Source organism: Pseudonocardia tropica (genome assembly GCF_040105315.1).
Lineage (GTDB): Bacteria > Actinomycetota > Actinomycetes > Mycobacteriales > Pseudonocardiaceae > Pseudonocardia > Pseudonocardia alni.
On sequence record NZ_JBEDNP010000009.1, the window covers coordinates 229,182 to 284,791 of the forward strand.

Here is a 55,610-nt window from a genome sequence, read left to right on the forward strand (position 1 = left end):
CACTGGCAGCTCACGCTCGCCCCGGACGACCCCACGGTCGCGTACGTGAAGCTCGACGTCGACGAGGCGGGCGGCCTCGTCCCCGGCTACGAGCTGAAGATGAACTCCTACGACCTCGGCGTCGACATCGAGCTCTACGACATCACCCAGCGGCTGCGGTTCACCCATCCGCAGGTCAGAGCGGTCGTGCTGACCAGCGCCAAGGACCGCAACTTCTGCGCGGGCGCGAACATCCGGATGCTCGCCGGGTCCGCGCACCCGTGGAAGGTGAACTTCTGCAAGTTCACCAACGAGACCCGCAACGGCATCGAGGACGCGACCGCGCACTCCGGGCAGACCTGGATCGCCGCCGTCAACGGCACGGCCGCCGGTGGCGGCTACGAGATGGCGCTGGCCTGCGAGCGGATCCTGCTCATCGACGACAACTCCTCCACCGTCGCGCTGCCCGAGGTCCCGCTGCTCGGCGTGCTGCCCGGCACCGGCGGCCTCACCCGCGTCACCGACAAGCGCCGCGTCCGCAAGGACCGCGCCGACGTGTTCGCCACGAGGTCCGAGGGCTTCGGCGGGAGGCAGGCCGTCGAGTGGAAGCTCGTCGACGAGGTGATCCCCAAGCGCCGCTGGGACGAGACGGTGGCCGAGCGGGCCGTCGAGGCCGCGGCGGCGTCGACGCGGCTGCCCGCGGACGACGGGATCGACCTGCCCCCGCTGGAGCGCACCGAGAACGCCGACGGCATCACCTACCCGCACGTGCGCGCGGAGTTCGACCGCGACCGGGGCCTGGTGGAGATCACCGTCGACGGGCCCGAGGGCGGTGTCCCGGAGAGCATCGAGCGCGTGCACGCCCTCGGCGCGGACTTCTGGCCGCTGGCCGTGACCCGCCAGCTCGACGACCTGGTCCTGCGCCTGCGCAGCAACGAGCCCGAGCTGGGCACCTGGGTGATCCGCACCCGGGGCGACCTCGAGGACGCGCTGGCCTTCGAGCGCGTGATCGAGCAGCACTCCGGCGACGACTGGCTGGTCAACGAGATCCGGCACTACTTCAAGCGCACCCTCAAGCGCCTGGACGTCACCAGCCGCAGCCTCATCGCGCTGGTCGAGCCGGGCTCCTGCTTCGCCGGCGCGCTGCTGGAGCTCGCCCTGGCCTGCGACCGCCAGTACATGCTCGACGGCACTCTGATCGACACAGCCGAGGGCACGGGCGGTCCGGGGCAGGGCGACGAGGCCCAGATCATGCTCACGGCGTCGAACTTCGGCACGTTCCCGATGTCCAACGGGCCGTCCCGGCTGGCGAGCCGCTTCCACGGCGACGACGACCACGTCGCCACGCTCCGCAAGGAGGTGGGGCGCCGCCTCACCGCGGGCGAGGCGCTGGAGCTGGGCCTGGTCACCGACGCCCCGGACGACATCGACTGGGACGACGAGGTCCGCATCATGCTCGAGGAGCGGGCCTCGCTCTCGCCGGACGCGCTGACCGGGATGGAGGCCAACCACCGGTTCGTCGGGCCGGAGACGATGGAGAGCCGCATCTTCGGCCGGCTCACCGCCTGGCAGAACTGGATCTTCGTGCGCCCGAACGCCTCCGGGCCGGAGGGCGCACTGCGCAAGTACGGGACGGGCCGCAGGGCCGATTTCGACCGGAAGCGAGTCTGAGCGATGAGCATCGACTACTCGGAGAAGATCCCCAACAACGTCGACCTCGCCGGGGACCGCAAGCTGCAGCGCGCCCTGGAGTCGTGGCAGCCCAACTTCCTCACCTGGTGGACGACGATGGGCCCGGCCGTGCCGACCCAGGACGTCTACCTGCGCACCGCCGTCGACGTCGGCAAGGAGGGCTGGGCGCGGTTCGGTCACGTCGCGATGGAGGAGTACCGCTGGGGCGTGTTCCTGGCCGAGCGTTCCGACGACCGCCGGATCGCCTTCGGCGACAACCGCGGCGAGCCGGTCTGGCAGCAGGTCCCCGGTGAGTACCGCGCCGACCTGCAGCGCCTGATCGTCATCCAGGGCGACACCGAGCCGGCCTCGGTCGAGCAGCAGCGCCGCCTCGGCGAGACCGCCCCCAGCCTCTACGACCTGCGCAACCTGTTCCAGGTCAACGTCGAGGAGGGCCGCCACCTCTGGGCGATGGTGTACCTGCTGCACGCCCACTTCGGCCGCAACGGCCGCGAGGAGGCCGAGGCGCTGCTGCAGCGCAACTCCGGCGACCTGGACAGCCCCCGCATCCTCGGCGCGTTCAACGAGGAGACCCCGGACTGGCTGTCGTTCTTCATGTTCACCTACTTCACCGACCGGGACGGCAAGTACCAGCTCGGCACGCTGAAGGAGTCCGCCTTCGACCCGCTCTCGCGCACCTGCGAGTTCATGTTGAAGGAGGAGGCCCACCACATGTTCGTGGGGACCACCGGCATCGACCGGGTGATCCAGCGGACCTGCGAGCTGATGCGCTCCCACGACACCGCCGACATCGCCCCGCACGGCGGCATCCCGCTGGACGTGATCCAGAAGTACATCAACTTCCACTACTCGGTCAGCCTCGACCTGTTCGGCTCCGAGCAGTCGACCAACGCCGCGAACTACTTCACCGCCGGGCTCAAGGGCCGCTGGCAGGAGGAGCGGCGTCGCGACGACCACGTGCTGACCGAGGACGGCTACGGCATGGAGCAGGTCCGCGACGGCGGCGTCGTCACCGACGAGGTCCCGGCCCTGCTGGCACTGAACCTGGACCTGCGCAACGAGTACGTGAAGGACTGCCGGTCCGGGCTGAAGCGCTGGAACCGCATCCTGCAGAGGAACGGGTTCGACGACCGCGTCCACCTCCCGCACGTCGGGTTCAACCGGCAGGTCGGGCTGTTCTCCTCCCACGAGCTCAGCCCGAAGGGCGACCTGATCTCCGCCGACGTGTGGGCGTCCCGCCAGGACGACTGGCTGCCGTCGGAGGCGGACCGGACGTTCGTGCGGAACCTGATGCGCCCGGTCTACGAGCCCGGGAAGATCGCGGGCTGGATCGCGCCGCCGTCGAACGGGATCAACGGCAAGCCCTTCGAGTACGAGTACGTCCACCTCGCCTGATCGTCCACACCGGACCGTTCACCGAGAGTGGTCACCGTTCGCCGACCGGGTGACCGTTCGCCGCCCGTCGCGCTCGCGTGACCCCGGATCGGGCCCGTTGACTGACCCCGTGGTGACAGGACGGGGTGCGGCGGGCACACGACGCGACGACGACGCCGGTGACACCGCCGACCGGGTCGGCGCCGCGGGTGTGGCCGCCCGGTTCGGCCGGGGCGCCGACGACGACGCGTCGCCCCCGGTGTTCGGCACCGCCCCGTGGGGCTACCGGCGGGCCGAGGTCGACGCCTGGGCGAGCTGGGTCGCCCGGCTCGTGGAGCAGGGCCGCCGGGAGACCGTCCGGGCGGACAGCGCGGAGGCCACCCTGCGGGCGACCCTGCAGCGCCTCGACGAGCTGGAACGGCGGCGCGACCCGGCCCCCGGCACGTCGGGCACCGGTGATCCGGCCGCGCTGCCCCGGCGCCGTCCCGGTGCGGCGGGCGCCCCCGTGCCGCCCGGCAGCGAGGAGGGGCAGCGCCTGCGGGTGGTCGAGACGACCCTCGGCGAGGTCATGGCGCTGCTGCAGCGCCTGGCGCCCTGATCCCTCCGCCCCGCCGGACCGGACCCGTCCGGCGGACCGCACGCCCTGCGGGCCGCCCGCCCGGGCGCCGGGCCCGGCCTCCCGGACGCGTCGTCAGCCGAAGTTCTCCACGTGCACGCGCCGCTCCGGCACCCCGGCGCCGAGCACGGTGCGCCGGACCATCGCGGTCCACCGGCCGGGCCCGCACACGTACACCTCACGCACCGCGATGTCCGGGATCCGGGCCCGCAGCGCGGCGAGGTCGTCGGCCCGGCCCGCGTCGGCGCCCCACCACGACCCCGCCGCCCGGCGACGCCCGGGGGAGGCCACCACGTGCAGGTTCCGCTCCCGGGCGAGGCGGGTGAACTCGCGGGCGAACAGCGGCTCGCGGGTGAAGCGGTGCACCACCACGACGTCGGCGGACTCGTTGAGGAACTTCTCCGCCAGCGCCCGCAACGGGGTCATCCCGACACCCGCCCCGATCAGCGCGACCCGCGGGCTGGTCCGGGTGCGCGGGGTGAGCCTGCCGTAGGGGCCCTCGATGTGGACCCGGGTGCCCTGCCGCAGGTTCGGGACGGCGGCGCTGCCGTCGCCGAGCTCCTTGACGGTGATCCGCAGCGAGCGGGCCGTCGGCGGCGCCGACAGCGAGTACGGGTTGCCCGCGGGCCAGCCACGCCCGGACCGGAACCGCCAGACGAAGAACTGCCCGGCCGAGGCGCCGAGCTCGCGCAGCCGCTCGCCGGTCATGTGCACCGACACGCTGCCGTCGCCCTCGGGCAGCACCGCGGCGACGGTGATCCGGTGCCGCCGCGACCGCAGCACCGGGACCGCGACCCGCCAGACCACGACGGCGAGCACCGCGGCGATCCACAGCCCCCACCAGAACACCGTCCGCGACGGCGAGGTGGTGAACTCCCGCCCCGCCCACAGCTGGTGCGGCAGCGCGAGGAACACCCCGGCGTAGCCCCACAGGTGCAGCAGGTGCCACCACTCGTAGCGCAGCCGGGTGCGGATCCACCGCGCGCTGGTCACGACGACGAGCACCACCAGGACGGTGCCGAGCGAGGCCGCGACCATCCCGGGCCAGGTCCACGTCAGCTGCCAGAACCCGGCGGGGACGCGCCCGACACCGGCGGGGCCGTGCGCCCAGCTCGCGCAGCCGACGTGCGCCACCATCCCGGCGAACGAGGCGATCCCGGTGCCGCGGTGCAGCGCGATGAGGTGCCGCTGGCCGAACGCCTGCTCCAGCAGCGGGATCCGGGCGGCGAGCAGCACCTGCCCGAGCAGCAGCAGCGACGCCAGCAGCCCGCAGAGCCGTCCGGTCTCGGCGACCGCGCGGGTGCCGCCCCCCAGCAGCCCGGCGGGGCCGCCGCCGTCGACCCACCAGGCGAGCGCGAGCAGCACCGCCAGGGCGGCGAGCACCCCGGTCGCACGGCGGACCCGGCGGTCGGCGCGGGCGACGTCGCGCGCGGGGACCGGTGGGTCCGGCTTGAAGCGGCCACCGGGTACCCGGACGGTGGGGGCGGAGAGGGACGACACAGTGCCGCCATCCTCCCCGACCGCCGGGCGGGGCCGTCGTGGACCCGGCCCGGCGCACCGGGGCGACCGCCGACCGCCACGACCGGGTGGCCGGCCGGACCGCCCGGGGCCGGTCCGTGGGGCGGGGAGAAGGATCGTCGTCGATGTCCGACTCGTACCTCACCCTGCTCGCGGCCGTCCTGGCGGTCGTGCTGCCCGTCGTGGTCGCGGTGGTCGTCACCGTGTTCACCGTGCGGCGGATCCGGCGCGACCCCCGACGGCTGGGCAACGCCTACTGGCTGCTGGCCACCGCGCTGCTCCTCGGGTGGGTGCTCGGCGTCGCCGGGTCCGGCGGGAACCCGGTGTTCGGTGCGCTCGTGCTCGTCGTGGTGCTGTCGCCGCTGATCACGGTGGTGTTCGCGGCGTTCTGCGTCCTCAACGGCGCGGTGATGCTGCGCCGCGAGCGCTTCTCGCTCGGCAACTCGCTGTCGCTGCTCACCGGCCTGGCGATCATCGGCCTGCTCGTCGCCGTCTGGCCGGTGCTGGCGCTGCACTCGCTCGTGCTGCGCGCGCTGTGGCTGGCCTGCCTGCTCGCGGCCGCGTTCCTGGCGTTCCAGTTCGCGGCGTTCCTCGGCTACGCGCGGCTCTACCGGTGGCTGGTGCGCGACCGCCCCGCGGACTGGGTGGTCGTGCTCGGCTCCGGGCTGCACGGCAGCGAGGTCCCGCCGCTGCTGGCGTCGCGGATCGCGACCGGGATGGACGAGCTGGCCCGGCGTGGTGCCGGGCGGTTGGTGCTGTCCGGCGGGAAGGGCGACGACGAGCGGCTCGCCGAGGGTGAGGCGATGGCGCGCTGGGCCGCGGCGCACGGCGCCGACCCGGCGGTGCTGACCGCGGAGACCGACTCGCGGACCACCGAGGAGAACCTGCGGTTCAGCTCGGCGCTGGTCGGCGACGGCCCCGGGGTCATCGTGACCAGCAACTACCACGCGTTCCGGGCCGCGCTGCTGGCCCGGCGGCTCGGCGTCGACGCCCAGGCCGTGGGGGCGCCGACCGCCGGCTACTACTGGCCCAGCGCGGTGCTGCGCGAATTCGTCGCGGTGCTGCGCGAGTACCGGGTGGCGAACGCGGTGCTGCTGGCCCTCGTCGCCGTCCCGGTGCCGCTGGTGCTCGTGCTCGTGGCCGGCTGAGCCCGGCTCAGCCGCCCGCGGCCGTCGGGGACGGCGGCGGCAGCGGCGGGCACTGCCTGTCCGACCGGTCGCCGCCGGTCCGCTTCGGCAGCGCGCCGGTGAGCAGGTAGTCGGCGACCGTGTCGTCGGTGCACGCGATCCCCGACAGCGACGACGAGTGGGTGTGCCCGCCGACGCCCTCGACCAGCGACGAGCCGGGGAAGGTCCGCCGGGCCTGGAGTGCGCCCTCGTAGGGGGTGGCGCCGTCGTAGGTCTCGGAGATCAGCAGCGGACCGGTCCTCAGCTTCCCGGCGACCTCCGGTGCGGGCCCGGGCTGCACCGGCCAGTCCCGGCACGGCGCGTTGTACCAGGCGTTGCCCCAGGTCTCGAACGGCGCCTTCCGGTCGGTGGCGGTGTTGTCGCGCTTCCAGGTGGCCCAGTCGTGCGGGAACGGGGCGTCGGTGCACTGGGTGGCGAGGTAGACGGCGTAGTTGTTGTCGTCGGTCGGCGAGCCGGCCTGGTCGTAGGCGGCCTTGAGCTTCGCCGCGTCCTTCTTCGTGCCGGCGACGAACGCGTCGGCGACGGAGGTGTACTCCCCCACGTTGTAGCCGGCGCGCAGGAAGATGTCGGTCCACTCCGAGGAGCCGATCCGCCCGCCCAGCGGGGCCTTCCGGAACTCCGCGGCGAGGTCGTGGAAGCGCTTCTCGACGGCGTCGCCGGTGTTGCCGAGGTGGTAGGCGGCGTCGTTCTTGGCGACCCAGTCGAAGAAGGTCTCGATGTTGCGCTGGAACGCGACGTCCTGGTTCAGGTTGGCCCGGTACCACCAGTCACGGGGGTCGACGACGCCGTCGAGGACCATCCGGCGGACCTTGTCCGGGAACATCGTGGCGTAGACCTGGCCGAGCATCGTGCCGTAGGAGAAGCCGTAGTAGTTGATCTGCTTCGCGCCCAGGGCCCGGCGGATCAGGTCCATGTCGCGGACGGTGTCCTCGGTGCGCAGGTGCGCGAGCAGGTCGCCGCCGGCCGTGCCGCAGGCCCGGGCGTACGCCTCGACCTTCGGCAGCCACGCCTTCTCGGCGCCGTTCTCCGGCCGGTAGTCGGGGCGGGCGTAGCCGCCGTAGTCGGCGTCGCAGGTCAGGGCGGGACGGCTGGTGCCCACCCCGCGCGGGTCGAAGCCGATCCAGTCGTAGGCGGCGCCGGCGTTCTTCGGGACGGCGCCGCCGAGCCGGGACAGTCCCAGCCCGGGGCCGCCCGGACCGCCGGGGTTGACCAGCACGACGCCCTGGTACTGCGCCTCGGGCACGGTGTGCCGGATCCGCGACACCGCGATCTCGATCTTCTTGCCGGCGGGCTCCGCATGGTCCAGCGGGACCTCCAGGAAGCCGCACTCGGCCGTGGCCTGCTGCAGCGACGGGCTCGTGCACGGACCCCACGTGATGCCCTGCCCCGGCGGCGGGGCGGGCGCGGCGGCCAGGGCCGGACCGGCCGTCCCCAGCGTCACCCCGACGGCGACGAGCAGCGTGATGATCGTCCTGCGCACCGGCTCCACCTCTCCGGGCGCACGCGCCCGCCCCCCGACCGAGGGGCAGACGTTGCCATTAGCAACGCTGTGTCCACAATCGCCACGCCCGCCGGTGCCCCGATCGGACCAGCGCGGATCGGGACGGGCTCAGCGACGTCCCCCGCAGCCACCGACGAGTGCGCAGGCCGCGCACAGCGCGGAGGGCGCCAGACCCTCGACGACGTCCGCGGCGGCCGCGGCCCCGCCGGCCGCCCGGGCGGTCGCCTTCTCCTCGGCGCAGCGGCGCGCGACGGTCTCCGACGACGACACCCGCAGCACGGCCTCCCGCAGCGCCTCCGGGGTCACGTCGTCCGCGGGGAGGTGCTCCCCCACGCCCAGTGCCGCGATCCGGTCCGCGTTGCCGAACTGGTCCACCGCCTGCGGCACGGCCACCATCGGCACCCCGTGCCAGAGCCCCTCGGTGCAGCCGCCCATCCCGGCGTGGGTGACGAACGCCGACGCGTGCGCCAGCACCGCCAGCTGCGGCACCCACTCGCGGACGGTGACGTCGTCGGGGACCGCGCCGAGGTCGTCCGCGGACACGTGCGGGCCGGTGGCGAGCACGGTCTGCCAGCCGGTGCCGGTCATCGCCTCGATGCAGGCCCGCCAGAACCCCGGCCGGTCGGTGTAGGCCGAGCCGAGCGACACCAGCAGCAGCGGGGCCTTCGGCTTCGGCCACAGCCCCTGGTGCGAGCGGTCGCCGATGACCGGGCCGACGAAGGTGTAGCGGTCGCGGTCGACCCGGTCGAGCTCGGGCTGCATCGCCTCGGGGATCAGTGCCACCGAGCGGTCGGGGCGGCCGAGGAACTCCCGGTTCCCGACGCCGGCGCCGACCTCGTCGAGCCAGGCGTCCAGCTCGGCGCGCCAGGCGAGCCCCTCGGGGGCCTCCAGGAACGCGAAGGCCTCGGCCATGTCGGTCTCGAAGCCGTCCCAGGCCACCATGTGCGGGGACAGCTCCACCCGCGGGACGCCCCGGACCCGGGAGAACGCGTGCCCGGCCCAGCCGCTGCCGTCGTAGCAGACGACGTCGGGGTGCTCGTAGCGCAGCGCGTCGGCGATCTGGTCGTAGGCGGAGCGGGCCTCGGCCGAGAACAGCCGCATCGCCGCGACGCCGCCGTCGGGCCACTGCTCGCCCTTCGCCGGGTCGGGCAGGTCGGTGCGGATCCGCAGCGGCGTCGCGCCGGTCGCGGCGACGGCCTCGGCGAACCGCTCCGGGACCGGGTACGTGACGCGGTGGCCGCGGGCGACCAGCTCGGCCATCACCGGCAGGTTCGGGTGGACGTGGCCGTGCGCGGCGGTGGTCGACATGAGGACGTGCACGACACCGAGTGTGCCTTGACCGGCCGGGCGCACGCCGACGAGGATCACCGGAATGGCCCGGCTGCGCTGCGACGTCGTCGCCGACTCCCTCGGACTGGCCACCTCGGTCACGGTGCTGCTGCCCCAGCCGTCGCGGACCCGGATCGGCGCCGGGGTGCGCGACCTCGACGCCCCGCCGCCGGTGCTCCACCTGCTGCACGGGCTGTCCGACGACGACACCGCCTGGACCCGCTACACCGCCGTCGAGCGGTACGCCGACGAGCTGGGGCTCGCCGTCGTCATGCCGCAGGTGCACCGCAGCTTCTACACCGACCAGGCCTACGGCGGCCGCTACCGCACCTGGGTGACCGAGGAGCTCCCGGCGCTGGTGGCGCGGTTCTTCCGGGTGTCGGCCGACCCGGCGGAGACGTTCGTGGCGGGCCTGTCGATGGGCGGCTACGGCGCGCTGTCCTGGGCGCTGGCCGAGCCCGGCCGGTTCGCGGCCGCGGCGTCGCTGTCCGGGGCGCTCGACCTCGCCGCGCTGGCCGCGGGCCCGCCACGCGAGGAGGACCCCCGGATCTGGGAGCGGATACTCGACGGCGCCCCGGTGGCCGGCACCGACGCGGACCTGTCCACCCTGCTCGCCCGGCTCGACCCGGCCGCCGCGCCCGCGCTGTACGTGTGCGCCGGCACCGAGGACCCGCTGCACCCGCAGTCGGTGCGCTTCGCCGAGCGGGCCCGGGCCGCCGGGGTGTCGGTGACCACCGCGTTCGGTCCCGGCGAGCACGAGTGGGGCTACTGGGACGCCCGGATCCGCGACGTCCTGGACTGGCTGCCGCTGCCCCGCTGAGCCCTCGCGTGCCCGCTCACCAGGGCAGCGGGCCGTGCCGGTCGGAGTAGGTGCCCGACGCCGCCGCCGCGTCCCCGGTCGCGGCGGCGGCGATCGCGTCGGTGCCCTCCTCCACGGTCTGGGTGCCGGAGTTCCCGTTGAGGTCGGTCCGGGTGTAGCCGGGGTCGACCACGGCGACGTGGACGTCGGGCAGCTCGGCGGCGTACCGCGCGGCGACCATGTTCAGCGCCGCCTTCGACGACTGGTAGGCGAACCCCGGCACCCGCGACTCGATCCGCTCCGGGTCGGCGGTCAGCCCGTGCGACCCCAGGCCGCTGGACACCATGACGATCCGCGGGGCCCGGGCCGCCGCGAGCAGACCGAGCATCGCGTGGGTGACCCGGACCGGGCCGAACACGTTGGTCTCGTAGGTCGTGCGGACCAGGTCGGCGGTGGTGTCCGCCGCGCTCGAGCGGCCGCCGACCACGCCGGCGTTGTTGACCAGGACGTCCAGGCGGCCGTACTCCGCCCGGATGCGGTCGGCCGCCGCGGTGACCGACGCGTCGTCGGTGACGTCGAGGTCGACGGCGACGGCGTCGATCCCCTCGGCGGCCAGCTTCCCGGCGGCCTCGGCCCCGCGGCCGTGGTCGCGGGAGCCCAGCAGGACCGTGTGGCCCAGCGCGCCAAGGCGCCGGGCGGTGGTGAGGCCGAGTCCCTTGTTGGCGCCGGTGACGAGGACGATCGTGGAGTCGGTCATGGCACGAGCCTGCGCCCGGCCGGTGGGTCCGGCCAGGCACGGCGTAGCCGGGGACCGGCCGTACCAGGCTGCGGACGGCCGGCGCGGGCATCCTGGAGCCGTGGACCGTACGGAGCTGGGACGGGTGCTGCGGACGTGGCGGGAACGGCTGCGCCCGGCCGACGTCGGGCTGCCCGCGGGCCCCCGTCGCCGGACGCCGGGCCTGCGCCGGGAGGAGGTCGCCGCACTCGCCGGGGTGGGCGTCGACCACCTGACGCGGATCGAGCAGGGCCGGGGCGCGCACCCGTCGGAGTCGGTGCTCGGCGCGCTGTCCCGGGCGCTGCGCCTGGACCGGGCCGAGGCCGAGCACCTGTACCGGCTGGCCGGGGCCGCCCCGCCGGGGCCGGGCCGGATCGGCCGCTCGGTGCGCCCCGCGGTACTGCGGCTGCTGGACCGGTTCTCCGACCTGCCCGCGGTGCTGCTGAACGCCCGGATGGACGTCCTGGCCTGGAGCCCGCCCGCGACGGCGCTGCTGGGCGACCTGTCCGCGCTGCCGGAGGAGCGGCGCAACCTGTGGGTGCAGCACTTCCTCGACAGGGCCGACCGGGTCGTCGTCGCCGACGACGACGAGCGGGACCGCCGCGACCGCGCCCTGGTGTCCGACGCCCGCGCGGCGCTGGCCCGCCATCCCGGCGACCCGGAGCTGGCCGCGCTGGTGGACCGGCTGCGCCGCGGCAGCCCCCGGTTCGCGTCGCTGTGGCAGGAGCGCACGGTCGTCGAGCACCTCGACGACCGCAAGACCTTCGCCCACCCCGCGCTCGGCGCGCTCACCCTGGACTGCGTGCTGCTGCGCATCGACGACGACGACCAGCGCCTGCTCGTCTACTCCGCCACCCCCGGCTCGCCCGACGCCGACGCGCTGGCCCTGCTGCGGGTGCTGGGCACCCAGGAGGTGGCCGCGCCGGTCGCCCCGCCCCGGCCCTGCCCGGCCCGGCCCGACCGCGCCGGGCCCCGGTCAGCGCACCAGCCGGACGGGGGCGCCCGCGGTGCCGTGCAGGAGCAGGTCCGGCCCGTCGGCCTCGGCGTGGACGGCCTCGGCGACCCAGCGGGCGACCGGCACGTTCTCACAGGCGATCAGGGTGCTCGGGTTCGCCGTCGCGCGCAGCGCGCCGTCACCGTCGAGGGCCCAGTCGCCGCCCTGGCCGTTGCAGCCGTCCGAGCCGGTCCAGGTGCCGTCCGGGGCGAACTCGGCGAACGCCCGGCCCTGCGCGGCGCCGTCGGCGGGCAGCCAGCGCACGCCGGTGAGGTCGGCGGCGACGGCGGCCCGCGGCCCGGCGGCATCGGCCCCCGCGGACCCGGACGGCCCGCCGCAGCCGGCCAGGACCAGCGCCGCGAGCAGCGCGGGGGCCGGGAACCTACTGCTCGTCGTCACGGTGCGCGGCACCGATCTCGAAGGCGGGCAGACAGACGGCCACGTACTCCGCGCCGTCGGGGCCGGGCGAGCTGTAGCGCACCCACTCCCCCGGCGTGGTGTGCACGGCCTGTCCGGCGGCGACGTCGAGCTCACCGCCGTCGAACTCGACGCGCAGCGCGCCGCGCAGGACCAGGGTGTACTCGTCGAACTCCGGGGTCTGGCCGGGCTCGGCCCAGCCCGACGGGCTGCGCATGTGCGCGACCGAGACCGCTCCGTCGCCGGAGTTCACCCGGCCCACGTACTCGTCGATGGTCTTCGGCGGGGTCCCGGCGGCGGTGACCCGGCTGGCGTTCTCGATCAGCTTCGGCACGGCACCATCCTGCCGCCTCAGCGCTCGGCGGGCGGCCGGGGTGCGGGCAGCGCCGGTGCGGGGCGCCCGTCCACCGGCTCGGCGGGGAACGGTCCGCCGTGCGCGGACAGGTCGATGCACACCGACCGGGCGGGCGGCAGGACGAGCACCGTCTGGTCGGCACCGGGCCGCATCGGGTGCCGGTGGTGCGCGGCGACCCAGCCGCGGTTGCGCCAGTGCCCCTCGACCCGGACCACGCCGACCACCTCCCGCGGTGTCCCCGCGGGACGACCGCGACGGTACCCCGCGCGACCCGGCCGCCGGGAATACCCTAGGGGGGTATGTGCGCTGCAGCGGGCGTCCACGACGTCGGGAGGCAGACGATGCACGGCGAGCCACGGGCGGCATCCGCCCCGCAGGAGCACGGGACGCACCCCGGCGGCGACCCCGGGGCCCACAGCGGCCACGCCGGGCACGGCGCCCCCGCGGGACACGGCCACGCGGACCACGCGGCGGTGTTCCGGGACCGGTTCGTCGTCGCGCTGGTGCTCGCCGTCCCCGTCGTCGGGTTCAGCGCGATGACCGGGATGCTGCTCGGGTACGCGCCCCCGGCGTGGTCGGCGTGGATCCCCCCGGTGCTCGGCACCGTGATCCTCTTCTGGCCGGGGTGGCCGTTCCTGTCCGGCGCCGTCGCCGAGATCCGGGCGCGCCGGCCCGGGATGATGCTGCTCATCGGCATGGCCGTGGGCGTCGCGTGGGTGGCGAGCCTGCTGAGTTCGCTCGGCGTCGGCGGGCTGGACTTCTGGTGGGAGCTGGCGCTGCTGGTCGTGATCATGCTGCTCGGGCACTGGCTCGAGATGCGCGCGCTCGGCCAGGCGTCCGGGGCCCTCGACGCGCTGGCCGCGCTGCTGCCCGACACCGCCGAGCGGGTCGGCGCCGACGGCACGGTCGGCACGGTCGCACCGGCCGACCTGACCGTCGGCGACGTCGTGCTGGTCCGGTCGGGCGCCCGGGTGCCCGCCGACGGCACGGTCGTCGACGGTGCCGCCGAGGTGGACGAGTCGATGATCACCGGCGAGTCCCGGCCGGTCCCGCGCGGGACCGGTGACCGGGTGGTGGCGGGCACGGTCGCCACCGACTCGGCGCTGCGGGTCCGGGTCGACGCCGTCGGCGAGGACACCGCGCTGTCGGGCATCCGCCGCCTCGTGGAGAACGCGCAGGGCTCGCGCTCCCGGGCCCAGGCGCTCGCCGACCGCGCGGCGGCGCTGCTGTTCTGGTTCGCCGCGGGTGCCGGGGTGCTGACCTTCGGCGCGTGGACGCTGCTCGGCGACACCGCGCAGGCGGTCACCCGCACCGTCACCGTGCTCGTGATCGCCTGCCCGCACGCGCTCGGGCTGGCGATCCCGCTGGTCATCGCGATCTCCACGGCCCGCGCGGCACGCTCCGGGGTGCTGGTCACCGACCGGCTCGCGCTGGAGCGCACCCGCACCGTCGACACCGTGCTGTTCGACAAGACCGGCACGCTCACCACCGGCAGCCCGCGGGTCGTCGGGACCGCGGGCGCCGCGGACACCCTGGCCCTGGCCGCCGCCGTCGAGGCCGACAGCGAGCACCCGCTGGCCCGCGCCGTCGTCGCCGCGGCGGACGGGCGGGCCGTCCCGGCCGCGCACGGGTTCCGCTCGCACACCGGACGCGGGGTGTCCGCCACCGTCGACGGGCGGCCGGTCGCCGTCGGGGGTCCGGCGCTGCTGCGCGAGCGCGGTCTGGACGTGCCCGCCGGGCTGACCGGCGACGTGCACCGGTGGGGCGACGACGGCGCCACCGTGCTGTACGTGGTGGCCGGTGCGGACCCCGGTGAGGTGGTGGGCGCGCTCGCCGTCGCCGACGCGGTCCGCCCGGAGTCCCGGGCCGCGGTCGACGCACTGCACGCCCGCGGCGTACGGGTCGTGATGATCACCGGCGACGCGCGCCCGGTGGCCGAGGCGGTCGCCCGCGACCTGGGCGTCGACGAGGTGGTCGCCGAGGTGCTGCCCGAGGGCAAGGACGAGGCGGTGGCCCGGCTCCGGGGCCGCGGCGCGGTCGTCGCGATGGTCGGCGACGGCGTGAACGACGCCCCGGCGCTGGCCCGGGCCGACGTCGGGATCGCGATCGGGGCCGGCACCGACGTCGCCGTCGCCTCGGCCGGGGTGGTCCTCGCCTCGTCCGACCCGCGCGGGGTGCTGTCGGTGATCGCGCTGTCCCGCGCCGGGTACCGGAAGATGCTGCAGAACCTGTGGTGGGCGGCCGGCTACAACCTGGTCTCGGTGCCGCTCGCGGCCGGGGTGCTCGCCCCGGTCGGGTTCGTGCTCCCGCCCGCGGTCGGCGCGCTGCTGATGAGCCTGTCCACGGTCGTCGTCGCGCTCAACGCGCAGCTGCTGCGCCGGGTGGAGCTGCGCCCGGACCGGCTGGTCAGCTGACCCGGGGTGGCGCCGTCGTCGCCCGGACCACCAGCCGGGTCGGGACCTCGACATCACCGGGGACGCCGCCGGGGACATCGCCGGAGACACTGCCGCCCAGCGCGGCGAGCAGCGCCCGGGCGGCGAGCTCGCCCTGGCGGCGGACCGGCTGGGCGACCGTGGTGAGCTCGGCGACGGCGGCCGAGTCGTGGTCGTCGAACCCGACCACCGACACCTGGCCCGGCACCGCCACCCCGGCACGGCGCAGGGTGCGCAGCACGCCGACGGCGAGCTCGTCGGACATCGCGAACACCGCGGTCGGCATCACCGGGAGGAAGAGCAGCTCGGCGGCCGCGGCGTCGCCGTCGGTCACCCCGGCCCCGGTGGCGACGACGGGTCCGCGGGGACGCCCGGCCTCGGCGTGCGCGTCGGCCCAGCCGTCGCGCCGGTCGGTCGTCGTGGCGCGGCCGTTGGCCTCGTCGGGGTCGAACGACACCAGCGCGACGCCGCGGTGGCCGAGCCCGAGCAGGTGCCGGACGGCGGTCCGGGCCCCGGCGCGGTCGTCGATGCCGATCCGCGGCCGTCCCGGCATGTCCCCGCCGAGCACGACGACCGGGATCCCCAGCGCGTCCAGCGCCGCGGCCTCGGTGGTGTCGATCGCCGAGGCGACGACGATCAGCCCGTCGGCGCGCCCGCGCACCGGCAGCGTCGCGAAGAAGTGCGCCCGCGCGTCCGGGTCGCCGAGGTTGTGGAGCTGGGTGACGTGCCCGGCCGCGGACAGCACCCCCTCCACCCCGGCGACGGCCTCGGCGAAGTACCAGCGGGTCGGGAAGCGGGCGAGCACGGCGACCGTCAGCGGCCGGACGGGGACGGAGTAGCCGAGGGAGGCCGCCGCCCGCCGGACGCGTTCGCGGGTGTCGTGCGAGACGGGGGTGCCCTCGCGCAGGGCGCGCGACACCGTCGCCGGGGAGACCCCGGCGAGCTCGGCGACCCGCCGGACACCCACCCGGCGTACGACCTCGCGCACCGGCTCGTCCGTCACGGGGGTCATCGTGCCCGCGTCTCGACAGCGGTTGCAACCGGATGAAACACTCTGCAACACCGCCCCGCCCCACGATCCGTACCCGGGAGCATCATGTCCGTGCACGAGCAGGACTGGTGGCGCAACGCCGTCGTCTACCAGGTCTACATCCGCAGCTTCGCCGACGGGAACGGCGACGGGACCGGTGACCTCGCCGGTCTGCGCAGCAGGCTCGACCACCTCGCCCGCCTGGGCGTCGACGCGATCTGGATCAACCCCTGGTACCCGTCGCCGCTGGCCGACGGCGGCTACGACGTGGCCGACTACCGCGCGATCAACCCGATGTTCGGCGACACCGCACAGGCCGAGGCCCTGATCGCCGAGGCGCACGCGCGCGACATCCGGGTGCTGCTCGACATCGTCCCGAACCACCACTCCGACGAGCACGTGTGGTTCCGGCAGGCGCTGGCCGCGGGCCCCGGCTCGCCCGAGCGCGAGCGCTACCTCTTCCGCGACGGCCGCGGCGCGAGCGGTGAGCTCCCGCCGAACAACTGGGAGTCGATGTTCGGCGGGCCCGCGTGGGAGCGGGTCGTGTCCCCCGACGGGACGCCGGAGCAGTGGTACCTGCACCTGTTCGACATCCGGCAGCCGGACGTGAACTGGGAGCACCCGGAGGTCCGCGCCGACGTCGAGGAGACCCTGCGCTTCTGGTTCGACCGGGGCGTGGACGGGTTCCGCGTCGACGTCGCGAACTCGATGGTGAAGGAGCCCGGGCTGCCCGACATCGTCAACGGCGTCAACGACGCCCAGGACGGCGGCCACCCGTACCTCGACCGCGACGGCGTCCACGAGATCTTCCGGTCGTGGCGCCGCATCGGCGACACCTACGACCCGCCGCGGGTGTTCGTCGCCGAGGCCTGGGTGCCGGACCCACAGCGTCTGGCCCGCTACCTGCGCCCGGACGAGCTGCAGACCGCGTTCAGCTTCAACTTCCTCACCGCGGCCTGGCTGGCCGACGACCTGCGCGCCAACATCGACGACGCGATCGCCGAGAACACCCGGGTCGGCGCGCCGGCGACCTGGGTGCTGTCCAACCACGACGTCTGCCGGCACCCGAGCCGGCTGGCCCGCAAGCCCGAGGCCGGGCGCGGCTGGAACCTCGACGACGTGATCGCGCTGCCCGCCGACCCCGAGCTCGGCCTGCGCCGGGCCCGCGCGGCGACGCTGCTGATGCTCGCGCTGCCCGGCACCGCGTACCTGTACCAGGGAGAGGAGCTCGGGCTGCCCGAGGTCGAGGACATCCCGACCGACCGGCTCGACGACCCGACCTGGGAGCTGTCCGGGCACACGCTGCGCGGCCGCGACGGCTGCCGCGTCCCGCTGCCCTGGGCCGCGGGCGAGCCCGGCTTCGGGTTCGGCCCGTCCGGGACGCCGTGGCTGCCGCAGCCCGACGTGTTCGCCCGGCACGCGGCTGACGCGCAGGAGGCCGACCCGGACTCGGTGCTGCACCTCTACCGGGACGCCCTGGCGATCCGCCGCGCGCACCCCGCACTCGGCGGCGGCGCGCTGACCTGGCAGGAGTCGCCGGAGGGCACGCTGGCGCTGGCCCGCACCTCGGACTCCGGCGACGGCGGCTTCACCTGCCTGGTGAACGTCTCCTCGGCGCCGGTGTCGCTGCCCGAGGACGCCGAGGTGATGCTGTCCAGCGGCCCGCTCACCGCCCGCGGCGAGGTCCCCGCCGACACCGCGGTGTGGCTGCGCCACTGACCGGCGCCACCGAGGGGTCCGCGACGGCCGGGCCGGGCGGACGCCCGGTCCGGCCGCCGGCGGCTCAGGCCACGATCGGCAGCCCGGCGAACCAGACCTCGCGCAGCGTGCGCTCGGTCCAGCGCCAGACCCGCCGCGCGGCGACCGGGTCGAGCGCGTGCGTGGCGACCCCGCCCGCCACGCCCGGCCCGGCCGGTCCCGCCTCCGCGAGCCCGGCGAAGTAGCGCCCGCTGATCCCCCCGACCAGCGGCGACGCCGCGGCCAGCACGACCGTGGCGGCCCCCTGCTCGGGGTCGGTCCCCACCGGGCCGGGGTCGGCGGCGTTCACCGCGATCCCGTCGCCCGACCAGCGACGCGCGGCCTCGACCGCGTGCAGCAGCGCCGCGCTGCGGGACCGGGCGTGGGCGAGGTGGGCGTCGTAGCGCTCGTCGGAGAAGTGCGGGTCCTCCGGGTCGAACGCCGCGTCCCGGTGGGCGGCGGAGGTCACGGTGACCACCCGCGCGCCGTCGACCGCGGTGAGCGCCCAGTGCAGCCCCGAGGTGAGCGACGCCGGCCCGAGGTGGTTGACGGCCAGGTGCAGCTCCCAGTCGTCGACGGTGCGGGTCAGCGGGGCACCGGTGACGGCCGCGGCGTGCACGAGCATGTGCAGCGGGCCGTCCCACAGGCGCACGAAGCGGGCGATGGAGCGCTGGTCGGACAGGTCGAGCTCGCCGACGGCGACGCGCTCGTTGCCGGTGTCGGCGACGATGCCGTCGCGGGCGACGGCACCGGCCTCGGCGTCGCGCACGGCGAGGGTGACCTCGGCCCCGGCGGCGGCCAGTGCGCGGGCGGCCGCGAGGCCGACCCCGGCGGTCGCACCGGTGACGACGGCGCGCCGGCCGGTGAGGTCGACGCCGGCGAGCACGTCGGAGGCGGAGGTCCCGGCCGGTGCGGCCGGTAGGACGGCACGGGAGGTGCCGGTGGTGGACAGGGGACGGGATCGGTCGGTCGTGGAGCGGAACAGCATGGCGTGATCCCTTCTGAGCACCGGGTACGCGGTCGGTGACGTCGTCGTTGCGTCGCCGTGTCCCCGGGGACAAGTAAACGGAGGATCCTCCGTATGACCCGGGACTCTATCCGGAGCATCCTCCGGATCGCAAGACGTATCGTGGGATCGACAGTCCCACCCGAGGAGGCACCGTCATGGGCACCAGCACACGTTCCGGCCTGCGTGCGGACGCCGCGCGCAACCGTGAGCTGCTGCTGGCCGCGGCCGTGCGCGCGTTCACCGCGGAGAGCCGTGGCGGCCCCGCCACGACCCTCGACGGCATCGCGAAGGACGCCGGCGTCGGCATCGGCACGCTCTACCGGCACTTCCCGAACCGGGACTCCCTGGTCGAGGCCGTGTACCGCAACGAGCTCGACCGGCTCTGCGCCGCGGCCGAGGAGCTGGGCACCGCGCTGCCCGCGGACCGGGCCCTGCGCGCCTGGATGGACCGCTTCGTCGACTACGTGATCACCAAGAAGCACCTCGCGGACTCGCTGCACGCACTCGTCGCCTGCGGGCACAACCCGTTCGCGCAGAGCCGCGAGCGGATGGTCGAGGCGGTCCGCCTGCTCCAGAAGGCGGGCATCGCCGACGGCACCCTGCGCGACGACGTCGACGCCGCGGACGTGCTCGTCGGCACCAGCGGGATCTGCATGGCCGTCGCCGACCCGCAGGGCCGCGAGCAGGCCGGACGCCTGCTGGACCTGCTGGTCGACGGCCTGCGCCCGCGCTGAGCCCCGGCCCGGCCACCCCGGGTGATCGTCCGGACACGTAGGATCTCCCGCGGACGAGGGCCCCGGCCCGGACGAGCACGGAGGCATGATGGGTGAGCTGGTGCGCCGCGGAACCGTCGTCGCACCCGCTCCCCCGGCCGACCTCGTCGCCGCCCCCGGCTACGGCGCACGCCGGATGTACCAGGCCTACCTCGCCGCCTGGAGCCGCCACGTCGACCCGGTGCTGACCGGCCCGCAGTTCGCGGTGCTGTCGGCGATCCGCGCCTACCCGGAGTCCGACCAGAGCTCGCTGGCCGGCGCCGTCGCCCTGGACACCTCGACGATGGCCGACGTCTGCCGCCGGATGGAGCGCCGCGGGCTGATCGAGCGCACCGAGTCCCCCCGCGACGCCCGGCGCAAGATCCTCTCCCTCACCGGCGACGGCGCGGCCGCCCTCGCCGAGGTCACCCGCCGGACCCGGCGCCTGGACGCGGAGCTGCTGGCCGCGGTGCCCGAGGACCGGCGCGCGGAGATCGCCGGCCTGCTCAACACCCTCGGCAGCCACTGGGAGGCGGTCGCGGAGCGGACGTCGTTGCCCGACAACGGCTGAGCCCGGCCGCCCGGGTTACGTCCCGGTTTCCCTTCCGGGTCGTTCACGCGAAAACCTTGCGTATCCGGATAGTACGTGCTCGGATTACTTCTCGTGCGGGCCACGTCACAGGCCCGGCGGACGTGAGGAGGTAGTCGTGGCACCCAGCCAGTCCCTGGAGATCACGGTCACGGGGGGCGGTCTCGGCGGGCTGACCGCCGCACTGGCCCTGCGCCGTCAGGGCTTCCGGGCCACCGTGCTGGAGGCCGCGCCGCAGCTCGGCGAGGTCGGTGCCGGCATCCAGACCGCCCCCAACGCCAGCCGGATCCTGTTCGGCCTGGGCCTGCGCCGGTCGCTGGAGCGGATCCACACCGCCCCGCAGGACCAGGTGCGGCGCCGCTGGGCCGACGGCTCGATCATCGCCCAGCTCCCGCTCGGGCAGCAGGTCGTCGACACCTACGGCGCCCCGTACTGGCACTACCACCGCGCCGACCTGCACCGGATCCTGCTCGATGCCTGCCTCGACCCGGACGGCCCCGGCCCCGCGGTCACCGTGCACACCGACGCGAAGGTCGTCGAGCTCGACCGCACCGACCCGGACCACCCGGTCGCGGTCACCGCGCGCGGGCTGCGCGTCGCGGGCGACGTGCTGGTCGGCGCGGACGGCATCCGGTCCGGCGTCCGCGACCTCGCCGGGTTCGACGACACCCTCGTCTTCTCCGGCGAGATGGCCTACCGCGCCCTGATCCCCGGCGAGCTGATCGCGGCGGACCCGGCGACCCGGTTCCTGCTCGACCGCTACCACTCCACGATCTGGTACGGCCCCGGCAGGCACCTGGTGCACTACATGATCCGCCGCGGCGAGTACCTCAACGTCGTCGCGATCGTCCCCTGCACCGAGCAGGTCGAGCGCGACTGGAGCGCCCCGGCGACCGCCGAGGACCTCGTCGCCGACTTCGCCGACTGGGACGACCGCGTCCCGGCGATGCTGTCCAAGGCCAAGGACGACGTCTCGGTGTGGGCGCTGTACCGGCGCCGCCGCGACCCCGTCTGGATCGACGGCCGGGTCGCCCTGCTCGGCGACGCCTGCCACGCGATGCTCCCCTACCAGGCCCAGGGCGCCTCCCAGGCGATGGAGGACGCCGCCGTGCTGGCCGAGGAGCTCGGCGCGGTCGGCCGCGGCGGGATCGACACCGCGCTCGCCCGCTACGTGCAGCGCCGCGCCAAGCACGCGGGCGTCGTGCAGGACGCCTCGCTGCAGAACATGGACTTCTACCACCTGCCCGACGGCCCCGAGCAGCGCGAACGCGACGAGAAGCTGCGCCGCTTCCAGGGCGAGTCCGACGTGTCGTACGACTGGCTGTGGCGGGGCTCCCCGCGCAGCGACCCGGACGACGAGTCCGTCACCTACCCCTTCGCCCGATAGAGGAGCACCGACATGCGTACCGGAGACCAGGTCGTCCAGGACCTGCCCTGGCGCTGGGGCGTCCAGGGGAAGATCTTCCTCATCGGCGGCCTCGGCTACATGTTCGACGCCTGGGACGTCGCCCTCAACGGCTTCCTCACCCCGCTGCTCGGCGCCGAGTTCGACCTCTCGACCGGCCAGCGCGGCCTCGTCGCGACGGCCAACCTCATCGGCATGGCCGTCGGCGCCGTCGCGTTCGGCACGATCGCCGACCGGATGGGCCGCAAGCGGGTCTTCAGCATCACACTGCTGATCTTCGCCCTGTTCTCGGTGTTCGGCGCCTTCTCCCCCAGCTGGGAGGTCTTCCTGGCGCTGCGCTTCCTGGCCGGCATCGGGCTCGGCGGCTGCATCCCGGTCGACTACGCGATCGTCAGCGAGTTCTCACCCCGCAAGTACCGGGGCAAGGTGCTCGCCGCGATGGACGGCTGGTGGCCGATCGGCACCACCCTCGCCGGGCTCTCGGCGACGCTGCTCGTGCCGGTCGAGGGCAACTGGCGCTGGATGCTCGCGCTGATGGTGCTGCCCGCGCTGCTGCTGTTCTGGATCCGCCGCGGCGTCCCGGAGTCCCCGATCTACCTGGCCCGCACCGGCCGCGAGGCCGAGGCCCGCACCGTCATCGACGACATGGTCCGCCGCACCGGCGCCCCGGTGGAGCAGTACGCGATCACACCCGCGCGGAGCGCAGGCGGAGCGCGCACCGATACCGCCGCACCGGAGCCGACCACCTCGCGCCGCCGCGGTATCGGCGCGCTGGGCGAGCAGCTGACGATGGTCTGGGCGTTCAACCCGCGCATCACCGGCGTCGCCTGGTCGCTGTTCATCACCGTCATGGTCGTCTACTACGCCGCGCTGTCCTGGATGCCGTCGATCCTGCGCGCCCAGGGCATGGGCGAGGTCGCCGCGTTCGCCTCCACCACCGTCATGAACGCGGTCGGCATTCTCGGTGTCCTCACCTCGGTGCTGCTGGTCGAGGTCGTCGGCCGCAAGTGGGTCATCGGCGTCGCCGGTCCGTGCGCCGCGCTGTCGCTGGTCGTGTTCTCGCTGGTCATGGGCTCGCCGACGGCGGCGGTCGCGATGATCGCGGTGTTCGGGTTCTTCGCCCTGGTCGTCATCCCGGTCATGTACGCCTACGTCTCCGAGCTCTACCCGACCGAACTGCGGGCCTCCGGCTTCGGCTGGGCGTCGTCGTCGAGCCGGGCGGTCACCGGGTTCGTCCCGCTGATCTTCGGCAGCCTGCTGTGGCCGGTGCTGGGCCTGCCGCTGACCTTCACGCTGATGGCGCTGCTCGTGCTGGCCGCCGTGACGTTCATGGCCCTCGGCGCCCCCGAGACGCGGGGCCGCGAGCTGGACCGCATCACCGGCGACGAACAGACGCTCGACGCGCCGGCCGTGGAGCGGGTGGAGAAGGCGTGAAGCCCGCCGCGTTCACCTACCACCGGGCGTCGTCGGTGCGCGGGGCGGTCGACCTGTTGACCGAGCTGGCCGACGACGAGCCCAAGCTGCTCGCCGGCGGGCAGAGCCTGGTCGCGATGATGAACTACCGGATGGCCCGCCCCGGGCACCTGATCGACCTCACCCACGTGCCGGGCCTGGCCGGCATCCACCACGCCGACGGGGCGCTCCGGATCGGCGCGCTCACCACCCACCGGACCGTCGAGCGGGCAGACCTCGGACCGGACTTCGCGGTCCTGTCGGCCGCGATGCGCTGGGTCGGGCACCTGCCGATCCGCACCCGCGGCACCGTCGGCGGGTCGATCGCGCACGGCGACGCCACCGCCGAGTGGTGCCTGCTGGCCGTGCTGCTCGACGCCGTGGTCGTCGCCGAGGGGCCGGGCGGGCGCCGTGAGGTCCGGGCCCGGGAGTTCTTCCTCGGACCGTTCACCACCGCCCTGGACCCCGACGAGGTGATCGTGGAGATCGTGTTCGGACGTCCCGCGCCGCGCGCGGCACTCACCGAGTACGCCGACCGCCGTGGCGACTTCGCCGTCGTCGCGGCGGGGGTGGACCTGGACACCGGTGAGGTCGTGCTCGGCGGGGTCGGCGCCGTCCCGGTGCTGGTGCCCGACGCCGGCACGCCGGACGAGGTCGCCGACGGTCTGGAGCTGCGCGACGAGGCCGGGATCCCCGCGGAGTACCGCCGCGGCCTGGTCCGCACCCTCGTCGCCCGGGCCCGGGAGGAGGCCGCCCGTGGCTGAGCCCGGATTCCGCCGCGACGGCAGCTGGGTCGGCGCATCCGTCCCGCGCCGGGAGGACCCGCGGCTGCTCACCGGCCGCGGCCGCTTCGTCGACGACATCACCCTGCCCCGGATGCTGCACGCGGCGTTCGTGCGCAGCACCGAGGCGCACGCCCGGGTGGTCGACGTCGACCTGTCCGAGGTCCGGCAGGTGCCCGGCGTCGTCGCCGCGTTCGACGCCGCGGACCTCGCCCTCGGCGACATCACCGCGCTCCTCGACCGGCCCGCCCGCGAGTTCGTCCCCACCTCGATGCCCGTGCTGGCCGGCGACAAGGTCCGCTACGTCGGCGAGCCCCTGGCCGTCGTCATCGCCACCGACCCCTACGCCGCCGAGGACGGGGTGGAGGCCGCCGTCGTCGAGCTCGACCCGCTCGACCCGGTGGTGACCGAGGCCGCCGCGCTGGCCGCGGCCGGTCCCCCGGTGCACGACGAGGCCCCCGGCAACGTCCTCGTCGACGTGTGTCGCTGTTCGCCACCGAGGGCATCGACGGCATCTTCGACGAGGCGCACACGGTGGTCACCGTGGAGGCCCGCACCGGGCGGCAGAACGCGCTGCCGCTGGAGACCCGCGGCGTCGTCGCCGACTGGGACGACCGCGACGAGCAGCTGGTGGTGCGCACCTGCACCCAGGTCCCGCACCAGGTCCGCACGGTCCTGGCCCGCTGCGCCGGGCTCGACGAGAAGCAGGTCCGGGTCGTCGTGCCGGACATGGGCGGCGGGTTCGGGCAGAAGTGCGTCGTCGGCCGGGAGGAGATCGCCGCCGCGGCCGCCGCGCGGCGCCTCCGCCGTCCGGTGAAGTGGATCGAGGACCGGCGCGAGGCGCTGACCGCGAGCTTCCTGGCCCGCGAGCAGCACTACACCGCCCGCGCCGCGTTCACCGCCGACGGGGAGATCCTCGCCCTGGAGTCCGACGTCGTCTGCGACATGGGCGCCTACTCCTGCTACCCGTTCACGGCCGGGATCGAGCCGCTGATGGCCTCGGCGGAGATGCCCGGCGTCTACCGGGTCCCCGCCTACCGGGTGCGCGGGCGCGCGGTCACCACGAACAAGGCGCCGACCGCGCCGTACCGCGGGGTGTCCCGGCCGCAGTACGTGATGGTGATGGAGCGGCTGATGGAGCGCGCCGCCCGCGAGCTCGGGCTCGACGCGCTGGAGGTCCGCCGGCGCAACCTGATCACCGAGTTCCCCTACCGCGGGGTCAACGCCATCACCTACGACCCGGGCTCCTACCGGGAGTCGCTGGACCTGTGCGAGCAGGTGCTGCGCGACGAGGGCTGGCCCGGCGCCACCCTGCCCGACGGCCGGGTGCTGGGCATCGGCTACTCCTGCTTCTCCGAACGCACCGGCTACGGCTCCGGCGCGTTCGCGGCACGGAGGATGCAGGTCGTCCCCGGGTTCGACCTGTCCCAGATCACGATGGACCTCGACGGCACGGTCACCGTCACCACCGGCACGCTGTCGCACGGCCAGAGCCACGAGACGACCTTCGCCCAGATCGTCGCCGACCGGCTCGGCCTGCCCTACGACAAGGTCAAGATCGTCCAGGGCGACACCGACCGGATCACCTACGGCTGGGGCTCGTTCGCGTCGCGCTCGGTGACGATCGGCGGGTCCGCGGCGGCCGCGGCGGCGGTGAAGCTGGGCGACCAGCTGCGTGCGCTGGCCGCCCACCTGGCCGACGCCGACGTGGACTCGGCCGAGCTCGACGGCCGCGGTGGGGTGCGCGCCGGGGACCGCACGTTCTCCTACGCCGAGCTGGCCGACGTCGCCTACCTGCGCGCGCACCTGCTGCCCAAGGAGGTCGGGCCGGGCCTGACCGCGACGGCGAGCTTCGACGTCGGCGGCGACGGCACGTTCTCCAACGCCACCCACGGCTGCGTCGTCGCGCTCGACCCGGGCACCGGCGGCGTGGAGATCCTGCGCTACGTCTGCGTCGAGGACTGCGGCGTCGCCATCCACCCGCGCGTCGTCGAGGGGCAGGCCCGCGGCGGCATCGCCCAGGGCATCGCCGGGGCGCTGTTCGAGCAGGTCGTCTACGACGAGCTCGGCCAGCCGCTCGCGCCGAGCTTCATGGAGTACAAGGTCCCGACCGCCGCCGAGATCCCGGACGTGCGCATCGAGCACCTCGAGACGCCGTGCGCGTTCACCGCCGACGGCGCGAAGGGTGCGGGTGAGGGCGGCACCATCGGCGCGCCCGCGGCCGTGCTCAACGCCGTCAACGACGCGCTGCGCCCCACCGGCGTCGAGCTGGACTCCACCCCACTGTCGCGCGCGGACCTGTTCGCCGCGCTGAACCGGGAGGCACCGTGACCGACATCCAGCTGGTCGAGCTGACCGTCAACGGGGAGCGTCACGAGCTGGCGATCCCGCCGCGCCGCACGCTGGCCGACGTGCTCCGCCACGACCTGGGGCTGACCGGCACCCACGTCGGCTGCGAGCACGGCATCTGCGGGGCGTGCACCGTGCTCGTCGACGACGCGCCCGCCCGCGCCTGCCTGCTGTTCGCCGTGCAGGTGGAGAACTCCGCGATCCGCACGGTCGAGTCGCTGTCCGGTCCCGACGGCGGGCTGTCGGACCTGCAGCAGTGCTTCGGTGAGCACCACGGGCTGCAGTGCGGGTTCTGCACGCCCGGGTTCCTGATGCTGGCCGAGGGCCACCTCGCCGAGTCCCCCGACGCGGGCCGCGCGGAGATCCGCGAGTTCGTGGCGTCGAACCTGTGCCGGTGCACCGGCTACCAGACCATCGTCGACGCCGTCGAGGACTGCGCGGGCCGCCGCCGCGCCGCGCTGCAGTCCGCACTGGACTCCGCACCCCGGTCCGCCCCGCAGTCCGCCCCGCAGTCCGCCCCGCAGTCCGCCCCGCAGTCCGCCCCGCAGTCCGCCCCGCAGTCCGCCCCGCAGTCCGCCCCGCAGTCCGCCCCGCAGTCCGCCCCGCAGTCCGCCCCGGACGGAGTGTCCGCATGAGCCCGCACCCCACCGGTCTGCACGGGGCCGGTACCGACGCGACCTACGCGACCGCCGGGTTCGGCGCCGCCGCGCGGCGCGGGACCCGGCCCGCGGTCGTCGTCGTGGACCTGACGGTCGGGTTCACCGACCCCGCGCTGCCCACCGGCAGCGAGCTGTCCGAGGTCGTCGCGGCGACCTCGACGCTGGTCGAGGCGGCCCGCACGCTCGGCGCCCCGGTGGTGTGGACGACGATCGCCTACACCCCCGCCGAGCTCGACACCCTGCCCTGGCTGGTGAAGGCGCCCGGCATGCGCTCGCTCGTCGAGGGCTCGGCCGCCGTCGGCTTCGACCCCCGGCTCGACGTCCGCGGCACCGACCACACCCTCACCAAGAAGGGCGCGTCGGCGTTCTTCGACACCGGGCTCGCGACCCTGCTGCGATCGTCCGGTGTGGACACCGTGCTCGTGTGCGGGGCCACCACCTCGGGCTGCGTCCGCGCGAGCGCCGTCGACGCCGTCCAGTCCGGGTTCGGCGTGCTGGTGCCGCGGGAGTGCGTCGGCGACCGCGCGGCCGGGCCGCACGAGGCGAACCTGTTCGACATCCACGCGAAGTACGGCGACGTGGTCGGTGTCGACGACGCGCTCGCCCACCTGAAGGGACTCCTGTGACCGTCACGTCCACCCCGGTCCGGCAGGTCCGCCAGGACGCGCTCGCCGACCTCGCCGACGTCCCCGCGGTGTCCCGCTGGGTCCGGCACGGCGACCTGGCGCTGCACACCCTCGACTACGGCGGCGACGGGGCCCCCGTCCTGGTCCTGCCCGGCATCACCAGCCCCGCGGTGACGATGGACTTCGTCGCCCGCGAGCTCGTCGACCTGTGCCGCCCGGTGGTGCTCGACGTCCGCGGCCGCGGGCTGTCCGACACCGGGGGCTCGTGGACCCTCGACGACTACGCCGGCGATGCCCTGGCCGTGCTCGACGCGCTGGACCTCGGCCCCGACACGGTCCTGTTCGGGCACTCGATGGGCGCCCGGATCGCCGCCGTCGCCGCGACGCGACGGCCGGTCGGCGGCGCCGTGCTCGTCGACCCGCCGCTGTCCGGCCCCGGCCGCGCGCCGTACCCGACGACGCTGGAGGCGTTCCTGGGCCAGCTGCACGAGGCGCAGCGCGGCACCGACGCCGACGGGGTCGCCCGGTCCTGGCCGCGCTGGCCACGCCGCGAGCAGGAGCTGCGCGCGCGCTGGCTGTCCTCCTGCGACGAGGCGGCGATCGCCGCGACGCACGCCGGGTTCGAGTCCGAGGACTTCTTCGACGCCTGGCCGCACGTCCCGGCACCGGTGACCGTGCTGTACGGCGCGGACTCCCCCGTCGTGCCCGCGTCCGGGGTCGCCGAGATCGCCGCCGCCCGGCCCGACGCCCGGCTCCTCGCCGTCCCGGACGCCGGGCACATGGTGTTCTGGGACAACCCGGCCGAGGCGCTGGGCCTGCTGCGCGGGGCGCTGGACGGGCCGGCCCGGGGCTGACCCGCTCCCGGACCGGCCGCTGCCCCGGGCACCGGTCCGGGGTACACCGTTCCCGGGCCACCCCACTCTCGGGCCGCGCCGTCGCCGGGCCGGCTGCCGGGGCCGGCCGAACCGGTTCGACGACCCTGGCCGGAGCGGCGGGGCGGATCGGACGGGCCTACCGTCGCGGTGTGCACCCGTGTCCGCGCCCGACCACCTCCCTGCTGCGGGCGGCCACCCTGCTGGTGGCCGCCCTGCTCCTCGCGGGCTGCTCCGCCGACCGTCCCGCCGCCTCGTCGGCGAAGGACGCCGAGCCCTGGCCGGGACAGACCGCCTCGGAGCGCGTCGGCGCCCCGGGGCTGGAGGCGCTGCGGACCAAGTTCCGCTTCTACGCCCAGGACCCCTGCTGGTCGAGCGACCCGGCGAAGGTCTTCCCGCGCTGCGGCCGGTTCACCACCGAGATCCGCAACGCACTGCCCCAGGTCCGCCAGGACGCACCCGCCGCGACCGCGCAGGCCGACCTCGTCGGGAAGGCGCTGGACGACTTCGCCGCGAAGGGCTGCCAGGCCGACCCGGGCACCCTCGCCGAGGGCGACGCCGCCGTCTGCGGCCCGGCCTTCCGCGCGGTCCAGGAGACCGCCCAGGGCATGGCGACGGCCGCCGGCGCCGGGACCTGAGGGACCCTACGCACCCACCGGCGCGAGCCCTGCCCGACGGAGCGCACCGTCACCCCGCGGCGGCAGGCGTAGCGGACGTCGTCCCCGGCCCGGGCGGTGATCGGCACCGGGCCGCGTGCACCGCTGCGCCCGGCGGCCGGCATCCCATGATCCTTCTCCGCGGAGCCGGAAGCGCCCTCCGGGGACGCCCGCACTCCCCGGAGAAGGATCATGCAGGTGCCCCGCGCGTGGACACGGCCTCAGCCGGCGAGCAGCGCCCCCGCCCCGGGCACCCGTGGCTCCAGCCCGAGCCCGGTGAGGATGCGGTGCGTGGTCGCGGTGGCGGCGGACAGCACCGGGATGCCGGCCTCGTCCTGCACCGCCTCGATCGACGGCAGCGACGGCATCTGCACGCACGCGCTGAGCACCAGCGCGTCGGCGCCGGTCAGGTCCAGCCTGCGCCAGTGCTCGCGCAGGTCGGCCGGGTCGAGCCGGGCGACGGCGAGGTTGTCGGGCACCTGCAGCGACAGCGAGTCGACGACCTCGACCCCCGCGTCCTCGAGGTAGTCCACGACCGCCTTCGTCAGCGGCTCCATGTACGGGGTGATGATCGCGACCCGCTTCGCGCCGAGCGCGGCGATCCCCGACAGCAGCGCCCCCGCGCTGGAGACGACGGGGGCGTCGGAGCCCTCGGCCCGCAGCGCGGCGGTGATGTCGTCCTCGGCGGTGCAGTGGTAGCCCGGTCCCTGCGCCATGATCGCGACCAGGCAGGCCGTCGCGACGACGTCCGGCCGGGCGTCGGCCAGCTCGGCCGCGGCCCGCTGGGCCTGGGCGTTCATCGCGCGCAGCTGCTCGGGGGTCACGTGCTGCATCCGGGCCCGCGCCGCGTGGAAGACGAACCGGTCGTCGGGCAGCACGTCCTCCCGGGCGCGCAGCATCCGCGGGAGCTCGGTCTCCATCGTCAGGTTCGAGCTCGGCACGATCATGCCCACGTGATGGTCACGGGGGTGGTCTCCGCTCATCGGCGGTTCACCGGCCTCATCTCGGGCACGGTCAGCTCGCCGGCGTCGACGATCAGCTCGTCGTCGAGGAACAGCGAGTTGCCGCGCATCGGGATGTCGAAGTGGCAGGCGGTGTCGTTCGGGCCGCCGAGCTCGTTGTTCGGGCCGATGGAGAACATGACGTTGCCGTAGAAGCTGCGCAGCTCCATACCCATGCCGCCGCCGAACTGGGTCAGGCCGTGCCAGTGGGCGCGCTCGTCGAGGCCCCAGCCGACGTGGCTCATGCCGTAGCCGCGCGGGTCGTCGAAGCTCTCGATGTAGGAGCGGAGCAGGTCCGCGTCGAGACCGGAGGAGCCGGCGCCGCCGCGGATGTCGCGGATGAAGCCCTGCTCGACGGTGATCTCCACGGGGGTCTGCACGTAGGTGTTGAACGGCAGCAGCACGTCCCCGGGGGCGAGGACGATCTTCCCGTCGACGCCGTCGTCGGAGCCGCCGGTGAACACGAACGCCGCGGGCCAGTGGTCCCAGCGGCCGGGGGTGTCGGTGTAGCCGTACTCGCTCAGCGTCGGGTACATGCCGAGCTGGTAGGTCACGTCGGTGCCGTGCGGGCTGGTGATCCGCATGGTCGAGGCCTTGGCCAGCAGCTCCGCGCCGGTCTCGACGCGTTCGCGCAGCTCGGTGGTCGGCATCAGCCGGGCCAGCAGCTCGGGCGGCTCGACCGCGGTGAGGATGCGGGTGCCCGCGGCCTGGATCGCGAACTGCTCCGTGCTGAACAGCAGGAACGTGCAGTCCACCACCATGTCCGCGGCCTTGAGGGCGTCCACGGCCAGGGGGATGTTCCCCAGCCCGGAGTCGCCGACCGCCCAGGCGCCGCCCGCGCTCGCCGGGGAGGGCAGCCGCATGTGGTAGCCGGTCGCGCCCAGCTTCTGGATCGCCCAGAGGAACGCGTCGGCGTACTCGGTCCGCTCCGCGCCCCGGGTGAGCACGACGACCGTCTCCCCCTCGTGCACGCCCGACAGCGTCAGCTGCTGCAGGCAGATGTCGTTGAACAGGTTCTGGTCCATCGCGCACCTCCGTGTCTCGTCCCATTAATCCGAGCACGTACTATCCGGATACGCAAGACCTTCCGACGAGCGGAAACGGCACCGTCACACGGGGCGGATCAGCCGGGGGCGCCGTCGCAGACGGACTTCAGCGACCGCCCGAGGGCGTTGCGGTGGACCTCGTCGAGCCCCTGCGCCTGCTCGACCGCGGCCTGGGCCAGGGTCGACGGACACTCCTCGTTCGCCCGGGCCGGTCCGGCCAGCTTCAGGGCGGCCACGAGCTCGTCGCCGATCCGGTCGAGCTGCGGCCGCACCCGGGCCAGCTCGGGACGCTGCGCCGGACGCGTGTCGGGCCGGTCGGTCCACTGCCGGATCAGGTCGTTCTGCACCTGGGTGCTCGCCGCGATCTGGTCGGCGACGATCCGGGCCGTCCAGTCGGGGTCGACGCCGTCGCGGGTCGCGTCCGCCCGCGCCTCGGCGACGACGGCCGCCTCCCGCGCCGGGTCGGTGACGGCCGCCCCGGTGCCGAACTTCGCCGCCGCGACCTCGTCGGAGACCTGGGCGCGCTGCGCGGACAGCTGCACGACCCGGATGAGCCCGTCGGCCGGGGACGCGCCGGGCGGCCCCTCGGTCAGCGGGAGGGGCTGGTCGCCGCACCCGGCCAGCAGCCCCAGGACCAGGAGCGACCCGGCCAGTGCGGTACCGCGTCTGCCGATCACAGCGGCGAGCCTACGACCGCAGCGCTCGCGCCCCACCGCCGCCTGCGGCACCCGGCGGCCCGGGACCCGGTCCTGGCCGCGCACCCCGACGCGCCGCTCGACCCGACGACGGCGGCCGGGCCCGCGACGTCCCGGGGACCCGGCGGTGGGCGCACGTCGAGGAGCAGGGCCTGCGCGGGCACCGACACCGGTCGACCCCGGCTCGGTCGACGTCGGCCTGCTCGACGACGGCACCTGCCCGGACGCGGCGGCGCCGGAGCCGCCGACGCCCGCCGCGCTGGAGGCCCACCGGGAGTGGCTGGAGCCCTCGGGCCCGCCGTGGTCGGTGGCCGTGCCGGGCGGTGACGTCGTCACCTCGGGGCCGGCCGAGCCGGCGGTGCGCCGCGGCGGGCACCTGCGGATCGACCTGGAGGACTTCGACGACGGCCGGGGCACGGCGCCGTCGAACCGGGAACTGCTCGACGGCGCACCCCGCATGCCGGACCGGGTGGGCGCGACACCGGCCCCCCAGCGCGGCCGCCCGCGACATTCTCGGAATTCGGCCGCGCACGTGATCCTTTCGCCGTGACACACCACGGGGGTGCGTTTCCGGTCCACCCGGACACGCACCCCCGTCGAGAATTCGACGACGCCGGCCGTCACCCGGTCCGCGGATTTCCGCGGCCGGGTCCGACCGGCCCGGTCAGAACCAGGCCTTCCGCCCACCCACCGGCCGCCCGATCGCCCCCAGGATCAACAGGACCACACCGATGATCACCAGAAGGCCACCGAGGTAGTAGAGGAGCTGGATGCCGGCGAAATATCCCACCAGCAGCAGAATCAGACCAAGAATGATCATTTCGTGTCCCCTCCCAGGAATGTGAGGGGAAAGTACTCACACTCCGCCCCCACCGCAGCGCGGGAATCGATTCCGATACCCGAGTCGTGACCTCGCGTGCGCCGGACGGTGCGCGGGGACCGTCACACACGGCAACGGTTCGACATGACCCCGGAGGGGGAACACGGCCCTCGCACCCGAGCGCGAGGAGGAACGACATGGGCCGCACCGTGGCCGACCAGATGATCGAGCTGATGCACCAGGCCGGCGTCGAACGGATCTACGGCCTGGTGGGTGACAGCCTCAACCCGATCGCGGACGCGATCCGCCGCGACGGCCGCATCCGGTGGGTGCACGTGCACAACGAGGAGGCCGCCGCGCTCGCGGCCGCCGCGGAGGCCCAGCTCACCGGGCGGCTCGCGGTCTGCGCCGGCAGCTGCGGCCCCGGCAACACCCACCTGATCCAGGGCCTGATGGACGCCCACCGCACCGGTGCACCGGTGCTGGCGATCGCCTCGCACATCCCCTCGGTCCAGATCGGCACCGGCTACTTCCAGGAGACCCACCCGGAGCGGCTGTTCACCGAGTGCTCGGCGTACTGCGAGCTGATCTCGCGGCCCGAGCAGATGCCCCGGATGCAGCGGATCGCGATGCAGACCGCGCTCGCCGAGTCCGACGTGGCGGTGCTGGTCCTGCCCGGCGACGTCAGCGCGCTCGACGCCCCGAACGACACCGGCACCTCGCACCTGTCCCCGCCCACCGGCGTCGTGGCGCCGTCGGAGGAGCAGGTGGCCGAGCTGGCCCGGCTCGTCGACGCCGCGGACACCGTGACCCTGTTCGTCGGCGCCGGGATCGAGCACGCCCGCGAGCAGGTGCTCGCCCTCGCCGACCGGGTGAAGGCGCCGATCGGCCACTCGCTGCGCGGCAAGGAGTGGATCCAGTACGACAACGCCCACGACGTCGGCATGTCCGGGCTGCTCGGCTACGGCGCCTGCTACGAGGCGACGCACGAGGCCGACCTGCTCGTCCTGATCGGCACCGACTTCCCCTACGACTCGTTCCTGCCGCAGGCGCGGACCGTGCAGATCGACACCGACCCCGCGCACCTCGGGCGTCGCACGTTGCTGGAGCTGGGCGTGCACGGCGACGCCGCGTCCACCCTGGACGCGCTGCTGCCGCGGATCGCGGAGAAGACCGACCGCTCCTTCCTGGACCGGATGCTGCGCAGGCACGCCGAGGCGCTGGAGAAGGTGGTCGGCGCCTACACCCGCAAGGTCTCCGACCTGCGTCCCGTCCACCCCGAGCACGTCGCGGCGGTCCTCGACGAGGAGATGGCCGACGACGCCGTCGCCACCGTCGACACCGGCATGTGCAACGTGTGGGCGGCGCGCTACCTGTCCCCCAACGGCCGGCGCCGGATCATCGGCTCCTACCGGCACGGGACGATGGCGGGCGCCCTGCCGCACGCGATCGGCGCCCAGTTCGCGTACCCGGACCGGCAGGTGGTGTCGCTGTCCGGCGACGGCGGGCTGACCATGCTGCTCGGCGAGCTGCTGACCGCGGCCGAGCACGACCTGCCGCTCACCGTCGTCGCGTTCAACAACGGGTCGCTGGGCATGATCCGGCTGGAGATGATGGTGGCGGGCTACCCGTCGTTCCAGACCGACCACGGCCCGGCCGACCTGGCCGGGATCGCCCGTGCCGCCGGGCTGTACGCCGAGGCCGTCGACGACCCGTCCGACGTGCGCGCCGCGCTGCGCCGGGCGCTGGACCACCGCGGCCCGGCCCTGGTCGACGTGCGCACCGACCCGAACGCGCTGTCCATCCCGCCGCACATCACCGCCGCGCAGGTCCGCGGGTTCGCCCTCGCCGCGACCCGCACGGTGCTCGACGGCGGCGTCGGGAAGATGGTCGAGCTGGCGCGCAGCAACCTGCGGTCGATCCCCCGGCCCTGAGCGGGTCGGGTCAGCCGGCGCGGGCGGCGAGCCCGGGGGCCGAGACCGCGTGGTCCAGCGCGATCGCGGCGGCACCCCGGAGCACGCCGTCCTCGCCGTGCGCGTCGTCGTGCACCGGCGGCGCGACGGCGCGGCGGAAGGCCATCAGCCCGGCGTCGTAGGCGACGGCGAACGCCTCCGGCGCCGCGGCCCGCAGCGCGGGCCCGAGCCCGGCGAGCACGACCACCTCCGGGTCGTGCGCGTTGACCAGCCCGGCGATCCCACGGGCCAGCGACGCCGACGCCGAGGTCACCGCCGCCGACGGGCCGGGCTCCCCGGCGGCGGCGCGGTCGAGGACCGCGCGGGTGTAGGTGTAGGGCGCGTCCGGCTGTGGTTCGCCCAGCAGCACGGCGAGCGCCCGGCCGTCGACCCCGGTCGTCCAGCAGCCGCGGGCGCCGCAGACGCAGCCCGCGCCGGGGTCGCCGAACGGCAGGTGCCCCAGCTCCCCCGCGGCGCCCCGGGCGCCGGTCTGGGCGCACCCGTCGAGCACCAGCGCGCCGCCGATGCCGACCTCGACGGTCACGAACAGCGCGGTGCGCGCACCGGCGGCGGCGCCGTCGCGGACCTCGGCGACGCCGGCGAGGTTCGCGTCGTTGCCGACCAGCACCGGCAGCCCCAGCCCGGCGCCGATCCGGCGCACGTCCAGCGGGCTCCAGCCCTGGCCGCCCCCGGCCTCGGCGATGTGCTCGTCGACGACGGTCGCGGCGATCCCGATCCCCACCGCCACCACCGGGCCGGCCGCGGCGGCCACCAGCTCGGCCACCACCCCGTCCAGCTCCGCGGCGACGGCGTCGGGGTCGCGACGGCGGTGCCGCCCCGAGCGCACCGCGACCGGGGTCCCGTCGAGCCCGGCGAACCCGGCCCGCCAGCCCTCGAACCGCACGTCGACCGCGACGACGCCCGGCCCGTCCGGGTTGGGAGTCAGGGTCGTGGTCGGCCGCCCGCGGCCGCCGCAGGGGGCGCGCTCCTCGGTGACCCAGCCGAGGTCGCGCAGCCGGGCCGCGATCTCGGTGGCCGAGCCGCTGGCCAGGCGCAGCCGCCGCGCGAGCTCGACGCGGGTGAGGCCGGGTTCGCGGCGGACCTCGTCCAGGACCTCGGCGGTGGCGCGCCAGCGGTCGGTCTCGGCGCGCCCGGGGCCCTCCGTGCTCGGACGTGAACCGGCCGACATCGACGTCATCTCGTTTGACACCTCCGGCCTGCCAGGATTTATCCTCGTGTCGCGATGAAAAAGGCTCTCACCTCGTCCCAGTCTCCCACCACCGGGCCCGCGCTCGCCGCGATGGCCCTAGGCGGTCTGGCCGTCGGCACCACCGAGTTCGCCTCGATGGGTCTGCTGCCGGCCTTCGCCGCCGACCTCGGCGCCACCGTGCCGCAGGCCGGCACGGCCATCAGCGCCTACGCGCTCGGCGTCGTCGTCGGCGCTCCGGTGCTCGCCGTGCTCGGCGCGCGGTGGCCCCGCAAGCACCTCGTCCTGGCCCTGGCGGGCGCGCTGGCGGTGACCAACGTGGCGTCGGCGTTCGCCCCGACCTTCGGCACCTTCGTCGCCACCCGTTTCCTGGCCGGCCTCCCGCACGGCGCCTACTTCGGCACCGCCTCGGTGCTCGCCGCCTCCCTGGTCCCCCGCGAACGGCGGCCACGGGCGATCGCGACGGTGATGAGCGGGCTGATGATCGCCAACATCGTCGGTGTGCCGGGCGCGACCTGGCTCGGCCAGAACGCGGGCTGGCCCGCGGCCTACCTGACCGTCGGGGCCGTCGCGGCGCTCACGATGCTGGCCGTGTGGCGCCTGGTCCCCGACGTGCGCGACGAGCACCGCGGCTCGGTGCTGGGTGAGCTGTCGGCGCTGCGCCGCGGCCAGGTCTGGATCACGATGGCGGTCATCGCGACCGGGTTCGGCGGCTCGTTCGCCGTGTACAGCTACATCACCCCGGTGCTCACCGAGGTGTCCGGCCTGGCCGTCTCCGCGGTGCCGCTCGCACTGGCGGTGTTCGGGGTCGGCATGACCCTGGGCAACCAGGTCGGCGGCCGGCTGGCCGAGGCCGCCCCGGTGCGCACGATCGCGGCCGGGCTCGCCTCGGCCGCGGTCGCGATGGCGGTGTTCGCGGTGACGGCGTCGTCGCCGGTGCTCGCCCTGCTGGCGCTGTTCGCGCTGGCGTTCACCACCACCGCGACCACCCCGGCCCTGGCGACGCGGCTGATGGACGCCGGGCGCGACGGCCCGACCCTGGGCGCGGCCCTGCACCACGCCGCGTTCAACGTCTCCAACGCCCTCGGGGCCGCGCTGGGCGCCCTGGTGCTGGCCGCCGGATGGGGCTGGACCGCACCCGCCGCGGTCGCGACCGTCCTGCCGCTGCTGGGGCTGGCCGCGCTGGGGGTGGCGGTCCGGATGGAGCGCGCCGAGCGGCGCGAGGAGCTCGCCCTGGCCGCCTGAGGACCGCCAGGCAGGTCACACGAGCGAGAGGTGTCGATCAGATCACCCCCGGGAAGCCTGCCCTCGAGTTGATCGTTGCGTAAGACAACGATCTCGTCGAGAGGAGCCCGGACATGTCCGCCGGTCTGGACAGCGCCACCGCCCCGCGCGACGGCACCGCCCCGCACAGCGTGACCACGCTGCACAGCGACGTCGAGGAGCTCCTCGACGCCCTCGCCGCCGACCGCGGCCGCGAGGCTCTCCTACACCGCGACCGCCGGATCACCGCGGGCGAGCTCGTGGACTCCGTGCACCGGCTCGCCCACGCCCTCGACGGCCGGGTCGAGCCGGGCCGGGTCGTGGCGCTGCTGGCCGGCAACACCCCCGAGGCGGTCGTCGCGCGGTGCGCGGTGACGCTGCTCGGTGCGGGCATCACCCAGCCGCACGAGGGCCTGTCCGCCGCCGCGCAGGCCCGCATCGTCGACGACGTCGAGGCGCCGCTCGTCCTCGCCGACGCCGACGCCGCGTCGGCCGCCGAGCCCGTCCTCGCGCTGGTCCCCGGCGTCGACGTGCTCTGGCTCGGCCCGCACGGCGCCGACACCGACGTGACGGCCGAGGCCGCGACGGCGTCCACCGCACCGGTGCGGGGCCGCGCCCGGCCGGACGCGATCGAGCAGATCCGGCACACCGGCGGCACCACCGGCCACCCGAAGGGCATCACCTACACCTTCGACCACCACCGTCGCGGTGCGGAGCTGCGCAGGCGGGGCGGGTTCGGCGGTGGTGACGCCGGCTCCCGGCTGCTGGTCGCCACCCCCGTCGCGCACGTCGGCGGGTCGTTGGCCGACCGCACGCTGACCGGCGGCGGCACCGTCGTGCTGCAGGACCGCTTCGAGCCCGGCGCCTTCCTCGCGGCGCTCGAGCGCGAGCGCATCACGCACACCTTCCTGCTCCCGCCGCTGATCTACCGGCTGCTCGACCACCCCGACATCGACCGCACCGACACCTCGTCGCTGCGCTCGCTCGTCTACGGCGGTGCGCCCGCCGCGCCGCGCCGGATCGCGCAGGCCGTCGAACGGTTCGGCCCGGTCCTCGCCCAGTTCTACGGCCAGACCGAGGCCGGTGGGATCAGCGCGCTGAGCCCCGAGGAGCACACCCGGCCCGAGCTACTGGAGACCGTGGGCCGGCCCATCCCGACCACCGGGATCTCCATCCGCGACGCCGACGGCGCCCCCGTCGCGCCCGGCGGGCGCGGCGAGCTGTGGGTGCGCACCGGCATGGAGATGGACGGCTACTGGAAGCAGCCGGAGCTGACCGCCGCCACCGTCGTCGACGGGTGGGTGCGGACCGGCGACGTCGCCCGCCAGGACGCCGACGGCTACCTGCACCTGCTCGACCGGGTCAAGGACATGATCGTCGTCGTGGGCGGGCACGTGTACACCTCCGAGCTGGAGGACCTGCTCATGGAGCACCCGGCCGTCCGGCACGCCGCGGTCTTCGGGGTGCCCGACGACGACGGCACCGAGACCGTGCACGCCGCCGTCGTCGCCGACTTCCCGGCGCCGAGCGCGGACGAGCTGACCGGGCTGGTCGCCGACCGGGCAGGCGACATGTACGTCCCGCGCAGCATCGAGTTCGTCGGGCGGATCCCGCTGACCGGCATCGGCAAGACCGACAAGAAGGCGCTGCGCGCCGAGCTCACCGGCTGACCGGCGCGGGCCGCGGGCGCCGCGCGGGGAGCAGCGCCCGCCCGGCCAGCACCAGCTGGCCGGCGACGATCGCGACGCCCAGCGGGACGTGCACCGCCAGCAGGCCGGCGTGCCCGACGGCGACCTGGGCGATGTCGGCGACGACGAGCGCGGCGGCCGCCGCGACCGGCCAGCCGGGCAGCCCGCCCGGCCATGCGGCGGGCACCGCGAGGACGGCCTGCAGCATCGCGACCACGATCAGCGTCCCGCCGACGCCGGCGTGGCCGGTCGTCGCGCCGTCGGCGGCGTCGAGGACCGCCCCTGCCAGCACCACCTGGGCGAGCACCATCACCCCGCCCAGCACCGCGACCACCCGGAACGGCAGCGCGGCGACGGCCCTACCCATGGTGGCCGCCGCCGTGCGGTCCGACCCCGGCGCGGGTGCGGACCGGTCCGGCGCGCCCGCCCGGCTCCACCACCACGAACTGGCCCATCATCCCGCGGTCCTCGTGGTAGAGCAGGTGGCAGTGGTACATGTACGGCGTGTGCGGGTCGGTGTGCCGCCCGAACCGCAGCAGCACCCGGGTCGTCGTCCGCGGCGCGACGTACACCGTGTCCTTCCAACCCCGCTCCGCCGCGGGCACGTCGCGTCCGGCCGCGGACAGCACCTGGCCCCGCGCGTCGTGCACGTGCAGGTTGTGCGGGCGGGTGTGGGTGTTGGCGATCTCCCACACCTCGACGGCCCCCGCGGGGACCACCGCGTCGATCCGGCCGGTGTCCATGGTCCTCCCGTCGATCGTGTCGTCGCCCAGCTCCAGGCGGCGTGCCGCGGTCACCGCGGCCGGGTCGGGCCCCGGCTCGTGCGGTAGCACCTCCGGCAGCGGCGGAGCGGGTTCGAGGACGTCCGCGGGCAGGATCCGCAGGACGTCGAGGGTGTCGGAGGCCCCCGCGGAACGCTCGGTCCCGGACACCGCGCCGAGGTCCTGCGGCAGGGAGCGCAACACCACCGGCCGCCCGGGTTCGAGGTCGAGCAGCACCTCGGCGCGCTCGCCCGGGGTGAGCTGCACGTCGGGCACCGCGAGCGGCGCGGGGAGCAGCCCGGAGTCGGTGCCGACGAGCAGCAGCGGGCGCCCGTCGGACCGGGCGAACCGGTAGCTGCGCGCCGGTGAGGCGTCGAGCAGGCGGAGCCGGACCCGCGCCGTCGTCGCGGTCAGGTAGGGGGCGACGGTGCCGTTGACCAGCACCGTGTCCCCGACCAGGCCGTGCGCGCTGCGGTGCTCCTCGTCGAACGCGCCGTCCGCGGTGAACGTCCGGTCGGTGACGACGACGGGGATGTCGTCGAGGCCGTAGCGGTGCGGCAGCGCGGTGACGGGACCGTCGGCGTCGTCGAGCAGGAACAGCCCCGACAGACCGCGGTGCACGTGCCGCTCGGTCGCCCCGTGCGGGTGCGGGTGGTACCAGAGCGTCGCGGCGGGCTGTTCGACCGTCCACTCCGGGCTCCAGGTGGCGCCGGGGTCGATCGGCTGGTGCGGCCCGCCGTCCGCCGCGGCGGGCAGCGTCATGCCGTGCCAGTGCGCGGTCGTCGTCTCCGGCAGCCGGTTGGTCACGTGCACCCGGACCCGTTCGCCGCGGGCGGCGCGCAGGGTGGGGCCGCCGAACGGGAGCCCGTAGCCCCAGGTCGGTGTCGCGGCGCCGGGGAGGAGGGCGGCGGACCCCGGGGCGGCGGTGAGCCGGAAGGTCCGCACCCCGCCGTCCGAGGTGGACGGTGCGAGGGGCGGGACGGCGAGCGGCCGGGGCGGCGGGGCGGGCCGCGGCGCCGACCGGGGTACCCCGGATCCCGGCGACACCGCGATGCCGGTCCCGGCCAGAGCCGCGCCGGCGAGGAGGCCCACCAGCAGGGTGCGGCGGTCGAACGCGGAGGTCATGGCGTCGAGCGTGCCGCCGGGCCGCGGCCGGCGCGTCGGCCCGCGGACGTCACCCGGCCCTACGCGCACCGACGTAGGCCCCCCGGGGGGACCTCGGGGTCAGCGCCCGACGAGCCCCGTCTCGTGCGCGATGACGACGAGCTGCACCCGGTCCCGGGCGTCGAGCTTGGTCAGCAGCCGGCCGACGTGGGTGCGGGCGGTCGCCGGGCTGATGACCAGCGCGGCGGCGATCTCACCGTTGGTGCGGCCCCGCCCGACGTACTCGAGCACCTCCCGCTCGCGGGCGGTCAGCACGGCGAGGCGCTCGGCCGGCCGGGGAGCGGCCGGGCCGTTGCGGGCGAACTCGGTGATGAGCCGGCGGGTGACCGACGGCGCGAGCAGCGCCTCCCCGGCGTGCACGAGCTCGACCGCCCGCAGCAGTGACACCGGGTCGGTGTCCTTCAGCAGGAAGCCGCTGGCCCCGCCGCGCAGCGCCCGGTACACGTACTCGTCGAGGTCGAAGGTGGTCAGCACGATCACCCGGGTGCCCGCCAGGAGTGGATCGGCGGTGATCGCCTCGAGCGCGTCGAGACCGTCGGTGCCGGGCATCCGGACGTCCATGAGCACCACGTCCGGGCGGGTCTCGCGGGCGCGGCGTACCGCCTCGGCACCGTCCGCGGCCTCGGCGGCGACCGCGTAGCCGTCCTCGGTCTCCAGCAGGACCCGCAGCCCGGCCCGGATCAGCGGCTGGTCGTCGGCCACCAGCACCCGCACGTCGCTCACGCCGGGGCCTCCCCGCGCAGCGGCAGCGTCGCGGTCACGACGTGCCCCCCGGCGGCGGGGGCGGCCGACAGCTCCCCGCCCAGGGCGGCGGCGCGCTCGGCGAGCCCGCGCAGGCCCTGGCCGTCCGGCCGGCCCCGCTCCGCGGGCGGCGCGGGCGGCCCGCCGTCGTCGCTGACGCGCAGGTGCAGCGCGGCGGGGCGACGGTCGAGCCGCACGTCGACCCGGGTGGCCGACGGGGCGTGCCGCACGGTGTTGGTCACCGCCTCGCGGACGACGGCGAACGCCGTCCGGTCGACCTCACCGGGCAACCGGCCCGGGTCCCCGGTGACCGTGACGGTGAGCCCGGCGGCGCGCCCGGCGTGCACGACCTCGTCGAGCCGGTCCAGGCCGCCGCCGACCGGTTCGTCCTCGTCGCGCAGCAGCGCCAACGTGCCGCGCAGCTCCCGCAGGGCCGCGGCGCCGGTGTCGCGGATCCGTTCGAGCGCGGCGACGGCCTCCTCCGGGCGCCGCCCCGCGACGTGCGCACCGACCCCGGCCTGAACGACGATCATCGACAGGCTGTGCGAGACGACGTCGTGCACGTCGCGGGCGATCCGCAGCCGCTCCTGCTCGACGCGGCGGGCGAGCCGTTCCTCGGCGCGCCCGGCGGTGGCCTGCGCGGCCCGGCGCAGCGCACCGACCGCGACGCCCCACCCGACGGTCGCCGCGATCCACCAGTGGTGGTCGTACCCGGGCCGCCCGCCGGCCGCGGCCAGCGCCAGGTCCGCACCGGCCCAGACGACGACCACGACCACCCCGGTGAGCACCGCGCGCGGCCACGGGACGCGGCTCGCGACGGTGTAGACCGCCACCGCGACCAGCAGCGACGCCGGCCCGTCGGGGTGGCCGAGCCAGTAGTAGAGGGCCGTCGGCACCATCACCGCGACGAGCACGGCGACCGGTCGGCGCGAGCGCCAGCACAGCGCGGCCCCCGCGGCCACCACGAGCAGGGCGCCCCACGGCAGGAGCGGCCGCGCGGACGGCTCGGCGAGCAGCGCACCCGCGACGGCGGCGGCGCAGGCGGCGAGGGCCACGAGCACGTCGCGCACAGAGGGCATGGCTGCGCAGGCTACGCAGCGGGGCCGGCCCGCGCGTCAGCGTTCCGGCGTACCCGCTCGCTGGCGGACCGCCTCGTACAGCACGACGGCCGCGGCGATGGAGGCGTTGAGCGAGTTGACCCGCCCGTGCATCGGGATGACCACGGTGGCCCCGGCCCGCTCCAGCCACGCGTCGGTCACCCCGGTCGCCTCCGTGCCGACGACCAGCGCCGTCGGCCCGGTCAGGTCGGTGGCGGCGAGCGCGGTCGTCCCCGCCGGGGTGGTGACGAACGAGCGGATCCCCCGGCGGTCCAGCCAGTCCAGCACCTGCGCGGTGGACGCCGACGCGACCGGGACCGCGAACACCGTCCCCTTGGACGCGCGGACCACGTTGGGGTTGGCGAAGTCGGTGCCCCCGCGCTCGGCGGTGGCGATCACGACGGCGTCGACCCCGCACGCCTCGGCGGTGCGCAGCATGGCGCCGACGTTGCCGGGCTTCTCGACGCCCTCGGCGACCAGCACGAGCGGGTCCGGGCCGAGGTCCAGCTCGTCGAGCGGGCGCCCGGGGGCCGGGGCGACGGCGAGCCAGCCGTCCGGGGACTCGCGGTAGGCGATGCGGGCGAACACCTCGCGGCTCACCGAGAACGTCCGCGCGCCGGGCATGCGCCCGAGCAGGTCCTCGGAGCGCACCAGGTCCGGCGCCCAGTACACCTCGGTCGGCTCGACGCCGGCGTCGAGCGCCAGGGCCAGCTCGTCGTGCCCCTCGATCACGGTGACACCGGCGGCGTCGCGGTGGCGACGGGTGCGCAGCCGGACCAGGTTCTTGACGCGCGGGTTGGCGGTGCTGGTCAGGTCGGGCACCCGACGAGCCTAGGACGGCGGGGCGTCCGGGGACCGGCCGGGACCGGGTGCCCGGTCCGGGTCGCCGGAGCGGACCGCGAGCCACCCGGCGGTGACCGCGGCCGCGGCGGCGAGCACCGCGGCGACCGCCACCACCAGCAGCGCCACGTGCACGAGGTAGGGCAGGACCAGCGGCAGCGGCCCGGAGGTCAGCGGCCCGAGGCAGAAGCCGGCGGTCTGGGCGACCGGCGCCGCCCGCGCGGCCCGCGGCGCGCCGTCCGGCCCGGCGAGGTCCTGCAGCCAGGCGCTGCCCACCGAGAACACCGCACCGCACGCCGGCCCCTGCAGGAACCGGGCCGCGAACAGCAGCCACAGCGCCGGGGCCCCGTCGAGGAACAGCAGCGACGCCCCGCACCGCCGCATCCTGCCGGCCGGGGGTTACCTACCGGTAGCCTCCGCAGCGAGGACCGGCGACGAGGACGGAGTGGCGCGACATGGGTGAACCGACGGGGATCGCGGTCGAGGTGGCGGACGGGGTCGCGCGGCTGCGCCTGGACCGCCCGAAGGCGGCGAACGCGCTGCACGAGCCGATGTGGTTCGGACTGCGCGACGCGGTGCGCGAGCTGGACGCCGACCCCGCCGTGCGGGTCGTGGTGATCAGCGGCAACGGGCGGCACTTCTGTTCGGGCATCGACGTGTCGATGCTGGGCGGGCTGCGCGAGACCGCGTCGGACGACTCGACGGGGCACGGCGCCGACGCGCTGCGCCGCACCATTCTCGCCCTGCAGGACTGTCTGACCGCGGTCGAGCGCTGCCGGAAGCCGGTCGTCGCCGCGATCCGGGGCGTCTGCATCGGGGCCGGCCTGGACCTGGCCGTGGCCTGCGACCTGCGCTACGCGACCGCCGACGCGTCGTTCGTGCTGAAGGAGGTCGACATGGGCCTGGCCGCCGACGTGGGCGTGCTGCAGCGGCTGCCGCGGATCGTCGGCGAGGGCGTGGCCCGCGAGATGGCCTACACCTGCCGGCCGGTGCCGGGCACCGAGGCGAAGGAGCTGCGCCTGGTCAACGGCGTGTACGCCGACGCCGACGCGCTGGAGGCGGGCGTCGCCGGGCTGGCCGCGTCGCTGGCCGCGAAGTCGCCGCTGGCGCTGCGCGGCACCAAGTACGCGATCACCTACGCCCGCGATCACTCGGTCGCCGACGGGCTCGACCAGATCGCCACCTGGAACGGCGGCCAGCTGGTCTCGGCCGACCTGACCGAGGCCGTCAGCGCGTTCACGGAGCAGCGCCAGGGCGTCTACCGGGACTGACCCGGCCTACCGTCGCGGGACGACCTCGCCGACGACCGCGTACATCCCGGCGCGCCCGGCGCCCGGCTGCCCGTCCTCGGCCCGCCAGTCGCTGACGTCGACCAGGCCCGGTTCCAGCAGCTCCAGCCGGTGCCCGGGCCGGTCGACGAGCAGCCTGCGCAGCAGGGCCCGGTCCCGGGAGCGCGCCGGCTGCGCGGTGTCCCGGGTGAGCCGCTCGATGGTGCGCATCCGCTCGGCGGTGTGCGGGTCGTCGACGTCGGTGCTGCCGTGCGACACGACGAGCATGCTGCCGGGCCCGAACGCCGTCGCGTAGCGGTCGAACAGGACGCCGAGCAGGTCGTCGTCGCGGACGAAGTGCAGCACGGACACCGCGAGCACGGCGACCGGCTCGGCCGGGTCGAGCAGGCCCGCCACACCCGGCGCGGCGAGCACGGCCTCGGCGTCGGTGAGGTCGGCGGCGGTGATCGAGGCACCGTCCACACCGGTCAGGATCTGACGGCTCATCGCGACCGACACCGGCTCGACGTCGACGTAGGCGACACGCGCCGCCGGGTCGGCCCGGTGGGCGATCTCGTGCACCGGCTCGGCGGTGGGGATGCCGGAGCCGAGGTCGAGGAACTGGCGCAGCCCGCGGTCGAGGCACACCCGCACCGCGCGGCCGAGGAAGGCCCGGTTGGCGAGCGCGAGCTCCCGGGTGTCGGGCAGCGCGGCGAGCACGCGCTCGGCGAACTCCCGGTCGGTGGCGAAGTTGTGGGCACCGCCGAGCATGTAGTCGTAGACGCGGGCCGGGTTGGGGAGCGTCAGGTCGATCTCGTCCGCCGGGTCGGGCAGGGGCTCCGGGACGGTCATGGCGTCACCCTCTCGCCGGTGTCTCCCGGCTCGCAAGTCCCGACACCAGCTCGTGCAGCTCCGCCGCCGTGCCGGGGGCCGCGCCGGGGTGTCCCGCCAGCGCGAGCAGCCGCGCGACGGCGGGTGCCCAGGCCGGACCGAGCCGGGCTCCGGCGAGGAGCGCGGCGTCCCCGAGGATCTCCGCCGCCGGACCGCGCCGGACCCGCCCGCGCGCGACGACGGCGACGTCGTCGGCCCAGCGGTGGGCGAGGTCGACGTCGTGGGTGGACAGCACGACCGCGGTCCCGGCGCGCTGCAGGTCCTCCAGCACGACGACGAGCTCCTCCACCCCGGCCGGGTCCAGACCCGCGGTCGGCTCGTCGAGCACCAGCACCCGGGGCCGGACGGCGAGGGCCCCGGCGATCGCGACCCGCTTGCGCTGCCCGAAGGACAGCCGGTGCGTCGGCCGGTCGGCGAGCTCGGCGACGCCGACGGCGGACAGCGCGTCGTGCACCCGGGCGTCGACCTCGGCCTCGTCGAGACCGAGGTTCAGCGGGCCGAACGACACGTCCTGCGCGACGTCGGCGGAGAACAGCTGGTCGTCGGGGTCCTGCAGGACGAGCTGGGCGGACTCGCGCAGCCGCACCAGCCCGCGGCGGGTGCGCCGGACCGGCTCGCCGTCGAGCAGGACCTGTCCGGCCGACGGGGCGAGCAGCCCGAGCAGCAGCCGGAACAGGGTGGTCTTGCCGCCACCGTTGGGGCCGAGCACGGCGAGCCTGCGCCCCGGGTCGACGACCAGGTCCGCCCCGTCGAGCACGACCGGCCCGTCCGGGTAGGCGAAGACCAGCCCGCGGGCCTCCAGGACCGCGGTCACGCGGCGATCACCAGGGCCAGGACCGGGACGGCGACGAGCAGCACCGCGCTCGCCGCGACGAAGGCGGGCGAGACGGTGCGGGTGGGTACCCGGACGCGCAGCGAGCCGTCGTAGCCGCGGGAGGCGAGGCCCGCCTCGAGGCGGCGGGCCCGCTCGAAGGCGCGGACGAACACGGCTCCGCCCTGCCCGGCCAGCGAGCGGAAGGTGGTCCGCCGCGTCCGGAACCCCATCCGGAGGGACTGCGCCTCCCGGACCGCGGTCAGCGAGTCCAGCAGCAGGAACAGCATCCGGTAGACGAGCAGGGTGATCTCCAGGACGGCCGGCGGCACCCACCGCAGCCGGGGCAGGGTGTCCGCGAGCGGTGTCGTCGCGGCGAAGAGGATCAGGCAGGACACCGCCGCCAGCGAGCGCCCGACGAGCGCGGCCGCCCGGGCCGGTCCGCCCGGAGCGAGCGCGAGCCACGGGTCCCCGCCCACGGTCACGAGCAGCGGCAGCGCTCCCACGATCACGAACCCGAGTGGGAGCGCGAGCAGCCGCAGCGTGGTCCGCCACGGCACCCGTGCCCCGCCCAGCAGCAGCGCCAGCGCCGCGGCTCCGGTCAGCACGGCCCCCGGCCACGGCGGGAGCACGACGGCGAGCAGCAGCAGCCCCAGGGCGAGGAACGCCTTCTCCCCGGGGTGCCGGGACCGCCAGCGGCCGGCGTGGGCGGTCTCGTCGATCAGCAGCATCAGGTCTGCCGGGCGGCCTTCTCCCGGCTGCGGGTGCGGGCGACGCCGATGCAGTAGCCGAGCACGCCCGCGCCGGCCGCGGCCTGCATCGCGAAGATGCCGGACTCGATCTCGCCCGACGGCGGCTCCCACACCGGGCTGAACCACGGCTGGTAGCCGGTGGCCTCGATCGCCTCGCCCGCCTGGCCGTCGGACCCGGCGTACTCGCCGGGCACGAACAGCACCGGCACCGCGAACAACGCGACGACGGCGACGACCAGCAGGATGTTCACGACGGTCGAGCGGCTCACGCCGACGCCTCCTTCTCCGGGCCCTGCGCGGTCGCGGCCGGGGCGGGGCCGCCGGTGTCGGTGCCCGCGGCCGGGCGCAGCACGCCGAGGCGGCGCAGCTCGTCCGGGGTGATGCGCACGAGCAGCCGCACGACGAGCACGGTCAGCAGCCCCTCGGCCACGGCCAGCGGGATCTGCGTGATCGAGAAGATCGAGGCGAAGGTGACGAAGGCTCCGCCGAAGCCGGAAGTGGGGTCGGGGAACGCGAGCGCGAGCTGCGCGCTGGTGATCGTGTAGGTGCCGAGGTCACCGAGGAAGGCCGCGGCGAACACCGCGGGCCCCAGCGAGCCCCCGAGCCTGCGGACCACGACGTAGGCACCGTAGGCGATCCACGGCCCGGCGATCGCCATCGAGAAGGCGTTGGCACCGAGGGTGGTGAGCCCGCCGTGGGCGAGCAGGACGGCTTGGAAGAACAGCACCACCGTCCCGAGCAGGGCCATCACCGGTGGTCGGAACAGCACCGCGCCCAGCCCGGTGCCGGTCGGGTGCGACGACGACCCGGTCACCGACGGGATCTTGAGCGCCGACAGGACGAAGGTGAACGCGCCGGCCGCGGCGAGCAGCAGCTTGGTGTCCGGGTCCTCCCGCACGCGGCGTACCACGGCTCGGGCGCCGTGCACGACGAACGGCGCGGCGACGACGGTCCAGGCCGCCGCGTGCAGCGGCGGCAGATAGCCCTCGGCGATGTGCACGGGAGAACGCTACGGCCACGTCGTTCGATCGTGCAAGCCTGAACATCCCGTCAGGTGTGCAGGTCTGACACACGGCGACGCCCGGGCCCGGCCGGGCCCGGGCGTCGCCGGTGGCTGCGGTGTGCCGTCAGAGACGCAGGCCGTTGGTGTGGTGCACCTCGGCGGGGCGCTCGGCGGTGGCCTTGTGCTCGGCCGCGGAGGCGAGCCGGCCCGCCTCCTGCTCGGCCTCGCGACGACGGTTCTCCCGCTCGGCGGGCGTCGTCTCGGGCGTACCGACCCCACTGCCCGGCCGGCCGGCGACGACCTGCTCCTTCGCCAGCCTGCGGGCCTTCTTCTCCGCCTTCGCGGCGGCGTCGCGCTTGGCGACCTTCTCCAGCCGCGCGGCCTTGGCCTTCTTGGCGGCCTTCTTCTCCGCGGCCGCGGCCTTCTCCTGCTCGGCACGCTCGGCCTTCGCCTGCTTGCGGGCCTTCTTCTCGGCCTTCTCCGCGGCGCGGACGGCCTTCTCGGCGTTCTTCTCCTCCGCGCGGCGGGCCTTCTTCGTGTCGGCCTTCGCGGCCTCGACGGCCTTCCGGCCGCCCTTCTTGCCCTTCTTCGCGTCGGCCTTCTTCCCGGCCTTCGCGCCGGCCTTCTTCCCGGCCTTCGCGTCCGTCGCCGACGTTCCGGCCTCGTGGGCCGCACCGGCGGCACCGGCGGCACCGGCGGCACCGGCGGCACCGGCGGCACCGGCGGCACCGGCGGCACCGGCGGCACCGGCGGCACCGGCGGCACCGGCGGCACCGGCGGCACCGGCCGCGACGAGCGCGGCCTGCTGCGCCTTCGCAGCGGCCCGCTCCGCCTTGGCGGCCGCCGCCTCGACGCGCTCGGCGGACGCGGCCAGCGACCGCTCCGCCTCCTTGCGGTCACGCTTGGTGGCGAACGTCTTCTCCTGCACGGCCATACCCGGGTCCTCTCCTGTCGTCGCGACCGCCGACCGGTGGCACGACGCGGGACCGGCCGGTGGGAGCACCGACCGGCCGCGGAGGTGCGGGCGCGGGTCGCGGGACGACGGTCTCGCTGATGTCGTCGGATGCGCGGCACCGCGGCCCGGTGGACGGGCGACGGCGCGCGCGGAGCACGACAGGGTGCCCCGGGAGGCCGCTGAGGAAACGCGCAGGTGACGGCCAGGTGATCACGACCGGTCGGGTTGACCCGGTCGGACCACCACGGCCACCCGGTCGTCGTAGCGGACGGGGGTCAGCCGGCCTCGGGCACCCCGTCGTGGTGGGTCTGCTCGTCGGCGAGGTGGCCGCGCAGGGTCACCAGGGTCCGGGCGAGCAGCCGCGACACGTGCATCTGCGACAGCCCGACCTGGGCGGCGATCTGGGTCTGGGTCTGGTTGCCGAAGAACCGCAGCATGAGGATGGTCCGCTCCCGCTCGGGGAGCTTGCGCAGGGCGGGGCGCAGCGACTCGCGGGCCTCGACCGCGTCCATCCCGGCGTCGATGCCCCCGACGATCTCGCCGAGCGGGTTGTCGGTGTCGCCGACGAGCTGGTCGAGCGAGTCCGACCGGTAGGAGTCCTGGGCCTGGAGCCCCTCGATGACCTCCTCGCGGCTGATGCCGAGGTGCTCGGCGAGCTCGGAGACCTTGGGGGCACGGCCGTGCCGCGAGGCCAGCTCCTCCTGGGCGCGGGTCATGCGGCTCTGGATGTCCTTGAGCCGCCGTGGCACACGCATCGACCAGGTGCGGTCGCGGAAGTACCGGCGGATCTCCCCGGTGATCGTGGGGACGGCGTAGGCCAGGAACGGGGTGCCCTGGCCCGGGTCGAACCGGTCCAGGGCGTTGAGCAGCCCGATCGTGCCGACCTGCTCCAGGTCCTCGACGGGCTCACCGCGGTGCCGGTAGCGCCCGGCGATGTGCCGGACCACCGGGTGGAAGCCCCTCGCCAGCTCGGAGCGCAGCCGCTCCCGTTCCGGGTCGTCGGGGTCGGCGGCGGCGAAGGCGTGCAGGGGCGCGACGAGGTGGGCGTATTCGTCGGGGCGGGTGTCCGCGTCCCCGGGACCGTGTCCGGCGGCCTCCTGCGCCGGGTCCCCGGGACCGGTGTGCGCGGTCGCGACGTGCCCGGTCGTGCCGTCGGCGAAGTCGCCGCTCGTGCCGTCCACCGGGTCCCCCACCGTGTCGTCGGCGCGCGACACCGCGGTTCCCCCGGCGTGCGTGCTCGGCTCAGCCATGCCGTCTCCGCGGCCGGCGATGATCGACTGCCATCACCGGCCGACGGTAGGCCGGGTGTCGTGGGCGCGCATGTCGAACTTCGCGTGACCTGGTCGACTGTCGATCGGCGGTCACTCCGATGAGTTGCACGGCGACCTGGTGGGTACTGCACTCCCATGTCCCCGACTCTGAGTGTCGAGCTGCCCGTCGAACCCGGGTCGGCAGGTCGCTCCCGCCGGGAGACGGGGAGGTGGCTCGCGTCGCTGTGCGGGACCGACCAGCAGTGCCCGACCGTGGAGGACCTCGTCCTGGCGGTGAACGAGGCGGTCTCGAACAGCATCGAGCACGCCTACGGGGCCGCGGGCTCGGACGGGGCCGCGACGGTCCTGCTGCGCGGTGAGGCCGAGGGGCTCCGGGTACGGATGGAGGTCAGCGACCGCGGGCGCTGGCGCGACCCACCCACCGATCCCGGCCACCGCGGACGGGGCATCGGGATGATCGAGGCGGTCGCGGAGGACGTACGGGTGGAGCCGGGGCCGGACGGGACCACCGTCTCGTTCCGGGGCCGGATCGGCCGCTGTCCGGGGCTCTGCATCCCCGCGTCCTGAGGCGCGCGAGGTCCCGGAACGACAGGGTCGCCGCACCCCACGCCCGAGGGCGGGTGACGGCGACCGGTTCTCATCGGGCCCGATCCGGCTGCGGACCGGGCGTGGTGGTGCGGTGGTCAGTCCCGCATCGAGGAGGACGGGTCGTCGGACCGGTGTCCGCGGTGCCCGGCCCGGGCGACCGGGGTGTAGCGCCCGTCGTGGCGCGCCTGCTCGCTCTCGGGGTGGGGCCAGGTCGTGTTCGCGTGCTGCGTGCTGCTCTCGCTCATGGACACAGAGTGCCCACCGGACGTTCCGGGCAAGCGGAGCGCAGGAGTCGGCTCGGTAACACCTGCGCCCCGCCCGGGTGAAGTCGCCCGCCGGTCAGCCCGTCTTCGTCAGGCTCTTGATCGAGGACAGGATGTCCTGCACGCGCTCCTTGGCGTCGCCGAACAACATCTGGGTGTTGTCGCGGAAGAACAACGGGTTCTGCACGCCCGCGTACCCGGTGGCCATGGACCGCTTGAAGACGATGACGTCCTTGGCGTCCCACACCCGCAGCACCGGCATTCCGGCGATCGGCGAAGCCGGGTCCTCCGACGCGGCCGGGTTGACCGTGTCGTTGGCCCCGATGACGAGCACGACGTCGGTCTCGGCGAGATCGTCGTTGATCTCGTCCATCTCCAGGACGATGTCGTAGGGCACCTGGGCCTCGGCGAGCAGCACGTTCATGTGCCCGGGGAGCCGCCCCGCGACCGGGTGGACGCCGAAACGCACGTTCACGCCGGCGTCGCGCAGCGATCGGGTCAGCTCCGCCACCGGGTACTGGGCCTGGGCGACCGCCATGCCGTAGCCGGGGGTGATCACGACGCTCTCGGCGTTCGCGAGCAGCTCGGCGACGCCGTCGGCGTCGACCTCGCGGTGCTCGCCCTCCACCGCGGCGGCCGCCGAGGAGGTGGCCCCGAAGCCACCGGCGATGACCGAGATGAACGACCGGTTCATCGCCTTGCACATGATGTAGGACAGGTAGGCACCGGAGGACCCGACGAGCGCCCCGGTGATGATCAGCAGGTCGTTGCCGAGCAGGAAGCCCGCGGCCGCGGCGGCCCAGCCGGAGTACGAGTTCAGCATCGACACGACGACCGGCATGTCACCGCCGCCGATCGAGGCGACCAGGTGCAGGCCGAGCAGCAGCGCCAGCACCGTGAGCACGGTCAGGATCCACACCTGCGGCGAGATCACGAAGAACACCGTCAGCACCGCGAACGCCACGAGCGCGCCGAGGTTGAGGACGTTCTTGCCGGGCAGCACCAGCGGCGCCGACTTGATCTTCGCAGACAGCTTCAGGTAGGCGATCACCGAGCCGGTGAAGGTCACCGCGCCGATGAAGACGCCGACGGCGACCTCGGCGTGGTGGATGCCCAGCAGCGAGCCCTCGAGCTGCAGGTGACCGGACTCGACCTCCAGGTAGCCGTTCCAGCCGACCAGCACCGCGGCGAGGCCGACGAAGCTGTGCATGAGCGCGATGAGCTCGGGCATGCCCGTCATCTCGACGACGCGGGCCCGCCAGAGCCCGATCGCCCCGCCGACGACGACGGCGACCAGCAGCAGTGCGACGCCCAGCCCGGACGCCTGGCCGAGCGCGACGACGGCCGTGGCGACCAGCGCGATCGTCATCCCGGCGATGCCGAACAGCACCCCGGAGCGGGAGGTCTCGTGCTTCGACAGCCCGGCGAGGCTGATCACGAACAGGATCGCGGCGATCAGGTACGCCGCAGTGGTCCACGTCTGCACGGCTCAGCTCCTCGTGAACATCTGCAGCATGCGGCGGGTCACCGCGAAGCCACCGACGATGTTGATGGCGGCGAGCAGCACCGCGACCGCGGCGAGCCCGATGACCAGGGCGTCGCCGCCGGTGCCGATCTGCAGGATCGCGCCGACGACGATGATCCCGGAGATCGCGTTCGTGACCGACATCAGCGGCGTGTGCAGCGCGTGGTGCACGTTGCCGATGACGTAGAAGCCGATGACGATCGCCAGCACGAACACCGTGAGGTGCCCGGCGAGCTCGGTCGGGGCCAGGGCGGTGACCGCGAACAGCGCCAGCGCGCCGAGGATCCCGGCGGCGAGCCCCGCGTAGGGCGACCGCTGCTTCTCCGGCTCCTTCTCCGTCGGCTCCTCGGCCGGCTGGGCCGCGGGCGCCGCTCTCACCTTGACCTCGGGCGGCGGCCAGAGCGTCTCCCCCGCGTGCGCGGTGGTGATGCCGCGGACCACGGTGTCGTCCAGGTCGAGCGCGAGCCGCCCGTCCTTCTCCGGGGTCATGAGCTTGAGCAGGTTGAGCACGTTCGTGCCGTAGAGCTGCGAGGCCTGCGCGGGCAGCCGTGCTGCCAGGTCGGTGTAGCCGACGACGGTCACGCCGTGGTCGGTGACGACGACCTCGCCGGCCACCGAGCCATCGACGTTGCCGCCCTGCGAGGCCGCCATGTCGACGACCACGCTCCCCGGGCGCATCGACGCCACGTCCGCGGCGGTGATCAGCTTCGGCGCGGGGCGCCCCGGGATCAGTGCGGTGGTGATGATGATGTCGCAGTCCGCGGCCTGCTCGGAGTAGATCTCGGCCGCGCGCTTGTCGTAGTCCGCCGAGGTGGCCTTGGCGTAGCCGTCGGTGGATGCCTCCTGCTCCACCTCGACCGCCAGGTACTCGCCGCCGAGCGACCGCACCTGGTCGGCGACCTCGGAGCGCGGGTCGGTGGCCCGCACGACCGCACCCAGGCTGTTCGCCGCGGCGATGGCGGCGAGCCCGGCGACGCCGGCCCCGGCCACGAGCACCTTCGCCGGCGGGACCTTGCCCGCCGCGGTGACCTGACCGGTGAAGAACCGGCCGAACACGTGGGCCGCCTCGATCACCGCCCGGTAGCCCGCGATGTTGGCCATCGACGACAGCACGTCCATCGACTGGGCCCGCGAGATCCGCGGCACCGCGTCCATCGACAGTGCGGTGACGCCCTGGGCGGTGAGCGCCTCGGTCCGCTCGGCCTCGAAGCGCGGCGCGAGCATGGCGATCAGCACGGCCCCCTCGCGCAGCTTGCCGATCTCGTCGGGCTGCGGGGCGTTGATCCGCACCACGATGTCGGTGTCCCAGACGGGACCGTCGACGACGTCGGCACCGGCCTCGGCGTACGCCTCGTCGGTGAACCCGGCACGGGCACCCGCCCCGGACTCGACCGTGACGGCGTAACCGAGGCCGACGACCTTCGCGATCGTCTCGGGGCTCATCGCCACGCGGGTCTCGGGCTCCGCCTCCGCGGCCACACCGATCCGCATCGCCGGTCCCGACGGGTCAGGGCTGTCGCTCATGCACTCTCCTCGATCTCGCGCGCGCTCCGTCGCTCACGCTGGTCGCGGGCCTTTCGGAAGGTAATGCCGGAACCGGGCGTGTGCAGTCACGACTGCGTCACAGGCCGGGATTCCACCCCTTCGACCGGGCAGGCAGTGCCGGCGGGAGCGTAGCGCGACGATCGGGTGTGCGGACCCGTCGTCGGGAGGGGTGGTGGGCCCGGTGCCCCGCCGGCTCTGACGCCGACATCGGTCTTCGACTCCGCCGCGGGGCTTCTCGGCTCTCTCGTCGCCGCCCGGGCGATGCCGCAGGAGAGCGTCGGCCGGGCCACCGAGTTCGTCTCCGCGATGCAGCTGATCGGCGGAGCCGCACCGCTCGACCTCGGCGTCGGCATCGTGCGCCGGCCACCGGGAGCAGGCCGGAAGTCGGTCCGCCTGGTGTCGGCGGCCTTCTGCTGATCAGGCCGCTGTCGGCTGGCCGGGCTGGTCCTCGGGCTCGTCGTCACGCGGGCGGCCGGGGTCGCGGCCGGTGACGGGCCGTTCGCCCTCGGGGTGCTGCTGCTCGTGCTCGGGTCCGCCGGGTGGGGCTCACCCGCGCGACGCGACGTCGGATGCTGCCGTTCGTCCTGAGCCACGTCGTGGTGCAGGCCGCGGTCGTGCCCACCGTCCGGGACCACCGGGCACGGCAGAGCGGGATGCGAGGGCGCCGAAGCCCCTCGAGGCAGTACGGCCCTTCGGACCGACAAAAAAGCCAGGACCGGAGTCCTGGCTTTTCGTATCGGGTGGAGCTGAGGGGATTCGAACCCCTGACCCCTTGACTGCCAGGCACCGATACGACGACGGTGTCCAGCGCTGATATCGGCATCCGTGCTGCTCATGTGTCCTGGACAGTCCACGGACGTCCGGCGGCGCACCACTCCGTTGTCACTCAGTTGGACACTCGCCGAAGAACGGAGGGTTACGTCCGCGGAGGTGGTGTACGGGTTCGTCGCTGGTGAGCGGCGTGGCGTCGTGACGTGAGACGGCCACCGCGTGATCTTTCTCGAGTACCGACCAAGGAACTCCAGGAAGGACCACCACGATGGCCGCACCACACAGTGTGGACCCTGCCCAGCTTGTCGAGGAGTTCGCCTCGGCGGGTGTGTCGCCGGATCTGTTGCAGACGATGATCGCGACGATGGCGAACGCGTTGATGTCGTCGCAGGCCGATCAGCAGTGCGGGGCCGGCTATGGCGAGCGCAGCAGCGAGCGGACGAACCAGCGCAACGGCTACCGGGCCCGGGAGTGGGACACCCGAGCGGGCACGATCGAGTTGGCGGTGCCGAAGCTGCGCCAGGGCTCCTATTTCCCGGACTGGCTGCTGACCCACCGCCGCCGCGCCGAGCAGGCCCTGGTCACCGTCGTGGCCACGGCCTACCTACTCGGTGTCTCCACCCGGCGGGTGGAGAAGCTGGCCGAACAACTCGGGGTGAAGTCGCTGTCGCGTTCGCAGGTCAGCGAGATGGCCACGCACCTCGACGGGCAGGTCGCCGCGTTCCGCGAGCGCCCGCTCGACCAGGGCCCGTACACGTTCGTGTGGGTCGACGCGCTCACGGTGAAGGTCCGCGAAGACGGCCGGG

Annotated in this window: 53 protein-coding genes and 3 pseudogenes (1 of these 56 only partly in view); 26 read left to right on the forward strand and 30 right to left on the reverse strand. The window is 75.0% G+C overall.

Annotated elements, in window-relative coordinates:
* The 3 genes from boxC to WHI96_RS16995 form a co-directional block, all read left to right on the forward strand.
* On the forward strand, nt 1–1,650 hold the 3' portion of the coding sequence (gene boxC, locus WHI96_RS16985) for a 2,3-epoxybenzoyl-CoA dihydrolase (RefSeq protein ID WP_345645932.1). 84 nt of this gene lie to the left of the window's left edge; the window shows 1,650 of its 1,734 coding nt (coding positions 85–1,734); its start codon lies beyond the left edge, outside the window; it ends in the stop codon at nt 1,648–1,650.
* Nucleotides 1,651–1,653: 3 nt separating this feature from the next.
* The gene (gene boxB, locus WHI96_RS16990) at nt 1,654–3,066 is read left to right on the forward strand and encodes a benzoyl-CoA 2,3-epoxidase subunit BoxB (RefSeq protein ID WP_345645934.1); all 1,413 of its coding nucleotides are present in this window, start codon (nt 1,654–1,656) and stop codon (nt 3,064–3,066) included.
* 109 nt (nt 3,067–3,175) lie between these two features.
* Nucleotides 3,176–3,643 (forward strand): hypothetical protein, encoded by a 468-nt coding sequence (locus WHI96_RS16995; RefSeq protein WP_345645936.1) that lies wholly within the window; start codon nt 3,176–3,178, stop codon nt 3,641–3,643.
* Between the two features lie 93 nt (nt 3,644–3,736).
* On the opposite strand, the gene WHI96_RS17000 is transcribed toward WHI96_RS16995, so the two are convergent.
* Nucleotides 3,737–5,161 (reverse strand): ferredoxin reductase family protein, encoded by a 1,425-nt coding sequence (locus tag WHI96_RS17000; protein ID WP_345645938.1) that lies wholly within the window; start codon nt 5,159–5,161, stop codon nt 3,737–3,739.
* Nucleotides 5,162–5,304: 143 nt separating this feature from the next.
* Here WHI96_RS17000 and WHI96_RS17005 point away from each other — a divergent pair, with 143 nt between their 5' ends.
* Entirely contained in the window at nt 5,305–6,327 is a 1,023-nt protein-coding gene (locus tag WHI96_RS17005; RefSeq protein ID WP_345645940.1) for a YdcF family protein, read from the forward strand.
* Between the two features lie 7 nt (nt 6,328–6,334).
* On the opposite strand, the gene WHI96_RS17010 is transcribed toward WHI96_RS17005, so the two are convergent.
* A complete protein-coding gene (locus tag WHI96_RS17010) occupies nt 6,335–7,846 on the reverse strand; it encodes an alpha/beta hydrolase (RefSeq protein ID WP_345645943.1) in 1,512 nt (503 codons plus the stop codon).
* 129 nt (nt 7,847–7,975) lie between these two features.
* Entirely contained in the window at nt 7,976–9,187 is a 1,212-nt protein-coding gene (locus WHI96_RS17015) for a macrolide family glycosyltransferase (RefSeq protein WP_345645946.1), read from the reverse strand.
* Nucleotides 9,188–9,239: 52 nt separating this feature from the next.
* On the opposite strand from WHI96_RS17015, the gene WHI96_RS17020 reads away from it, so the two are divergent.
* A complete protein-coding gene (locus WHI96_RS17020; RefSeq protein ID WP_345645949.1) occupies nt 9,240–10,016 on the forward strand; it encodes an alpha/beta hydrolase in 777 nt (258 codons plus the stop codon).
* 16 nt (nt 10,017–10,032) lie between these two features.
* On the opposite strand, the gene WHI96_RS17025 is transcribed toward WHI96_RS17020, so the two are convergent.
* Entirely contained in the window at nt 10,033–10,752 is a 720-nt protein-coding gene (locus WHI96_RS17025) for an SDR family NAD(P)-dependent oxidoreductase (RefSeq protein ID WP_345645952.1), read from the reverse strand.
* Between WHI96_RS17025 and WHI96_RS17030 the strand changes: the two are divergent.
* Nucleotides 10,751–11,650, forward strand: a pseudogene (locus tag WHI96_RS17030) (helix-turn-helix transcriptional regulator); the annotation flags it as partial. The gene WHI96_RS17025 and the pseudogene WHI96_RS17030 overlap by 2 nt on opposite strands.
* Nucleotides 11,651–11,746: 96 nt before the next feature.
* On the opposite strand, the gene WHI96_RS17035 reads toward WHI96_RS17030, so the two are convergent.
* From WHI96_RS17035 to WHI96_RS17045, 3 genes are read right to left on the reverse strand one after another with little or no spacing between them, the layout of a single operon-like run.
* Nucleotides 11,747–12,163: an META domain-containing protein gene (locus tag WHI96_RS17035; protein WP_345646067.1), complete on the reverse strand. Its 417-nt coding sequence runs from the start codon at nt 12,161–12,163 to the stop codon at nt 11,747–11,749.
* Nucleotides 12,147–12,515, reverse strand: coding sequence for a cupin domain-containing protein (locus WHI96_RS17040; protein WP_345645955.1), 369 nt, complete (start codon nt 12,513–12,515; stop codon nt 12,147–12,149). Before WHI96_RS17040 ends, WHI96_RS17035 begins: the two co-directional genes overlap by 17 nt.
* Before the next feature lie 17 nt (nt 12,516–12,532).
* The gene (locus tag WHI96_RS17045; RefSeq protein ID WP_345645958.1) at nt 12,533–12,751 is read right to left on the reverse strand and encodes a hypothetical protein; all 219 of its coding nucleotides are present in this window, start codon (nt 12,749–12,751) and stop codon (nt 12,533–12,535) included.
* 84 nt (nt 12,752–12,835) lie between these two features.
* On the opposite strand from WHI96_RS17045, the gene WHI96_RS17050 reads away from it, so the two are divergent.
* Nucleotides 12,836–14,950 carry a copper-translocating P-type ATPase gene (locus tag WHI96_RS17050; RefSeq protein WP_345645961.1) on the forward strand — a complete coding sequence of 705 codons (2,115 nt, stop codon included), beginning with the start codon at nt 12,836–12,838 and terminating at the stop codon, nt 14,948–14,950.
* Here the strand turns inward: WHI96_RS17050 and WHI96_RS17055 are convergent.
* Nucleotides 14,943–15,971: a LacI family DNA-binding transcriptional regulator gene (locus tag WHI96_RS17055; protein ID WP_345645965.1), complete on the reverse strand. Its 1,029-nt coding sequence runs from the start codon at nt 15,969–15,971 to the stop codon at nt 14,943–14,945. The two genes, WHI96_RS17050 and WHI96_RS17055, sit on opposite strands and share 8 nt — an antisense overlap.
* A gap of 93 nt (nt 15,972–16,064) precedes the next feature.
* Between WHI96_RS17055 and WHI96_RS17060 the strand changes: the two genes are divergently transcribed.
* The gene (locus WHI96_RS17060; RefSeq protein WP_345645968.1) at nt 16,065–17,717 is read left to right on the forward strand and encodes a glycoside hydrolase family 13 protein; all 1,653 of its coding nucleotides are present in this window, start codon (nt 16,065–16,067) and stop codon (nt 17,715–17,717) included.
* A gap of 64 nt (nt 17,718–17,781) precedes the next feature.
* Here WHI96_RS17060 and WHI96_RS17065 read toward each other — a convergent pair whose 3' ends face one another.
* Nucleotides 17,782–18,723, reverse strand: a complete 942-nt coding sequence (locus WHI96_RS17065; protein WP_345645971.1) for an SDR family NAD(P)-dependent oxidoreductase — start codon at nt 18,721–18,723, stop codon at nt 17,782–17,784.
* Between the two features lie 176 nt (nt 18,724–18,899).
* Here WHI96_RS17065 and WHI96_RS17070 point away from each other — a divergent pair, with 176 nt between their 5' ends.
* The 10 genes and pseudogenes from WHI96_RS17070 (at nt 18,900) to WHI96_RS17115 (ending at nt 28,868) form a co-directional block, all read left to right on the forward strand.
* Nucleotides 18,900–19,478, forward strand: coding sequence for a TetR/AcrR family transcriptional regulator (locus WHI96_RS17070; RefSeq protein ID WP_345645974.1), 579 nt, complete (start codon nt 18,900–18,902; stop codon nt 19,476–19,478).
* A gap of 88 nt (nt 19,479–19,566) precedes the next feature.
* The gene (locus WHI96_RS17075) at nt 19,567–20,067 is read left to right on the forward strand and encodes a MarR family winged helix-turn-helix transcriptional regulator (RefSeq protein ID WP_425571608.1); all 501 of its coding nucleotides are present in this window, start codon (nt 19,567–19,569) and stop codon (nt 20,065–20,067) included.
* 136 nt (nt 20,068–20,203) lie between these two features.
* Entirely contained in the window at nt 20,204–21,472 is a 1,269-nt protein-coding gene (locus tag WHI96_RS17080; protein WP_345645981.1) for an FAD-dependent monooxygenase, read from the forward strand.
* Nucleotides 21,473–21,484: 12 nt separating this feature from the next.
* A complete protein-coding gene (locus tag WHI96_RS17085) occupies nt 21,485–22,924 on the forward strand; it encodes an MFS transporter (RefSeq protein ID WP_345645984.1) in 1,440 nt (479 codons plus the stop codon).
* Entirely contained in the window at nt 22,921–23,706 is a 786-nt protein-coding gene (locus WHI96_RS17090) for an FAD binding domain-containing protein (RefSeq protein ID WP_345645987.1), read from the forward strand. The genes WHI96_RS17085 and WHI96_RS17090 overlap by 4 nt, the downstream gene beginning before the upstream one ends.
* Nucleotides 23,699–26,055 (forward strand): annotated as a pseudogene (locus tag WHI96_RS17095) (xanthine dehydrogenase family protein molybdopterin-binding subunit). The gene WHI96_RS17090 and the pseudogene WHI96_RS17095 overlap by 8 nt, the downstream one beginning before the upstream one ends.
* Nucleotides 26,052–26,525 (forward strand): annotated as a pseudogene (locus tag WHI96_RS17100) ((2Fe-2S)-binding protein); the annotation flags it as partial. The pseudogenes WHI96_RS17095 and WHI96_RS17100, both read left to right, overlap by 4 nt.
* A gap of 179 nt (nt 26,526–26,704) precedes the next feature.
* A complete protein-coding gene (locus WHI96_RS17105) occupies nt 26,705–27,358 on the forward strand; it encodes an isochorismatase family protein (RefSeq protein WP_345645990.1) in 654 nt (217 codons plus the stop codon).
* Complete coding sequence (locus tag WHI96_RS17110) at nt 27,355–28,212, forward strand: alpha/beta fold hydrolase (protein ID WP_345645993.1); 858 nt, start codon at nt 27,355–27,357, stop codon at nt 28,210–28,212. The genes WHI96_RS17105 and WHI96_RS17110 overlap by 4 nt, the downstream gene beginning before the upstream one ends.
* Before the next feature lie 170 nt (nt 28,213–28,382).
* On the forward strand, nt 28,383–28,868 hold the full coding sequence (locus WHI96_RS17115; protein ID WP_345645996.1) for a hypothetical protein: 486 nt from the start codon (nt 28,383–28,385) through the stop codon (nt 28,866–28,868).
* A 239-nt stretch (nt 28,869–29,107) separates the two neighbouring features.
* On the opposite strand, the gene WHI96_RS17120 is transcribed toward WHI96_RS17115, so the two are convergent.
* The 3 genes from WHI96_RS17120 to aroQ form a co-directional block, all read right to left on the reverse strand.
* The gene (locus WHI96_RS17120; protein WP_459077127.1) at nt 29,108–29,869 is read right to left on the reverse strand and encodes a maleate cis-trans isomerase family protein; all 762 of its coding nucleotides are present in this window, start codon (nt 29,867–29,869) and stop codon (nt 29,108–29,110) included.
* Complete coding sequence (locus WHI96_RS17125) at nt 29,866–30,912, reverse strand: 2,5-dihydroxypyridine 5,6-dioxygenase NicX family protein (protein WP_345646001.1); 1,047 nt, start codon at nt 30,910–30,912, stop codon at nt 29,866–29,868. Before WHI96_RS17125 ends, WHI96_RS17120 begins: the two co-directional genes overlap by 4 nt.
* 98 nt (nt 30,913–31,010) lie before the next feature.
* Nucleotides 31,011–31,610: a gamma subclass chorismate mutase AroQ gene (gene aroQ / locus WHI96_RS17130; protein ID WP_345646004.1), complete on the reverse strand. Its 600-nt coding sequence runs from the start codon at nt 31,608–31,610 to the stop codon at nt 31,011–31,013.
* Nucleotides 31,611–31,755: 145 nt separating this feature from the next.
* On the opposite strand from aroQ, the gene WHI96_RS17135 reads away from it, so the two are divergent.
* Nucleotides 31,756–32,178: a beta-keto acid cleavage family enzyme gene (locus tag WHI96_RS17135; protein ID WP_345646006.1), complete on the forward strand. Its 423-nt coding sequence runs from the start codon at nt 31,756–31,758 to the stop codon at nt 32,176–32,178.
* Between the two features lie 114 nt (nt 32,179–32,292).
* Here WHI96_RS17135 and WHI96_RS17140 read toward each other — a convergent pair whose 3' ends face one another.
* Nucleotides 32,293–32,418, reverse strand: a complete 126-nt coding sequence (locus WHI96_RS17140; protein ID WP_349302405.1) for a hypothetical protein — start codon at nt 32,416–32,418, stop codon at nt 32,293–32,295.
* 227 nt (nt 32,419–32,645) lie between these two features.
* Between WHI96_RS17140 and WHI96_RS17145 the strand changes: the two genes are divergently transcribed.
* Nucleotides 32,646–34,382 carry a pyruvate dehydrogenase gene (locus WHI96_RS17145; protein ID WP_345646014.1) on the forward strand — a complete coding sequence of 579 codons (1,737 nt, stop codon included), beginning with the start codon at nt 32,646–32,648 and terminating at the stop codon, nt 34,380–34,382.
* A gap of 10 nt (nt 34,383–34,392) precedes the next feature.
* Here WHI96_RS17145 and WHI96_RS17150 read toward each other — a convergent pair whose 3' ends face one another.
* Nucleotides 34,393–35,598: an ROK family transcriptional regulator gene (locus WHI96_RS17150; protein ID WP_345646017.1), complete on the reverse strand. Its 1,206-nt coding sequence runs from the start codon at nt 35,596–35,598 to the stop codon at nt 34,393–34,395.
* Nucleotides 35,599–35,643: 45 nt separating this feature from the next.
* Here WHI96_RS17150 and WHI96_RS17155 point away from each other — a divergent pair, with 45 nt between their 5' ends.
* Both WHI96_RS17155 and WHI96_RS17160 read left to right on the forward strand, forming a co-directional pair.
* On the forward strand, nt 35,644–36,852 hold the full coding sequence (locus tag WHI96_RS17155; RefSeq protein WP_345646020.1) for an MFS transporter: 1,209 nt from the start codon (nt 35,644–35,646) through the stop codon (nt 36,850–36,852).
* A 113-nt stretch (nt 36,853–36,965) separates the two neighbouring features.
* On the forward strand, nt 36,966–38,540 hold the full coding sequence (locus WHI96_RS17160) for an AMP-binding protein (protein ID WP_345646023.1): 1,575 nt from the start codon (nt 36,966–36,968) through the stop codon (nt 38,538–38,540).
* On the opposite strand, the gene WHI96_RS17165 is transcribed toward WHI96_RS17160, so the two are convergent.
* From WHI96_RS17165 to WHI96_RS17190, 6 genes are all read right to left on the reverse strand, one after another.
* Nucleotides 38,530–38,925, reverse strand: a complete 396-nt coding sequence (locus tag WHI96_RS17165; protein WP_345646026.1) for a hypothetical protein — start codon at nt 38,923–38,925, stop codon at nt 38,530–38,532. The genes WHI96_RS17160 and WHI96_RS17165 overlap by 11 nt on opposite strands.
* Nucleotides 38,918–40,444: a multicopper oxidase family protein gene (locus tag WHI96_RS17170; protein WP_345646029.1), complete on the reverse strand. Its 1,527-nt coding sequence runs from the start codon at nt 40,442–40,444 to the stop codon at nt 38,918–38,920. Before WHI96_RS17170 ends, WHI96_RS17165 begins: the two co-directional genes overlap by 8 nt.
* Before the next feature lie 99 nt (nt 40,445–40,543).
* Nucleotides 40,544–41,206: a response regulator gene (locus tag WHI96_RS17175; protein ID WP_345646032.1), complete on the reverse strand. Its 663-nt coding sequence runs from the start codon at nt 41,204–41,206 to the stop codon at nt 40,544–40,546.
* Nucleotides 41,203–42,303, reverse strand: coding sequence for a sensor histidine kinase (locus WHI96_RS17180; RefSeq protein WP_345646035.1), 1,101 nt, complete (start codon nt 42,301–42,303; stop codon nt 41,203–41,205). Before WHI96_RS17180 ends, WHI96_RS17175 begins: the two co-directional genes overlap by 4 nt.
* Before the next feature lie 36 nt (nt 42,304–42,339).
* Nucleotides 42,340–43,143: a TrmH family RNA methyltransferase gene (locus WHI96_RS17185; RefSeq protein WP_345646037.1), complete on the reverse strand. Its 804-nt coding sequence runs from the start codon at nt 43,141–43,143 to the stop codon at nt 42,340–42,342.
* 9 nt (nt 43,144–43,152) lie between these two features.
* A complete protein-coding gene (locus tag WHI96_RS17190) occupies nt 43,153–43,545 on the reverse strand; it encodes a hypothetical protein (RefSeq protein WP_345646040.1) in 393 nt (130 codons plus the stop codon).
* 71 nt (nt 43,546–43,616) lie between these two features.
* On the opposite strand from WHI96_RS17190, the gene WHI96_RS17195 reads away from it, so the two are divergent.
* The gene (locus WHI96_RS17195) at nt 43,617–44,432 is read left to right on the forward strand and encodes a crotonase/enoyl-CoA hydratase family protein (RefSeq protein ID WP_345646043.1); all 816 of its coding nucleotides are present in this window, start codon (nt 43,617–43,619) and stop codon (nt 44,430–44,432) included.
* Between the two features lie 6 nt (nt 44,433–44,438).
* Here WHI96_RS17195 and WHI96_RS17200 read toward each other — a convergent pair whose 3' ends face one another.
* From WHI96_RS17200 to WHI96_RS17230, 7 genes are all read right to left on the reverse strand, one after another.
* A complete protein-coding gene (locus WHI96_RS17200; RefSeq protein WP_345646045.1) occupies nt 44,439–45,281 on the reverse strand; it encodes an SAM-dependent methyltransferase in 843 nt (280 codons plus the stop codon).
* A gap of 4 nt (nt 45,282–45,285) precedes the next feature.
* On the reverse strand, nt 45,286–46,134 hold the full coding sequence (locus WHI96_RS17205) for an energy-coupling factor ABC transporter ATP-binding protein (RefSeq protein ID WP_345646048.1): 849 nt from the start codon (nt 46,132–46,134) through the stop codon (nt 45,286–45,288).
* Nucleotides 46,131–46,862 carry a cobalt ECF transporter T component CbiQ gene (gene cbiQ / locus WHI96_RS17210; protein ID WP_345646050.1) on the reverse strand — a complete coding sequence of 244 codons (732 nt, stop codon included), beginning with the start codon at nt 46,860–46,862 and terminating at the stop codon, nt 46,131–46,133. Before cbiQ ends, WHI96_RS17205 begins: the two co-directional genes overlap by 4 nt.
* Entirely contained in the window at nt 46,862–47,152 is a 291-nt protein-coding gene (locus WHI96_RS17215; RefSeq protein WP_020626268.1) for an energy-coupling factor ABC transporter substrate-binding protein, read from the reverse strand. The genes cbiQ and WHI96_RS17215 overlap by 1 nt, the downstream gene beginning before the upstream one ends.
* Entirely contained in the window at nt 47,149–47,883 is a 735-nt protein-coding gene (locus WHI96_RS17220) for an energy-coupling factor ABC transporter permease (RefSeq protein WP_345646056.1), read from the reverse strand. The genes WHI96_RS17215 and WHI96_RS17220 overlap by 4 nt, the downstream gene beginning before the upstream one ends.
* 127 nt (nt 47,884–48,010) lie before the next feature.
* The gene (locus WHI96_RS17225; RefSeq protein ID WP_349302406.1) at nt 48,011–48,820 is read right to left on the reverse strand and encodes a hypothetical protein; all 810 of its coding nucleotides are present in this window, start codon (nt 48,818–48,820) and stop codon (nt 48,011–48,013) included.
* Between the two features lie 296 nt (nt 48,821–49,116).
* A complete protein-coding gene (locus WHI96_RS17230; protein ID WP_345643082.1) occupies nt 49,117–50,091 on the reverse strand; it encodes an RNA polymerase sigma factor SigF in 975 nt (324 codons plus the stop codon).
* Between the two features lie 156 nt (nt 50,092–50,247).
* Here WHI96_RS17230 and WHI96_RS17235 point away from each other — a divergent pair, with 156 nt between their 5' ends.
* The gene (locus WHI96_RS17235; RefSeq protein ID WP_345643079.1) at nt 50,248–50,679 is read left to right on the forward strand and encodes an ATP-binding protein; all 432 of its coding nucleotides are present in this window, start codon (nt 50,248–50,250) and stop codon (nt 50,677–50,679) included.
* A gap of 116 nt (nt 50,680–50,795) precedes the next feature.
* On the opposite strand, the gene WHI96_RS17240 is transcribed toward WHI96_RS17235, so the two are convergent.
* From WHI96_RS17240 to WHI96_RS17250, 3 genes are all read right to left on the reverse strand, one after another.
* A complete protein-coding gene (locus tag WHI96_RS17240) occupies nt 50,796–50,945 on the reverse strand; it encodes a hypothetical protein (protein ID WP_345643076.1) in 150 nt (49 codons plus the stop codon).
* A gap of 94 nt (nt 50,946–51,039) precedes the next feature.
* Nucleotides 51,040–52,449, reverse strand: coding sequence for a Re/Si-specific NAD(P)(+) transhydrogenase subunit beta (gene pntB, locus WHI96_RS17245; protein WP_345643073.1), 1,410 nt, complete (start codon nt 52,447–52,449; stop codon nt 51,040–51,042).
* Nucleotides 52,450–52,452: 3 nt separating this feature from the next.
* The gene (locus WHI96_RS17250) at nt 52,453–54,012 is read right to left on the reverse strand and encodes a Re/Si-specific NAD(P)(+) transhydrogenase subunit alpha (RefSeq protein WP_345643070.1); all 1,560 of its coding nucleotides are present in this window, start codon (nt 54,010–54,012) and stop codon (nt 52,453–52,455) included.
* Between the two features lie 282 nt (nt 54,013–54,294).
* Here WHI96_RS17250 and WHI96_RS17255 point away from each other — a divergent pair, with 282 nt between their 5' ends.
* On the forward strand, nt 54,295–54,450 hold the full coding sequence (locus WHI96_RS17255) for a hypothetical protein (RefSeq protein ID WP_345643068.1): 156 nt from the start codon (nt 54,295–54,297) through the stop codon (nt 54,448–54,450).
* Nucleotides 54,451–55,072: 622 nt separating this feature from the next.
* On the forward strand, nt 55,073–55,610 hold a 538-nt coding region (locus WHI96_RS17260; protein WP_349302407.1), incomplete at its 3' end, for a transposase.

Bases quoted from the DNA above. Each gene is read 5' to 3' on its own strand.
- boxB (WP_345645934.1), top strand. From the start codon at position 1,654: ATGAGCATCGACTACTCGGAGAAGATCCCCAACAACGTCGACCTCGCC.
- WHI96_RS17005 (WP_345645940.1), top strand. From the start codon at position 5,305: ATGTCCGACTCGTACCTCACCCTGCTCGCGGCCGTCCTGGCGGTCGTG.
- WHI96_RS17020 (WP_345645949.1), top strand. From the start codon at position 9,240: ATGGCCCGGCTGCGCTGCGACGTCGTCGCCGACTCCCTCGGACTGGCC.
- WHI96_RS17025 (WP_345645952.1), bottom strand. From the start codon at position 10,752: ATGACCGACTCCACGATCGTCCTCGTCACCGGCGCCAACAAGGGACTC.
- WHI96_RS17050 (WP_345645961.1), top strand. From the start codon at position 12,836: ATGTGCGCTGCAGCGGGCGTCCACGACGTCGGGAGGCAGACGATGCAC.
- WHI96_RS17060 (WP_345645968.1), top strand. From the start codon at position 16,065: ATGTCCGTGCACGAGCAGGACTGGTGGCGCAACGCCGTCGTCTACCAG.
- WHI96_RS17065 (WP_345645971.1), bottom strand. From the start codon at position 18,723: ATGCTGTTCCGCTCCACGACCGACCGATCCCGTCCCCTGTCCACCACC.
- WHI96_RS17070 (WP_345645974.1), top strand. From the start codon at position 18,900: ATGGGCACCAGCACACGTTCCGGCCTGCGTGCGGACGCCGCGCGCAAC.
- WHI96_RS17075 (WP_425571608.1), top strand. From the start codon at position 19,567: ATGGGTGAGCTGGTGCGCCGCGGAACCGTCGTCGCACCCGCTCCCCCG.
- WHI96_RS17085 (WP_345645984.1), top strand. From the start codon at position 21,485: ATGCGTACCGGAGACCAGGTCGTCCAGGACCTGCCCTGGCGCTGGGGC.
- WHI96_RS17105 (WP_345645990.1), top strand. From the start codon at position 26,705: ATGAGCCCGCACCCCACCGGTCTGCACGGGGCCGGTACCGACGCGACC.
- WHI96_RS17120 (WP_459077127.1), bottom strand. From the start codon at position 29,869: ATGAGCGGAGACCACCCCCGTGACCATCACGTGGGCATGATCGTGCCG.
- WHI96_RS17125 (WP_345646001.1), bottom strand. From the start codon at position 30,912: ATGGACCAGAACCTGTTCAACGACATCTGCCTGCAGCAGCTGACGCTG.
- WHI96_RS17145 (WP_345646014.1), top strand. From the start codon at position 32,646: ATGGGCCGCACCGTGGCCGACCAGATGATCGAGCTGATGCACCAGGCC.
- WHI96_RS17150 (WP_345646017.1), bottom strand. From the start codon at position 35,598: ATGACGTCGATGTCGGCCGGTTCACGTCCGAGCACGGAGGGCCCCGGG.
- WHI96_RS17155 (WP_345646020.1), top strand. From the start codon at position 35,644: ATGAAAAAGGCTCTCACCTCGTCCCAGTCTCCCACCACCGGGCCCGCG.
- WHI96_RS17160 (WP_345646023.1), top strand. From the start codon at position 36,966: ATGTCCGCCGGTCTGGACAGCGCCACCGCCCCGCGCGACGGCACCGCC.
- WHI96_RS17165 (WP_345646026.1), bottom strand. From the start codon at position 38,925: ATGGGTAGGGCCGTCGCCGCGCTGCCGTTCCGGGTGGTCGCGGTGCTG.
- WHI96_RS17170 (WP_345646029.1), bottom strand. From the start codon at position 40,444: ATGACCTCCGCGTTCGACCGCCGCACCCTGCTGGTGGGCCTCCTCGCC.
- WHI96_RS17180 (WP_345646035.1), bottom strand. From the start codon at position 42,303: ATGCCCTCTGTGCGCGACGTGCTCGTGGCCCTCGCCGCCTGCGCCGCC.
- WHI96_RS17190 (WP_345646040.1), bottom strand. From the start codon at position 43,545: ATGCGGCGGTGCGGGGCGTCGCTGCTGTTCCTCGACGGGGCCCCGGCG.
- WHI96_RS17195 (WP_345646043.1), top strand. From the start codon at position 43,617: ATGGGTGAACCGACGGGGATCGCGGTCGAGGTGGCGGACGGGGTCGCG.
- WHI96_RS17200 (WP_345646045.1), bottom strand. From the start codon at position 45,281: ATGACCGTCCCGGAGCCCCTGCCCGACCCGGCGGACGAGATCGACCTG.
- cbiQ (WP_345646050.1), bottom strand. From the start codon at position 46,862: ATGCTGCTGATCGACGAGACCGCCCACGCCGGCCGCTGGCGGTCCCGG.
- WHI96_RS17225 (WP_349302406.1), bottom strand. From the start codon at position 48,820: ATGGCCGTGCAGGAGAAGACGTTCGCCACCAAGCGTGACCGCAAGGAG.
- WHI96_RS17230 (WP_345643082.1), bottom strand. From the start codon at position 50,091: ATGGCTGAGCCGAGCACGCACGCCGGGGGAACCGCGGTGTCGCGCGCC.
- WHI96_RS17235 (WP_345643079.1), top strand. From the start codon at position 50,248: ATGTCCCCGACTCTGAGTGTCGAGCTGCCCGTCGAACCCGGGTCGGCA.
- WHI96_RS17240 (WP_345643076.1), bottom strand. From the start codon at position 50,945: ATGAGCGAGAGCAGCACGCAGCACGCGAACACGACCTGGCCCCACCCC.
- WHI96_RS17250 (WP_345643070.1), bottom strand. From the start codon at position 54,012: ATGAGCGACAGCCCTGACCCGTCGGGACCGGCGATGCGGATCGGTGTG.
- WHI96_RS17255 (WP_345643068.1), top strand. From the start codon at position 54,295: ATGCCGCAGGAGAGCGTCGGCCGGGCCACCGAGTTCGTCTCCGCGATG.